The 44,755-nt window shown below is 72.4% G+C and carries 42 protein-coding genes, 1 pseudogene and 1 riboswitch; of the genes and pseudogenes, 13 read left to right on the top strand and 30 right to left on the bottom strand.

The features are described 5' to 3' along the window. Together ACWEQG_RS30450 and ACWEQG_RS30445 are read right to left on the bottom strand one after the other, a co-directional pair. A partial coding sequence (locus ACWEQG_RS30450) for a hypothetical protein (protein WP_452289969.1) occupies positions 1–464 on the bottom strand: 464 nt, incomplete at its 3' end. Positions 465–966: 502 nt separating this feature from the next. After that, positions 967–1,614 (bottom strand): TetR/AcrR family transcriptional regulator, encoded by a 648-nt coding sequence (locus ACWEQG_RS30445; RefSeq protein WP_452289967.1) that lies wholly within the window; start codon positions 1,612–1,614, stop codon positions 967–969. Between the two features lie 119 nt (positions 1,615–1,733). On the opposite strand from ACWEQG_RS30445, the gene ACWEQG_RS30440 reads away from it, so the two are divergent. Beyond that, positions 1,734–2,126, top strand: coding sequence for a nuclear transport factor 2 family protein (locus ACWEQG_RS30440; RefSeq protein ID WP_452289965.1), 393 nt, complete (start codon positions 1,734–1,736; stop codon positions 2,124–2,126). Positions 2,127–2,153: 27 nt separating this feature from the next. Here ACWEQG_RS30440 and ACWEQG_RS30435 read toward each other — a convergent pair whose 3' ends face one another. The 6 genes from ACWEQG_RS30435 to menB form a co-directional block, all read right to left on the bottom strand. Then, entirely contained in the window at positions 2,154–3,734 is a 1,581-nt protein-coding gene (locus ACWEQG_RS30435) for a PucR family transcriptional regulator (protein ID WP_452289963.1), read from the bottom strand. A 7-nt stretch (positions 3,735–3,741) separates the two neighbouring features. Next, on the bottom strand, positions 3,742–5,061 hold the full coding sequence (locus ACWEQG_RS30430; RefSeq protein ID WP_452289961.1) for a serine hydrolase domain-containing protein: 1,320 nt from the start codon (positions 5,059–5,061) through the stop codon (positions 3,742–3,744). Positions 5,062–5,133: 72 nt separating this feature from the next. Continuing rightward, positions 5,134–5,664, bottom strand: a complete 531-nt coding sequence (locus ACWEQG_RS30425) for a DUF1203 domain-containing protein (protein ID WP_452289959.1) — start codon at positions 5,662–5,664, stop codon at positions 5,134–5,136. A 55-nt stretch (positions 5,665–5,719) separates the two neighbouring features. Beyond that, positions 5,720–6,358 (bottom strand): DedA family protein, encoded by a 639-nt coding sequence (locus ACWEQG_RS30420; protein WP_452289957.1) that lies wholly within the window; start codon positions 6,356–6,358, stop codon positions 5,720–5,722. A 129-nt stretch (positions 6,359–6,487) separates the two neighbouring features. Beyond that, positions 6,488–8,137 carry a 2-succinyl-5-enolpyruvyl-6-hydroxy-3-cyclohexene-1-carboxylic-acid synthase gene (gene menD, locus ACWEQG_RS30415; RefSeq protein ID WP_452289955.1) on the bottom strand — a complete coding sequence of 550 codons (1,650 nt, stop codon included), beginning with the start codon at positions 8,135–8,137 and terminating at the stop codon, positions 6,488–6,490. A 145-nt stretch (positions 8,138–8,282) separates the two neighbouring features. Then, positions 8,283–9,113 carry a 1,4-dihydroxy-2-naphthoyl-CoA synthase gene (gene menB / locus ACWEQG_RS30410; protein ID WP_363469616.1) on the bottom strand — a complete coding sequence of 277 codons (831 nt, stop codon included), beginning with the start codon at positions 9,111–9,113 and terminating at the stop codon, positions 8,283–8,285. A 125-nt stretch (positions 9,114–9,238) separates the two neighbouring features. On the opposite strand from menB, the gene ACWEQG_RS30405 reads away from it, so the two are divergent. From ACWEQG_RS30405 to ACWEQG_RS30395, 3 genes are all read left to right on the top strand, one after another. Then, positions 9,239–10,366 (top strand): AMP-binding protein, encoded by a 1,128-nt coding sequence (locus ACWEQG_RS30405; RefSeq protein WP_452289953.1) that lies wholly within the window; start codon positions 9,239–9,241, stop codon positions 10,364–10,366. A gap of 59 nt (positions 10,367–10,425) precedes the next feature. Beyond that, on the top strand, positions 10,426–10,809 hold the full coding sequence (locus ACWEQG_RS30400) for a hypothetical protein (protein WP_452289951.1): 384 nt from the start codon (positions 10,426–10,428) through the stop codon (positions 10,807–10,809). Between the two features lie 169 nt (positions 10,810–10,978). Continuing rightward, complete coding sequence (locus tag ACWEQG_RS30395) at positions 10,979–12,349, top strand: RNA polymerase sigma factor (protein WP_452289949.1); 1,371 nt, start codon at positions 10,979–10,981, stop codon at positions 12,347–12,349. 93 nt (positions 12,350–12,442) lie between these two features. Here the strand turns inward: ACWEQG_RS30395 and ACWEQG_RS30390 are convergent, their stop codons facing one another. Together ACWEQG_RS30390 and ACWEQG_RS30385 are read right to left on the bottom strand one after the other, a co-directional pair. Continuing rightward, the gene (locus ACWEQG_RS30390) at positions 12,443–13,849 is read right to left on the bottom strand and encodes a cytochrome (RefSeq protein WP_452289947.1); all 1,407 of its coding nucleotides are present in this window, start codon (positions 13,847–13,849) and stop codon (positions 12,443–12,445) included. Positions 13,850–13,986: 137 nt separating this feature from the next. Beyond that, on the bottom strand, positions 13,987–14,439 hold the full coding sequence (locus ACWEQG_RS30385; RefSeq protein WP_363469607.1) for a hypothetical protein: 453 nt from the start codon (positions 14,437–14,439) through the stop codon (positions 13,987–13,989). 134 nt (positions 14,440–14,573) lie between these two features. Between ACWEQG_RS30385 and ACWEQG_RS30380 the strand changes: the two genes are divergently transcribed. Then, the gene (locus ACWEQG_RS30380) at positions 14,574–15,140 is read left to right on the top strand and encodes a TetR/AcrR family transcriptional regulator C-terminal domain-containing protein (protein ID WP_452289945.1); all 567 of its coding nucleotides are present in this window, start codon (positions 14,574–14,576) and stop codon (positions 15,138–15,140) included. A gap of 366 nt (positions 15,141–15,506) precedes the next feature. Next, positions 15,507–15,707, top strand: coding sequence for a DUF5999 family protein (locus ACWEQG_RS30375; protein ID WP_452289943.1), 201 nt, complete (start codon positions 15,507–15,509; stop codon positions 15,705–15,707). Here ACWEQG_RS30375 and ACWEQG_RS30370 read toward each other — a convergent pair. Beyond that, positions 15,694–16,290 (bottom strand): alpha/beta hydrolase family protein, encoded by a 597-nt coding sequence (locus ACWEQG_RS30370; protein ID WP_452289941.1) that lies wholly within the window; start codon positions 16,288–16,290, stop codon positions 15,694–15,696. The genes ACWEQG_RS30375 and ACWEQG_RS30370 overlap by 14 nt on opposite strands. A gap of 93 nt (positions 16,291–16,383) precedes the next feature. Between ACWEQG_RS30370 and ACWEQG_RS30365 the strand changes: the two genes are divergently transcribed. Next, on the top strand, positions 16,384–16,791 hold the full coding sequence (locus ACWEQG_RS30365) for a hypothetical protein (protein WP_452289939.1): 408 nt from the start codon (positions 16,384–16,386) through the stop codon (positions 16,789–16,791). A 15-nt stretch (positions 16,792–16,806) separates the two neighbouring features. Here ACWEQG_RS30365 and ACWEQG_RS30360 read toward each other — a convergent pair whose 3' ends face one another. The 10 genes from ACWEQG_RS30360 to ACWEQG_RS30315 form a co-directional block, all read right to left on the bottom strand. After that, on the bottom strand, positions 16,807–17,346 hold the full coding sequence (locus ACWEQG_RS30360) for a hypothetical protein (RefSeq protein WP_452289938.1): 540 nt from the start codon (positions 17,344–17,346) through the stop codon (positions 16,807–16,809). A 91-nt stretch (positions 17,347–17,437) separates the two neighbouring features. Continuing rightward, positions 17,438–20,263 carry an aminomethyl-transferring glycine dehydrogenase gene (gene gcvP, locus ACWEQG_RS30355; protein ID WP_452289936.1) on the bottom strand — a complete coding sequence of 942 codons (2,826 nt, stop codon included), beginning with the start codon at positions 20,261–20,263 and terminating at the stop codon, positions 17,438–17,440. A 183-nt stretch (positions 20,264–20,446) separates the two neighbouring features. Further along, positions 20,447–20,539, bottom strand: a riboswitch (glycine riboswitch). Between the two features lie 72 nt (positions 20,540–20,611). Further along, on the bottom strand, positions 20,612–21,229 hold the full coding sequence (locus ACWEQG_RS30350; RefSeq protein ID WP_363469592.1) for a MerR family transcriptional regulator: 618 nt from the start codon (positions 21,227–21,229) through the stop codon (positions 20,612–20,614). A 155-nt stretch (positions 21,230–21,384) separates the two neighbouring features. After that, on the bottom strand, positions 21,385–21,855 hold the full coding sequence (locus ACWEQG_RS30345) for a bifunctional nuclease family protein (RefSeq protein ID WP_189179865.1): 471 nt from the start codon (positions 21,853–21,855) through the stop codon (positions 21,385–21,387). A 76-nt stretch (positions 21,856–21,931) separates the two neighbouring features. Then, a complete protein-coding gene (ftsR, locus tag ACWEQG_RS30340; protein ID WP_363469590.1) occupies positions 21,932–22,591 on the bottom strand; it encodes a transcriptional regulator FtsR in 660 nt (219 codons plus the stop codon). Positions 22,592–22,610: 19 nt separating this feature from the next. Next, complete coding sequence (locus ACWEQG_RS30335) at positions 22,611–23,114, bottom strand: FHA domain-containing protein (protein WP_079313913.1); 504 nt, start codon at positions 23,112–23,114, stop codon at positions 22,611–22,613. A 140-nt stretch (positions 23,115–23,254) separates the two neighbouring features. Further along, positions 23,255–25,759 (bottom strand): mannose-1-phosphate guanyltransferase, encoded by a 2,505-nt coding sequence (locus tag ACWEQG_RS30330; protein WP_363469588.1) that lies wholly within the window; start codon positions 25,757–25,759, stop codon positions 23,255–23,257. 3 nt (positions 25,760–25,762) lie between these two features. Continuing rightward, on the bottom strand, positions 25,763–26,329 hold the full coding sequence (locus ACWEQG_RS30325) for a CDP-alcohol phosphatidyltransferase family protein (protein WP_363469586.1): 567 nt from the start codon (positions 26,327–26,329) through the stop codon (positions 25,763–25,765). A gap of 10 nt (positions 26,330–26,339) precedes the next feature. Then, a complete protein-coding gene (locus tag ACWEQG_RS30320) occupies positions 26,340–27,029 on the bottom strand; it encodes a response regulator (protein ID WP_452289934.1) in 690 nt (229 codons plus the stop codon). Next, positions 27,026–28,720, bottom strand: a complete 1,695-nt coding sequence (locus ACWEQG_RS30315) for a histidine kinase (protein ID WP_452289932.1) — start codon at positions 28,718–28,720, stop codon at positions 27,026–27,028. The genes ACWEQG_RS30320 and ACWEQG_RS30315 overlap by 4 nt, the downstream gene beginning before the upstream one ends. A gap of 283 nt (positions 28,721–29,003) precedes the next feature. On the opposite strand from ACWEQG_RS30315, the pseudogene ACWEQG_RS30310 reads away from it, so the two are divergent. Then, positions 29,004–29,462 (top strand): annotated as a pseudogene (locus ACWEQG_RS30310) (class I SAM-dependent methyltransferase); the annotation flags it as partial. Between the two features lie 38 nt (positions 29,463–29,500). Beyond that, positions 29,501–30,682 (top strand): acyl-CoA dehydrogenase family protein, encoded by a 1,182-nt coding sequence (locus ACWEQG_RS30305; RefSeq protein WP_346229669.1) that lies wholly within the window; start codon positions 29,501–29,503, stop codon positions 30,680–30,682. 17 nt (positions 30,683–30,699) lie between these two features. On the opposite strand, the gene ACWEQG_RS30300 is transcribed toward ACWEQG_RS30305, so the two are convergent. Genes ACWEQG_RS30300 through ACWEQG_RS30290 form a run of 3 tightly spaced genes read right to left on the bottom strand, consistent with a single transcriptional unit; the run spans position 30,700 to position 33,164 of the window. Continuing rightward, positions 30,700–31,485 (bottom strand): enoyl-CoA hydratase/isomerase family protein, encoded by a 786-nt coding sequence (locus tag ACWEQG_RS30300; RefSeq protein WP_452289930.1) that lies wholly within the window; start codon positions 31,483–31,485, stop codon positions 30,700–30,702. Beyond that, on the bottom strand, positions 31,482–32,429 hold the full coding sequence (locus ACWEQG_RS30295; RefSeq protein WP_452289928.1) for an alpha/beta hydrolase: 948 nt from the start codon (positions 32,427–32,429) through the stop codon (positions 31,482–31,484). Before ACWEQG_RS30295 ends, ACWEQG_RS30300 begins: the two co-directional genes overlap by 4 nt. 39 nt (positions 32,430–32,468) lie before the next feature. Beyond that, on the bottom strand, positions 32,469–33,164 hold the full coding sequence (locus ACWEQG_RS30290) for a gamma-glutamyl-gamma-aminobutyrate hydrolase family protein (protein WP_452289926.1): 696 nt from the start codon (positions 33,162–33,164) through the stop codon (positions 32,469–32,471). Between the two features lie 295 nt (positions 33,165–33,459). Between ACWEQG_RS30290 and ACWEQG_RS30285 the strand changes: the two genes are divergently transcribed. Together ACWEQG_RS30285 and ACWEQG_RS30280 are read left to right on the top strand one after the other, a co-directional pair. After that, positions 33,460–34,569: a globin domain-containing protein gene (locus ACWEQG_RS30285; protein WP_452289924.1), complete on the top strand. Its 1,110-nt coding sequence runs from the start codon at positions 33,460–33,462 to the stop codon at positions 34,567–34,569. A gap of 80 nt (positions 34,570–34,649) precedes the next feature. Continuing rightward, the gene (locus ACWEQG_RS30280) at positions 34,650–35,726 is read left to right on the top strand and encodes a WD40/YVTN/BNR-like repeat-containing protein (protein ID WP_452289922.1); all 1,077 of its coding nucleotides are present in this window, start codon (positions 34,650–34,652) and stop codon (positions 35,724–35,726) included. A 48-nt stretch (positions 35,727–35,774) separates the two neighbouring features. On the opposite strand, the gene thyX is transcribed toward ACWEQG_RS30280, so the two are convergent. The 5 genes from thyX to ACWEQG_RS30255 all read right to left on the bottom strand — a co-directional run bounded on the left by thyX (position 35,775) and on the right by ACWEQG_RS30255 (position 41,837). Further along, positions 35,775–36,557, bottom strand: a complete 783-nt coding sequence (gene thyX / locus ACWEQG_RS30275) for an FAD-dependent thymidylate synthase (RefSeq protein ID WP_363474114.1) — start codon at positions 36,555–36,557, stop codon at positions 35,775–35,777. Positions 36,558–36,648: 91 nt separating this feature from the next. After that, positions 36,649–37,437, bottom strand: coding sequence for an ABC transporter permease (locus tag ACWEQG_RS30270; protein WP_452289920.1), 789 nt, complete (start codon positions 37,435–37,437; stop codon positions 36,649–36,651). Beyond that, positions 37,434–38,270 carry an ABC transporter ATP-binding protein gene (locus tag ACWEQG_RS30265; protein WP_452289918.1) on the bottom strand — a complete coding sequence of 279 codons (837 nt, stop codon included), beginning with the start codon at positions 38,268–38,270 and terminating at the stop codon, positions 37,434–37,436. Before ACWEQG_RS30265 ends, ACWEQG_RS30270 begins: the two co-directional genes overlap by 4 nt. 134 nt (positions 38,271–38,404) lie before the next feature. Beyond that, a complete protein-coding gene (locus ACWEQG_RS30260) occupies positions 38,405–39,604 on the bottom strand; it encodes an amidohydrolase (protein WP_452289917.1) in 1,200 nt (399 codons plus the stop codon). Positions 39,605–39,662: 58 nt separating this feature from the next. After that, positions 39,663–41,837: an anthranilate synthase component I gene (locus tag ACWEQG_RS30255; protein ID WP_452289915.1), complete on the bottom strand. Its 2,175-nt coding sequence runs from the start codon at positions 41,835–41,837 to the stop codon at positions 39,663–39,665. 244 nt (positions 41,838–42,081) lie between these two features. On the opposite strand from ACWEQG_RS30255, the gene ACWEQG_RS30250 reads away from it, so the two are divergent. Together ACWEQG_RS30250 and ACWEQG_RS30245 are read left to right on the top strand one after the other, a co-directional pair. Then, positions 42,082–43,761 carry a CocE/NonD family hydrolase gene (locus tag ACWEQG_RS30250; protein ID WP_452289913.1) on the top strand — a complete coding sequence of 560 codons (1,680 nt, stop codon included), beginning with the start codon at positions 42,082–42,084 and terminating at the stop codon, positions 43,759–43,761. A 51-nt stretch (positions 43,762–43,812) separates the two neighbouring features. Then, positions 43,813–44,316, top strand: a complete 504-nt coding sequence (locus tag ACWEQG_RS30245; RefSeq protein ID WP_452289911.1) for an NUDIX domain-containing protein — start codon at positions 43,813–43,815, stop codon at positions 44,314–44,316. Positions 44,317–44,356: 40 nt separating this feature from the next. On the opposite strand, the gene ACWEQG_RS30240 is transcribed toward ACWEQG_RS30245, so the two are convergent. Next, a partial coding sequence (locus tag ACWEQG_RS30240) for a tetratricopeptide repeat protein (protein WP_452289909.1) occupies positions 44,357–44,755 on the bottom strand: 399 nt, incomplete at its 5' end.

Genomic DNA, 44,755 nt, shown 5'->3' with positions numbered 1-44,755 from the left:
TCGGGGTCCAGCACCGCCCGCAGATAACGACCCGCCTTGGCCACCTCCGCCGCACCCGCCCTGCCCGCCAGCTCCACCAGGATCGGCTCGGCCAAACCGGCCTGCTCATCCGACAGACCGGAGATCGCCGCGCAGATGGCCTCCACCACTCCCGCCGCCAACCCACCCGCGGCGAACATCTCCCGCACCCGCGGCAAACGCGCCAGCTCGACGCCCAGGGTCAGCAGCCGGCCCGCACCCGCCACGCTCATCCCGCCCGCGGTGCGCAGCCAGCTACGCGTGGAGGCATGCCCATGCCGCTTGGCCTGCCCCGCCCGATGCACCCGCCCCACCCGATCAGCGAGAGCACACGTGATCCGATCCCGGGCGAACAACAACTCCTCGGCCTCGGCCAGGCAGATGTCCACATCGTCCGGAACCGGGGCCAGCGCCAACGACTGCGCCGACTCACGAACCGAGGCCACCAGCACCCACGACGACCGGCCCTTGCCTCGACCCGTCCCGGCACCGGCCTCGGAATCACCGGCACCAGCACCGCTTTCAGCGTCGCCGGCCACACCGGCACCCGCAGAGCGAACGGACGAAACCCCAGAGTCTGCGGTTCCCGCGCGGCTGGCGCGATCACCCTTGCCCGTCCCCGGGACGGGTTGCCCGGAGAGTCGATCGCGGGCGAGGGAGTCTTCCGAGGACCACAGGGGCGAGTCGGCGATGAGCTCGTCCCACCAGTCGCCGGCTGGCGCATTCAAATGCCGAGGATGTGCAGGAGCGACTTCGATGGGCTCCATCACCTTTCCCCTCATTCGAATGCCTGTACGAATTCTTCCATCGGCCGATGCTCACGACAAGTTCGCTGACCGATTACTTGGAGTCACAGGATCGAGGCCGGATGAGCACGCAGACAAACCGGCCATGACGTGATGGGATGCCGTGCCGCCGCCTGTACCCGCACCTCGGGGAACCGTCACTTCACCGCTTCGGAGCCTGCGATGCACGGCCGGGCTGGGGTCGTAGCCCATCGAGGATGAGCTGGGCGATGTGCGCGGAGCGCGTTCGGCTGGTCTCGGCGCCGGCGTGGCGAATCGCGGCGAAGGCGCCGGCGACCAGTGCCATCACCTCGTCGGCGGTGAGATCGGGGCGCACGACGCCGGCCGCCTGCGCACGATCCAGCAGGTGCGCGACATGACAAGTGAGATCCGCCGCGACGTCCGGGGCGGCGGCGCGCAGGTCGAACTCGGCGGCCGCCAGTGCGCTTTTCACCGCTACGTTCTCGGCGCCGCTGGCCATCATCGCGGACAGCAGTGTGAACAGGGCCGCGAGATCGCCGGTCGCGGCAAGCGCTTCTGCTTCCGCGACCAGTTTCCTGAGCTCGTCGGTCGCTACGGCGAGATACAACGCTTCCTTCGTCGGGAAGTGCCGGTGGACGGTCCCGGGGCCGACGCCCGCGCGGCGGGCGATCTCGTCGAGCGAGACGCCAAGACCCTCCGCCGCGAACAGCTGCTGCGCGGTCCGCAGGACCCGCTCGTGGTTGCGGCGCGCGTCGGCCCGCAACTCCCGGTCACTCCCGTGAGACTCGGCCGACGGCGCCGGAACCTGCTGAGACGGATGGCTGGACATGTCGATATCAGCATAACCGGGGCGTCACCCCGCATAGTATGACCCTAACCGGGGCGAAGCACCGGTTAGACCCGCGCCGCTCATCCGGCCCGATCGTCAGCCACGAGGAGACCACGCCGATGACCACACGCGAGGACGCGAGCGCCCTGGTGAAGCGAATGCAGGACTGCTTCAACAGCCGGCAGTTCGACCAGGCCGCAGACCTGCACACCCCCGGCTTCTTCAGCCATCCGCTCGGGACCGCGGGCTTCGAGGCGGGAAAGGACGCCTGGCGCGCGCTCGTTGCCCGGTACCCCGCCATACGCGTCGTCGCCCAGGACATCCTGGTCGACGGTGACAGGGCCGCAGTCCGCTCGACCGTCGAGGGGATCTCGACCCCGGACGGCGATGCGCCGCCCATGCTTTTCGAGATCTTCCGCTTCGAGGAGGGCCGGTTCGCGGAGATGTGGGGGGCCAGCACGGGATTTCCGCCCTCGGACAGCCCTGAGGACGTGCACCGCCGGGTGAGCTGACCGCTTCCGCGCCCCCGTGGCGTCGTGCTACCGGCCGAAGATGCGCATCTGGAGCATGACGCTGAGCCGCGCGTCGGGGTCGGACAGGTCCAGCCCGCCGATCTCGGTCAACCGCTTGAGGCGGTAGCGGAACGTGTTGGCGTGCACGTGGACCCGCGCGGCGGCGGCGTTGACGTCGCCGAAGGCGTCCAGATAGGCCCGCAGCGTGGCGACCAGCTCGCTGCCGTGCTCGGCGTCGTACGCGAGCAGCCGTTCGTACGGCCCGGTGGGCGCCTGCTTCTCCGCCCGGACCAGGTCGGAGAACTGGAGCAGCAACGCCTCGAAGTGCACGCTCGTGTACCCGGCCGCCTGGCCGGAGGCGCCCCCGGCGCGCAGCACCCGTAGCGCCCGGTCGGCGTCGGCCCGCGACCGGGCCACCTCGGCGAGGTCGGCCGCCAAGCGGCCCACGCCGATGTTGGCCGCGTGCCGGGGGCCGACCCTGGTCAGGAAGCTCTCCGCCACGCGTACGGCCCGCGCCTCCTCCTGCCCGCCGGCCTGCAGGGGCAGCACGGCGTAGGCCACCGAGCCGACCAGCGCGGCGGCGGCCTTCGGATGGATGGCCCCGACGTGCAGGGCGAGAGCGTCGCAGAACCGCTGCCGGTCGCTCTCCAGCCGGGCGGCGTCGTCGTACGCCTCCTCGGTGAGCTGGGCCGCGAGCACGCACAGGCGTTCGCTCGCCACGCCCAGCCGGCCCGCCGCCTCCGCGGCGTCGCGGCCGCCGGCGAGCACGGTCGCCAGGAGGTCGGCGCGCAGCCGCCTGCTCGTGTCGGCCCCGGCGCGCTGCCGCAGGAGCTGCAGCGCGACGATCTTGGCGGCGTCGGCGAGGGCGCGCCGCCGCTGCTCGCTCAGCGGCTCGCGCACGGCGGCCCAGATTGAGCCGAGGATCTCGTCGCCCGAACGGACGGCCACCGCCGCCCGGTTGATCCCCTCGTCGTGCAGTTCGATGTAGATCGGCTCACGGCTCTGGTAGAGCCGGCGGAAGACGCCCCCTTCCTCCAGCATCCGCCGGTACCGCTCCGGCACCTGACGGCCGAGCACGGTCGCCACCCGCCCGGGGTCGGCCTCCTCCTGCCGCTCGGAGTACGCCAGCACCCGCGAGGAGCGGTCCTCGATGGTCACCGGCGCGTCCAGCAGCGCGCACACGGCGTTGGCCAGCGAGAACAGGCCGTCCGGCGACTCGTCCAGGAGCGGGTCCCGCAGCTCGGCCAGCAGGGAGCGCAACAGCGCCGCCACCTGGGCCCAGGACGCGGCGCGGGTGAGACCGAGCACCGCGACCCCGGTCTCCCGGACCTTCGCGCGGAGCGGCTCGTCGACCTCCACCGGCTGCTTCACGACGACGCCGGCCACCGGACCGGCCGCGTCGAGCAGGGCCCGTATCCGCTCGGCCGAGTCCACCCCGACGGCGAGCACGAGAGCCCCCTCCTGCAGCGGCGGCTCGTCCAGGGGGTCATGGATGTGCACCCCGGTGACCTCGGCGTCGAGGTCACCGGGTGAGGCGGCCACGTCGAGCACGGTACTGCCGATGTCCTCCAGGACCCGGCGCAGGCTGGCGCGCGGCCGCGTGTCCATCCCCGCCTCAGCCGACCCTGGGCGTGGCCCGCGCGCCGAGGTGGACGTACGGCGTGCCGTCGGGGAGCCGGAAGAACACGGCCGACCACCAGTCGGGCTGCCCCTGCGGGCGGCCGACGAACGTGACGTCGTCCACCGGCACGAGATCGAGGTCCATGGGCGGCTGCGCGCCGGCGAGGGCCCCGGTGGCCTCGATGTGCGTCGCCAGGGCTCCGTCGCGCGCGGTCATCGTGATCCGCGTGCCGGTTCGCTCGTAGACCCCGGCGTACCGCTCCACGTCGGTCTCGTACGGCTCGGCCGGCGGGCCGAGCACGGGCGGGACGGCCACGCCGAGCAGGTCGCCGAACAGCTCGGTGGCCACGGCGTGCTGGAAGGCGCCGGTCTGGCCGCCGTTGGCCAGCACGCACACGACGGCGCCCGCCTCGGGGACCGCCCATAGCATGGCGGCCTGGCCGATCGTGTTGCCGCCGTGCGAGATCACCCGGCGGCCGTCCCACTCGTCGAGGATCCAGCCGATCCCCCACTGCCTGCCCAGGGTGTGCGGGTTCGGGATGTCCACCTGCGGCTCCCACATCGCGCGGGGATCGGCGAGCAGGCCGCCTTCCAGATGGGCCCGGGCGAAGGCCACGACGTCGGCTGCGCGGGCGCAGATCAGCCCGGCCGGTCCCGCCGAGCGCATCAGGCCCCACATCGGCGCCGGCGCACCGTCGATGTGGCCCATGGCGGCGCGGAACCGCAGGACGTCCTCCGGCAGGGTCCAGGTGTGGGTCAGACCCAGCGGCTCGACGACCTGCTCGCGCAGCGCGGCGTCCCACACCTTGCCGGTCAGGCGCTCGACCACCCGCCCCACGACGGAGAAGCCGGAGTTGCAGTACGACTGGGTGGCCCCGAGCGGGTGGTTCTGCGCGAGGTCCGCGCACGCCTCGACGTACTTCTCCAGGCAGTCGTCGCCCCGGCCCGTGTCGAGGAACAGGTCCCCGTCGATGCCCGAGGTGTGCGACAGCAGGTGCCGGAGCGTGACCCTCTTGGTCACCTCCGGGTCCGCGACCCGGAACTCCGGCAGGATCTCCCGCACGGGGGTGTCGAGGGTGACCCGCCCCTGCTCTGCCAGCAGCATGATCTGCGTCGAGGTCCACAGCTTCGTGATCGAGCCGATCTGGAAGAGGGAGTCGGGAGTCGCATCGACGCCGGTGGCGACGTTGAGCACGCCGGCGGCGAACTCGCGGACCTCTCCCTCGTGCAGGAATGCCAGGGACGCGCCGGGGATCTCGTACTCGGCGATCAGCTCACCGAGCCGCGTCTCCCATCGTCCTGCCGCGTCAGCCATCGAAGGGTCCTTCCGTCGCCGGGGCCGTCGCCCGAACGCTAGGCGTCCTCACCGGCCGCTGCTTCGTCCGGCTCAACGAAGCGGCACGCCGTCCGTAGTGGGATTGTCCAACACGACGCGCCGTACCTCGAACAGGAAGCAGCCGAACTCCACGGCCCGCACGTGGATCACCGCCGTCTCCGGGTCCTCCAGCAGGGTGTCCAGGAGGATCGACGCCGCGAGAGGGTCGGCCGACTGGTGCGCGTCCACGAGATGCCCGTTCTGGATGGAGCCGTCGGCGCGGTAGGTGCGGAAGACCCGCCGCGGGCCGCCCATGGCCGCGGGGTAGCCCGGTGCCGGTCCCCCGCACGGCTCCTCGTGCACGAACACCGGCCCGACCTCCTCGTACGCGCCGGGGTCCGCGCCGGTCTCCAGGGCCCAGCGGCGCAGCGGCGCGTAGGCCGTGAGCAGGATCGCCTCCCCGGGCCGGGAGCGGCGCAGGCAGCAGCGCAGCGGGTTGCCGCCCTCGGTCTCGACGACGCGGCGCGGCCGGCGCCCGGCGTCGTCGGTCTTCCTCAGCTGGTCAAGCACGTCGGGCGCGATGGCCCTGATCTCGTACGTCATGCCCTCATGGTGGCCTCGCGGCCGTCCGCGGGGCTGGCGGAAAACGGACGGCGCGTCAGGAGGCGCTGACGGTCTCCGGCACGCTCTCCTCGGCGGCCGCCTTGGCGGCCTTGCGCTTCAGCCACACCGTGGTGCCGATCCCGAACAGGACGGCGATCACCAGCCCGACCCAGGAGAAGCCCTTGAGCCACTTGTCGGCCACCACGCCCAGGTAGTAGATCGCGGCCGTGGTCCCACCGGCCCACACCACGCCGCCGAGGATGTTGGCGACGAGGAAGCGCCAGTAGGGCATGTGCAGGGCGCCGGCCAGCGGCCCGGCGAGGATCCGCAGCAGGGCGATGAAGCGGCCGAAGAACACCGCCCACATGCCGTGGCGGTTGAACACCTGCTCCGCCTTGGCGATGTGCGCCGGGCCGAAGTGCTTGGGGAAGCGCCGCCCCAGACGGTCGAACAGTGGCCGTCCGCCCCGGCGGCCGATCAGGTAACCGATCGAGTCCCCGATGATCGCGCCGCCGCTCGCGCAGATCCCGACGATCAGCGGGTCCACGACTCCTCTGGACGACAGCAGCGCGGCGCTCACCAGCACGATCTCGCCCGGGAGCGGGATGCCCAGGCTCTCCAGCCCGATGACGGCGCCCACGAGCACGTAGACCCAGACGGACGGGATGGTCTGCAGCCACTCGTCGACGTGCATCTCACTCCTCATGGCGGGGAAACAGCACCCATTCTGCCGTCGCCCCGCGAGTGCGGCATCCGCCGGAAGGACCAACAGGGGTAAGCCTGCGGAAGGACGGGCGCGACCGGGCGTCCGACCTGGAAACGATCAACCGCGCATGGCGGCGCGTACGGCCTCGCGCATCGCGACGTGGACGGCCGCGTTGCGCGCCCGGTCGGTGCGCGCCTCCACCATCCGCAGGCCGTCCCCCTTGATCGCCCGGGACAGCTCCTCGGGATCCTCCACATGCGTGTACGGCAATCCGCTGGCGGCGGCCAGGTAGCCGAAGTCCACGCCGTGCGGGGTGCCGAAGACCCGCTCGAACGGGTCCTCGATCGCGGCCTGCGGCAGCAGCGAGAAGATCCCGCCGCCGTCGTTGTTCACCACCACCAGGCATAGGTCGGGCCGGGGCTCGCGCGGGCCGAGGATCAGCCCGTTCTGGTCGTGCAGGAGAGTCAGGTCGCCGATCAGCGCGTACGCCGGCCCGTTGTGGGCGAGCGCGGCCCCGACGGCGGTGGAGACCAGGCCGTCGATGCCCGAGGCGCCCCGGTTGGCCATGAGCCGCAGTCCCCGCCGGGGGCGCATGGCCTGGTCGAGGTCGCGGATCGGCATGGACGAGCCGCAGAACAGCAGCGACCCGTTGGGCAGCACCTCGACGAGGTCCCTGGCCAGCCGCGGCTCGGTCAGCCCGGAGGAGTCGAGCACCGTGTCGAGCGCCTCGCGGGCCAGCTGGTCGGCGTGCCGCCAGGCACGCAGCCAGGCGTCCCCTCCCGCGGCGATCGGGATCTCCACGGCCTGGGCCACCTGGGTCGCCGAACGCGTCGGGTCGGGCCACCGGGTCAGGTCGGGGGCCACGACGATGTGCTCCTCGGCCCGGCGCAGCCACGACAGCAGCGGGCGCGACAGCCCGGGGCGGCCGAGGGTGACCACGACGTCCGGCCGGTGGGCGTCGGCCCACTCCTGGTCGCCCAGCAGGAAGTGGTAGGTCGAGATCGCGTGGTCGCCGTACCGGCCGCCGCCGTTGGGCTCCGACAGCACGGGCCAGCCCGCCATGCCCGCGGCGGCGACGTACCGCCGCACGTTGGCGGCGCCGTCGCCGACCACCAGCACGCCGCGCCGGGTCGGCGGGATGTGCAGGGCGGCGGAGGGCGGCGCGACCCGCGCCCTCATCCACGAGCCCGCGGCGTCGCCGTCGAGGGGCTCGCACCAGCTCGCGTCGCCGTCCGGGATCAGCGGCTCGCGGAAGGCCACGTTGAGGTGGACGGGACCGGGGTCCGGCGGCCCCGCGGCGCGCTGGCAGGCCCGGCACACCAGAGAGCGCCAGTAGGCCACCTGGCCGGGCCGCTCCTCCGGCACGCCGACCTCGGCGAACCAGCGCACGGCCGAGCCGTACAGCTTGACCTGGTCGATCGTCTGGTTGGCGCCGGTGCCGCGCAGTTCGGGCGGCCGGTCGGCGGTCAGCAGGAGCAGCGGCACCCCCGACTCCGACGCCTCGATCACGGCGGGGTGGAAGTTGGCCGCGGCCGTGCCGGAGGTGCAGATCAGGGCCACCGGCCGCTCGGACCTCTTGGCCAGGCCGAGCGCTAGGTACGAGGCCGAGCGCTCGTCGACGCGCACGTGCAGCCGCAGCCGCGACTCGCCATGCGCGGCGAGCGCCAGCGGCGCGGACCGGGAGCCGGGGGCGAGCACCACGTCGGTGACCCCGCAGCGCACCAGTTCGTCGATCAGGACGGTCGAGAGAGCGGTCGCCGGGTTCACCGCCGCGCCTCCAGAACGCCCAGATCCAGAACGCCCAGACCGGCCCGGTTTGTGTCCACCCGCCCGTCTCCTCCCGTTCCCGCAGCCGCAAGCGTACGGCAAAACGGAGAGGCCGCCGTCATCCCGCGGCCTCTCCCGGAGCCCGTCAGGGCCGGCGGGGGTACTTCGAGAAGTCCGGCTTGCGCTTCTCCTTGAACGCGTCGCGGCCCTCCTGGGCCTCCTCGCTCATGTAGTAGAGCAGCGTCGCGTCGCCGGCGAACTGCTGCATGCCGGCCGCGCCGTCGGTCACCGCGTTGAGCGCGCCCTTCAGCATGCGCAGCGCGAGGGGCGACTTCTCCAGCAGCTCGCGGGCCCACTGGACGGTCTCCTCCTCCAGGCGCTCCAGCGGCACGACGGCGTTGACCAGGCCCCACTGGAGCGCGGTCTGGGCGTCGTACTGACGGCACAGGTACCAGATCTCGCGGGCCCGCTTGAGACCCACGGTCTCGGCGAGCAGCCAGGAGCCGTACCCGCCGTCGAACGAGCCCACCTTGGGACCGGTCTGGCCGAACTTCGCGTTGTCGGCGGCGATCGTCAGGTCGCAGCAGACGTGCAGCACGTGGCCGCCGCCGATCGCGTAGCCCGCCACCATCGCGATGACCGGCTTGGGGCAGCGACGGATCTGCACCTGCAGGTCCAGGACGTTGAGCCGGCCGATGCCGTGGGTCTTGTCGTCCACGTAGCCGTCGTCGCCGCGGATCTTCTGGTCGCCGCCGGAGCAGAACGCCTTGTCCCCGGCGCCGGTGAAGATGATCACACCGACCTCGGTGTCCTCCTGGGCCCGGTCGAAGGCCGCGCGGAGCTCGAACAACGTCGTGGGGCGGAAGGCGTTGTGCCGCTCGGGGCGGTTGATCGTGATCTTCGCCATCCCCTCGGCGGTCTCGTAGATGATGTCCTCGTACTCGCCCGACCGCTTCCAGTCGACCCCGCTCGTCACACCCACTCCTTCGTCAACACCAACCAGGCGTCGTCACCTGCCAGGCGGCGGCGTGCGGCCACCGCGCCGGGACTAACCTTACGACCGTGCTCAGCCCTCCCGGACACCGCCCAGGACAGCGACCCGTGCACGCCCTCGTCCTGCCTCCGGGGCCCGCCCTGTCGGAGGCCGTACGGCAGGCCCTGACCGGCGACGGGCCCGCCGTGCTGCCGCTGTCCCCGGATCTGCCCCGGCCCGCGCTGGAGGCGACGCTCGCCGCGCTGCGGCCCACCCACGTCGTCACCGCCGACGGCGTGCGGCGCGAGCCGGACGGGGAGCCGTCCGACGCGGCGCTGATCATCGCGACCTCCGGCTCCACCGGCGCCCCCAAGGGCGTGGAACTGACGGCAGAGGCGCTGCTCGCCTCGGCCCGGGCCTCGCTGTCCAGGCTCGGCGCCCGCGAGGGCGACCGCTGGCTGTGCTGCCTGCCGCCGTCGCACATCTCCGGCGCGCAGGTGCTCATCCGGTCGCTGCTGTCCGGCACCGAGCCGACCATCCATCCCCGCTTCTCCCCCGCCGAGGTCATCGCGAGCCGGGCCGACTACGTCTCGCTGGTCCCCACCCAGGTGCGGCGCGTGCTCGACGCGGGCGCGGACCTCACGGCCTTCCCCGTGATCCTGCTCGGCGGGGCCGCCGCTCCCGCCGGCCTGCTCGCCGAGGCCCGCGCCGCCGGGCTCCGGGTCGTCACCTCGTACGGCATGAGCGAGACGAGCGGCGGCTGCGTGTACGACGGCGTGCCGCTGGACGGCGTCGAGGTCAAGATCGGCGGCGACGGACGGGTGCGGATCTCGGGTTCGGTGCTGTTCTCGGGCTACCGGCTGCGCGAGGACCACCCCTTCGAGGGCGGCTGGTTCGTCACCTCCGACCTCGGCCGGATGGAGAACGGGCGGCTCACCGTGCTCGGCCGGGCGGACGACGTGATCAACACCGGCGGCCGGAAGGTCGTGTCCGGCGCGGTCGCCGAGGTCCTGGCCGGGCACCCGGCCGTACGCGACGTCGTGGTGGTGGGCAGGCCCGACCCCGAGTGGGGTGAGATCGTGGTCGCCGTCGTGGTCGCGGGGGACGCCCGCGAGGTCACGCTCGACGAGCTGAGGGGCTTCGCCAAGGAGCGGCTGCCCGCCTACGCCGCGCCGCGCGCCCTCGAGCTGGTGTCCCAGATTCCCCTCCTTCCGAACGGCAAACCGGATATGGTCGCACTGAAGAACCGGAAGTGAAGATCCGGAACCGCGGGTGACCGTCGTGCGTCTATGAGAGCGGGGGAAGGGGACGCCGCATGCAACCGATCCGCCTCACGCCGGCGCACAAGATGATGGCCTCCGCCGTGCTCGTCGGCGTCGTCATCGTGGGCGGCGCGTCGGTCACCGCGGCCGCGTTCGCCGGGCGCCTGGACGACGTCGCGAAGGCGGGCGACGCCCCCGCCGCCAAGCTCGGCCCGGCGGGTCGCGGCCACGGGGGATCGAGCGAGATCCTCCCGGCCGACTCCGGCCGCGGCGGCTTCACCGGGTCCAGGTCCACTCCCGGTGCCGACCCGGACGTGGTGTCCGAGGCGCTCACGGACGACCCGGACGGGGTTTCCGGCTACTGGACCCCCGAGCGCATGGAGGACGCCGATCCCATGCCGATGCCCGAGGTCAGCGTCACCATCATCCCCGACTGACGGCACCTGCCGGCCGGGCCGCCCGGCCGGATCCACCGCCCTCCCCCGCGGGGTGAGGGAACAAACCAGGCGCGAGAGCGTTATTGATACTGGTGCGCTGAGCCGCCGGACGCCGCGCCCCGATCGCAAGCATTCGAAACCATGAACTCCGCAAGGAGGAGGTGTCCTCATGCCCCGGACCGCCGTGGCGGCCTCGCCCGAGCGCGAGGTGACCCCGACGACGCTCGACCTGCTGCTGGAGCGAGGCCGTGCGCAGGGTCGCCTTTCCCTGTCGGAGCTGCGCGAGGCCTTCGCCAAGGCCGGCGTCAGCCCCGTCGAGGGCCGCTCGATCCTGCGCGAGCTGACCGAGGCGGGCGTGAACCTGGCCGCCGACACCCTCACGGACAACGGCGCGCCGGGCGGCACCGCCCCCGAGGGCACCCAGAAGGGCAAGGCTCCCGCCAGGAAGTCACGCCGGGCCGCCCAGGCCGAGGCCGCCAAGAAGGGCGCGCCCGCCGCCAGGAACGCCGCGAAGAAGACGGCCAAGGCCGCCGACGAGGAGCCGTACGACGAGGAGCTGCAGGCCGACGAGACCGAGGCCGAGGAGAGCGAGACGCTCGACCTCGACGACACCTCGTCGGTCATGGGCGACTCGGTGCACACCTACCTGAAGTCCATCGGCCGCCGCACCCTGCTCACCGCCGCCCAGGAGGTGGAGCTGGCCAAGCGCATCGAGGCCGGGCTGTACGCCGAGTACAAGCTCGAGACCGCCGTGGAAAACGGCGAGCGCCTCGCGCCGGGCGTCCGCGAGGACCTGGAGTGGGTCATCGAGGACGGCAGGCGGGCCAAGGACCACATGCTGGAGGCCAACCTCCGCCTGGTCGTGTCGGTGGCCAAGAAGTACACCGACCGCGGCATGGCCCTGCTCGACGTCGTGCAGGAGGGCAACCTCGGCCTGATCCGCGCGGTCGAGAAGTTCGACTACACCAAGGGCTACAAGTTCTCGACGTACGCCATGTGGTGGATCCGGCAGGCCATCCAGCGTGGCTTCGCCGACTCTGCCCGTACGATCCGGCTGCCCGTCCACGTGCTGGAGATGCTGTCGAAGCTGTCGCGCGTCGAGCGTGACATGCACCAGCGGCTCGGCCGGGAGCCCACGCCGGAGGAGCTGGCCGTCGAGCTGGACAAGACCCCGGACCAGATCGAGGAGCTGCTGCGGACCAGCCGGCAGCCGATCAGCCTCGACTCGACCATCGGCGAGGACGGCGAGACCCGGATCGGCGACCTCATCGAGGACGTCGACTCCCCCGAGGCGTCCGAGGTCGTGGACCGGCAGCTGCTGGCCGAGCAGCTCAAGGGCGTGCTGAGCAACCTGTCGCCGCGCGAGGCCAAGATCATGAGCCTGCGCTTCGGACTGGCCGACGGCAAGCCGCACACGCTGGACGAGATCGGCAAGCACCTGGGCCTGACCCGGGAGCGGATCCGCCAGCTCGAGAAGGAGTCGCTGTCCAAGCTGCGCCACCCGAGCAACACCCGCCCGCTGCTCGACTGGGCCAGCTGAGATCTGGGCCAGCTGAGATCTGGGCCGGCTGAGACTGGGCTCGGACACGAGTACGGCCCGCGTCCCCGTGAGGGGGCGCGGGCCGTACGGCTTTCACGCCACCGGCTGGTCGTCCCGCCGTCCGCCCCGGAGCCTGCGCAGGAAGGTCCACAGCGAGGACCGTGCGCCCCGGCCCTCGCCGTCGGCGGGGGCGCCGGACCGCTGCTCGCCGGCCTCCCCGCCCGCGCTACCCGTGCTCTGCGCCTCGCTCCTGCCGCGTGGCCCGAACGCCGGCCGCACCTCGTACTGCACGGGCAGGGAGCGCAGCGCCCGCATGAAGGGAGAAGGGCGCCAGGGCAGCTGGTCGGGCGGCAGCGCGAGGCCCAGCGCCGCGAACCGCTCGAGCAGCCGCCGCACGGCGATCGTGGTGATCTGGGTCGCCAGCCGCCGGCTCGGGCATCGGTGCGGGCCCGCGCCCCACGACAGGTGCGCGCGGGTGCTGCGCACGGTGTCGTCGCTCAGCGCCGCGGCGATCCGCGGGTCGTGGTTCGCCGCCGCGACCGACAGCAGCACGGGGTCGCCCGCGGCGATCGTGAAGTTCCCCAGCTTCGCGTCCGCCCTGGCGTAGCGGAGGGTGACGTTGGCGATCGCCGGTTTCAGCATCGCGACCCGGTTCACCACCTCCTCGATCGCCCCCGTCGACAACGTCGCCCGCAGCCGCGGGTTGGTGACCACTTCGACCACCGCGTTGCAGATCAGGCTGCCGGTGAAGTCGAGGAAGGCGGGCAGCAGGAACAGCTCGCGGGCCAGCTCGTCGTCGGTGAAATCCGGCTTGGCGGCGAGCAGGTAGGAGGGGACGTCCTCGCCGGGCCGTCTCCGCTTGACCGTCGCGAGTTCCAGGAAGGTGGCGTAGAGCCGCTGGAACGCCCCGCCGGAGTCCGGGCCGTCCAGCAGGCGCCACAGGTCCATCACCAGGTCGTCGCCGCGGCCGATGCTGATGCCGAACAGGTGGCCTGCGACCATCAGCGGCAGCGGCCGCCCGTACTGCGCGGACAGGTCCGCGAGCCCTGTGGACGTGCCCTCCGCGATGACGTCGATGAGCTCGTCGCAGTAGCGCAGGATGGCACGGTCCATCGCCTGTGCCTGCGGATGAGCGGGATCCTGGTACGGCCGGAGGGCGGCGTCCCAGGCCGCGCGGCCCGCACGGTGCCTGTCCCCGTCCTGGAACCCGGTGTTGTCCGCCGCGAGCAGGGTCAGCGGCGGCCAGTCGGCGGGCACCCGGCCCTCGGTGTACGCCCGCCAGTTGGCCACGCACTTGCTCCAGCGCTCGCCCGCGTTCTGCAGGACGTGCAGCACCTCGTCGTAGCCGAGGACGAACCACACGGGCACACCGAGGAGATCGACCGGCGCCACCGGGCCGTAGGCGCTCCGGAGATGTTCGTGGACGAGCGCGGGTTCGGTGTCGTACTCCCTGGTGAGCAGGGGTTCCAGCGGTGACGACGCCAGCGAGTCGGGGATCACGGGGACGACCTGCCTTCCTGGTCCCGAGCCCCTGACGCTCGGCTCGGGTGTGAGGCGGAATCGTAGACCCTCGCGGCTCCCGTGTCAGGAGCCGCGATCACCGTCGTCGCGCCGGCGTGCGGTGCCGCCGGGCAGACTCAGCGACCTGCCGAGGCCAGGCCCTTGCGCACGTCGCGCGGGGTCAGGCGGGCGGGGTCGCCCGTCTTGCCGGCACGGGGCACCCGCGGGATGCCGCTGAGGCGGTGCGCCTCGCGCAGCGTGCGCAGCCGGTTCACCTCGTCGGTCCACAACGCGCCGTCGGGGGTGGCCCTCGCCTTACGCCGGGCGATCCTGCTGTCGTAGGACTTCACGCCGTAGGTGGCACGCTGTCCCGCCTCGGCCGCGCGCAGCGCCTCGGTCAGCGCCGTGTCGAGGCCCAGAGCCGCCTCACGGAGCTCGGGGAGCGGCACGCCCGCCGCCTTCGCCTCCTGGAACCGCCGCTGCGCCGCCCGGAGCTTGTCCAGCACGTGGTCGAAGTTCTTCCGGGTCTCCAGATCCGCGTGGTAGCGGACCTCCGCCTCCCGGCTCACCCGCGGACGGAAAAACGCCATCGTCAGCCCCTTCGTATCGGCTCGCGCATCGAACTCACGTCGCAAGCGGTAGCGTACGCGCTCCGCACGGAGGCCCGTACCGCAGGGTGCGCCGCCCTTTACGAAGTAAGGCGAGATGTGGCAGCATGATCGCCATGCCTGCCAAGCGACCGCCCGTCCCCCTGTCCCGGGAGCGGATCATCGACGCCGCCCTGCACATCGCCGACGGCCAGGGTCTGCGCCGGCTGACCATGCGCAGGCTCGGCGACGCCCTCCAGGTGGAGGCCATGGCCATCTACCACCACCTGCCGCGAGGCAAGGAGGCGCTGATGGACGCCCTCGCCGAGCATGTGACGACCGTGGAGGTCGATCCGGCCGGCGCGGCCACCTGGCAGGACAGGGCGCGGGCCTGGGCCCGCGCGAGCCGCGCCGCGCTGCTGGAACACCCGGGGGTGCTGTCGCTGGCCCTGACCAAGCCCCCGAAGGGGTCGGCCCTCATCGCGATCAGGGAGCAGACCGAGCAGCTGCGCGAGTCGGGGATCGGCGACCCGGCCGGAGCGGTCCGCGCGCTGCGGGCCTACGTGTTCGGCAGCGTGGCCGTGGAGGTCCAGCAGTCGGGGTGGGCCGACCCGGACGCCGAGGTGCGCGACGCGCGCACCGCCGAGGGCGAGCGCGACTTCGAGCACGGCCTCGACGCGCTGATCACCGGCCTGGGCGGCTGAGGCATCGGATTTCCGGGCCGTCCGCATCAGTTCCGCCCGGCGGCCGAAATCTGTGATCTCCCGGTTACCGGGCCGTCGGCGTGTCGAGGCCGGACCGTTGCCTGCAATGGGGCATTCTTGTGTACTAGGTCACATCAGTGCGCGCGAGCCTGCTCGGGGTGCGGCCGGGTCCCCAGCCCGACCGGCGGAAATGCTCCGAACGGACTATGTCGTACGGATGCGGCCGAGCCGCAAACTGGTGTAGTCCAGTGTGGTGTTCGTCATACCGAGCGCCTCGCACCCTGAACGAGGACACTCGTGACGGCACCCGCGGGACGCCCGCAAGACAAAACGAGCGAACGAACGAAAAGACACGGAGCCCCGGCGATGTGCCCTCATGAACCGGCCTGTCCCACCGCGGACGCGAAGGACCGAGAAGCCGCCCGCACGATAGCGTGTCACCCCGAGCAGGGCTGGAGTCTGCTCTGCAACGGTGTCGTGCTGTTCGAGGACACCGGCGAACTGCTGCCGGACGGCGGCATCATCGCCCCGCACCGCCCCACCGACATGGCCATCAGCGCCGCCTAGGCGGCAGCAGCCACTGCGCCACCACCTCGCCCACCCGGGCGGGGTCCTTCTTGAACTCGTGTCCCTCCCCCGGGAGGACCACGAGACGTGCGGCGTCCTTCTCGTCCGGCACGCCGAACGGATCCCGATCCCCGTTGACCACGAGCACGGGGGTCCCCGCCTGCCGTAGTTCTTCCGCCCGTGAGCGTTCCGGCTTCCCCGGCGGGTGCAGCGGGAACGCGAGCGCCACCACCGCCTCGGCCCCGGCGGCGCGCGCGGTGCGGCAGGCCACGCGCGCGCCGTTGCTCCGCCCGCCCTGGACGAACGGCAGGCCCGGATGGCGCTCCCGGATCGCGGCGACGATCGACAGCCACGCCTCGTCCTGCTTGACCGCCGACCCGGGCGCCCGCGCGCCGCGCAGCCGGAACGGCTGGACCACCCGGGCGACCGTCGCCCCCGCGGCGAGCACCGCGTCACGTACGGCGAGCAGGTCGGGCGCGTCCACACCTCCCCCGGATCCGTGGGTCAGGACCAGCAGCAGCCGGGGATCGGGCGCCTCGTCCACCTCGGCCAGGGCGCGGCCGTGCGGGGTCTCGATCTCCATGGCGGTGACGGTAGCGGGTCCGACCGGAGCAGGAGGAGGCGACCCTCCGATCGGAGGATGGCAGGCCCCCGAGGAAGGGGACAGAATGTCATGGTGCCGGACATCGCATCGCAGCCGCCGCCCGCGACCGGGCGCCCCGTCCCCCCGCCGTCCGCGGCGCCGTCGACCCGTGAGGACCTGCGCGCCGTCATGGCGGCCCGCCGCGACCTCGGTCCGGAGTACGAGGACGCACTGGTCGACTCGTTCCTCGACAAGCTCGACGTGGAGATCGCCGCGCGGGTGCGTAACGAGGTGGCGGCCCAGCTACGTCAGCAGCCGCCGGGGAGCCAGCCCAAGCAGAAGGACGGCGCCGTCGGCGTGGCCATCGGGTCGCTGGCCCTCGGCATCCCCCTGACCGGGATCGCGGGGGCCGCCGGTCATCTTCCCGGCATGGTCCTCGCCTGGGGCGGGATCATCGCGGTCAACGTCGCCTACGCCCTCGGCCGCCGCAACCAGCGCTGAGCCCTGCCCGGCGGATCAGCCCTCCACGACGCCTTCCATGGCGGGGCGCACGTCCCGCCCGAGGCGCAGCCGCACCTGCTCGGCGAGCGCCGCATCGGGGTGGTCGAGGCCGTAGCGCCACACGGTCTCCGCGTCGCCGTCGCGGCCGCGCAGCGGCAGCGTGCGGGCCAGCAGTTCGATCGCGAGCGCGCCGGTGCCGGCGTCGGCCCCCTCCTGGCGGCTGTCCTCCACGGCCCCGGCGAACTGCGCGCACGCCATCTCCAGATGGGCCAGGCCGAGCAGCACCCGCAAGCGCGCCGGGTCGGCCACCGCGCTGACCGACAGCGCCTCCAGCAGGACGTCGGCGGCCCGCTCGGGCTCGCCGTCCTCCAGCAGCCGCTCGGCCATGCGCTCGACCACGACGGACAGGCCCTCGCCGGCCTCGGGGTCCGGCGCGGCCTCGTCCGCGGCGAGTTCCGCGAAGATCGCGGCCGCGCCGTCGAGGTCGCCGCCCTCGGCGAGCCGGCGCGCGTGGTCGAGCCGGTCGGACCGCCGCCCGGATTCGATGGCCGTCATACAGGGGCCTCGCATGGTCGCAGGTGATGAGGAACGATCACCGCGATCTTAACGAGACCGGCCGCCGGGCGGGGCCGACATACTCAACTGATCAGTCCTCGTACGCCTCGAGGGGCGGGCAGGAGCAGACGAGGTTGCGGTCGCCGTACGCCTGGTCGATCCGGCGCACCGGCGACCAGTACTTGTCGTCCCGCAGGCCGGGCACGGGGTAGGCCGCGACCGCCCGCGAGTACGGGTGGGTCCACTCGTCGGCGGTGAGGCACTCGGCCGTGTGCGGGGCGTTGCGCAGCGGGTTGTCGGTCTTGTCGAACTCGCCCGAAGCCACCTTGGCGATCTCGCCCCGGATGGCGATCATCGCGTCGGCGAACCGGTCGAGCTCGGCCAGGTCCTCGCTCTCCGTCGGCTCGATCATCAGCGTTCCGGCGACGGGGAACGACATGGTCGGCGCGTGGAAGCCGTAGTCGATCAGGCGCTTGGCCACGTCGTCCACCGTGACGCCGGTCTCCTTGGTGATCTGGCGCAGGTCGACGATGCACTCGTGGGCGACCAGGCCGTCCCTGCCGGTGTACAGCACCGGGTAGTGCGGCGCCAGCCGCCGGGCGAGGTAGTTGGCCGACAGGATCGCCTGCTCGGTGGCCTGCCGCAGCCCGTCGCCGCCCATCATCCGGACGTACGCCCAGGAGATCGGCAGGATGCCCGCCGAGCCGTACGGCGCGGCCGACACGTGCGCCGGGAGGTGCTCGGCGAGGTGGGCCTTGACGGCCACCGGGCCGACGCCGGGCCCGCCGCCGCCGTGCGGGATGCAGAAGGTCTTGTGCAGGTTCAGGTGGGAGACGTCCGCGCCGAACTCGCCCAGCTTGGCCAGGCCCACCAGCGCGTTGAGGTTGGCCCCGTCCACGTAGACCTGCCCGCCGGCCTCGTGCACCCGCTCGCAGATCTCGACGATCGTCTCCTCGTACACGCCGTGCGTGGACGGGTAGGTCACCATGATCGCGGCGAGCGCGTCGCGGTGCTTGTCGATCTTGGCGGCGAGGTCGGCGAGGTCGACGTTGCCGTTCTCGTCACATGCCACCACGACCACCCGCATGCCCGCCATGACCGCGCTCGCGGCGTTGGTGCCGTGCGCGGAGGACGGGATGAGGCACACGTCACGGCCGTCCTCGCCCCTGGAGCGGTGGTAGGACCTGATCGCCAGCAGCCCGGCGAACTCGCCCTGGGAGCCCGCGTTCGGCTGGATCGACACCCGGTCGTAGCCGGTGACCTCGGCCAGCCAGCCCTCCAGGGTCGCGATCAGCTCGGCGTACCCCTCGGCCTGCTCGGCGGGCGCGAACGGGTGGATGGAGGCGAACTCCGGCCAGGTGACGGGCTCCATCTCGGTGGTCGCGTTGAGCTTCATCGTGCACGAGCCCAGCGGGATCATCGAGCGGTCGAGCGCGATGTCCTTGTCCTGCAGGCGCCGCAGGTAGCGCAGCATGGCCGTCTCGGACCGGTAGGCGTGGAACACCGGGTGGGTGAGGAAGTCAGAGGTCCGCTGCAGACCGGCGGGGACGGCGTCGGGCGTCACCCGGTCGAGGTCCTCCACCACGACCTGCCCGACGCCGAACGCCTCCCACACGGCCCTCAGGTGACCGGTGGTGGTCTTCTCGTCGCAGGCGACGCCGACGTGATCGTCGTCCGCGAGGCGCAGGTTCACGCCCTGCTCGGCGGCGGCGGTCACGACCTGGGCGGCCCGCCCGGGCACGCGGGCGAGCACGGTGTCGAAGAACTCGTCGTGGACGACCTCCACGCCGCCCTCGCGCAGCCCGGCGGCGAGCACGGCGGCGTGCCGGTGCGCCCGCTGGGCGATCCTCTTCAGGCCGTCCGGGCCGTGGTAGACGGCGTACATGGACGCCATGACCGCGAGCAGGACCTGCGCGGTGCAGATGTTGCTGGTGGCCTTCTCACGCCGGATGTGCTGCTCGCGGGTCTGCAGGGCGAGCCGGTAGGCCGTGCGGCCGTCGGCGTCCACCGAGACGCCGACCAGACGGCCCGGCATCTGCCGCTGCAGGCCCTCGCGGACCGCCATGTAGGCCGCGTGGGGGCCGCCGTAGCCCAGCGGGACCCCGAAGCGCTGGGAGGAGCCGACGGCGATGTCGGCGCCCTGCTCCCCGGGGGACTCCAGCAGGGTCAGCGCCAGCAGGTCGGCCGCGGCCACGAGCTGCGCCCCCTGGGCGTGGGCCCGCTCGGCGACCGCGCGGAAGGACGCCACCCGGCCGCTCGCGCCCGGATACTGCACGAGGACCCCGAAGCACTCGGGCAGCTCACCGGTGAGGTCGGACTCCACCAGCGTGATGCCGAGCGGCTCGGCGCGGGTCGCCAGCACGGCCTTGGTCTGCGGCAGCGCGTCGGCGTCCACCACGAACACGTCGGTCTTGACCTTGCTCGCCCGCCGGGCCAGGGTCATCGCCTCGGCCGCGGCGGTCGCCTCGTCCAGCAGGGAGGCACCGGCGACGTCGAGGCCGGTGAGGTCGGACACGACCGTCTGGAAGTTCAGCAGCGCCTCCAGCCGCCCCTGCGAGATCTCCGGCTGGTACGGCGTGTACGCCGTGTACCAGCCCGGGTTCTCCAGCACGTTGCGCAGGACGACGCCCGGCGTGATCGTGTCGTGGTAGCCGAGGCCGATCATCGGGGTCAGCACCCGGTTGCGGCCCGCGAGGGCGCGCAGTTCGGCCAGGGCCTCGGCCTCCCCCACCGCCTCGGGCAGGTTCAGCGGACCGCGCGTGCGGATCGCCTCGGGCACGGCCACCGCGACCAGGTCGGCCACCGACTCGTAGCCGACGGCCTCGAGCATCCGGGCCCTGCCGGCCTCCGAGGGGCCGATGTGACGGGTCGCGAACGGCGGAGCGGAAAGATCGCGGAGCGTGGACCGATCGGTCATGACAGGGGCCTCCTGGACGGGGTCGAGACCTGCGGCGACCGCCCGCCGCCCTGGGTGGCGCGGCCGGTCGTGAAGCGGTCTCCCCCTCTGTCATCGGACCTGAGAGCTTCACCGGGCCGTCGAGCCCGATTTTCCCCTTCGGTGAGGCGCCGCCTGGCCGGCGGGCCTGCTTTTCAGAGTCGCCTCGTCCGTGCGGTACGGATGCCTGAGAGATTCCGGGGAGGTTTGCTCCTTCGGCGCCCCTGAACGTCCAGAGGTCTCTCCCGCACGAGGTCGTCGGCCTTGTCACTCTACCCGCTACGGGAGAGCCGACTCCCCTCGCTCCTTGCTCAGTGGATCACAGGGACCTCAGCCGGTCCTGCGGGCCTTTCTCCGGCGGGCCAGCTCGTCCGCGGGATGGTCCCCCTCCGCATCCGAAGCGGGCTCCGCGCGCTCACCCGGAAGCTCGGCCAGCGATCCCTCGACCTCGCGCCAGACCCGGCCGAGCGCGATGCCGAACACGCCCTGACCGCCCTGCAGCAGGTCGATCACCTCGTCCGCGCTCGTGCACTCGTAGACGCTCACGCCGTCGCTCATCAAGGTGATCTGGGCCAGGTCGTTGACGCCGCGGTCGCGCAGATGCCGTACGGCGGTGCGTATCTGCTGGAGGGAGACCCCCGTGTCGAGAAGACGTTTGACGACCTTCAGGACGAGGATGTCGCGGAAGCTGTACAGTCGCTGGGACCCGGATCCCTGGGCGGCCCTTATCGTCGGGAGCACCAGTTCGGTCCGGGCCCAGTAGTCGAGCTGACGGTACGTGATCCCGGCCGCCGCGCACGCCGTCGGCCCGCGGTATCCGATGCCCTGGGGCAGCGCCGTCGGCTGCTCGTCGAACAGCAGACCCTGTTCGCCGGCGCGCTCGCGCGCCGCCTGCCGAACCGGGTCGTGCTGGCCGGCCGACTTACCCTCGCCGCTGCTGACCGCCACTGCGGACCTCCGGCTTTCTCTCATCCCACGGTCTGATCTGGGGGTTCGTGAATTACAACCGTGGTTTCCCTTGCACCGTAGGACCGGGGCCATCGTCAGTCAACGACCCCGTCCGGCGCGTCGTGAAGCGTAATCTCCCGAAATCGTCCGGCACGTCAGCCCGCCCTGCCGAAGTCTTCCGGCGTGATTTTGTCCAGGAACTCGCGGAACTTCTCCACTTCGTCTTCCTGGTCGTCGGGCATGCTCACGCCCGCCTCCTGGATCACGTCCTCACTCGCGTAGATCGTCGCACCCGTACGCAACGCCAGCGCGATCGAGTCCGAAGGACGGGCGCTGACCTCCACGCCGTTGGAGAAGACCAGGTCGGCGAAGAAGATTCCATCGCGGAGCGCGACGATATTGACGGTGCGCAACCGCACCCCCAAGGCCTCAATGACGTCACGGAACAAGTCGTGGGTCAGCGGCCGGGGCGGCGGCTCCTCCGCCTGGGCCAGCGCGATAGCGGTCGCCTCGGTCATGCCTATCCAGATCGGAAGGTACCGATCGCCGCTCGTCTCCTTCAGGAGCACGATCGGCTGGTTGGTGGGCATCTCAACGCGAACCCCCACGACCTCCATCTGCAACACGGGCGGCTCCGTCTCAAGCGTCGCGGCATATCACCAGGCATTCAACGTAACACCCACGGAGGAGCGGATGTGCCGGTCACCGCCCCAGAACGCCGCGAACACTCCCACGCAGTAACGCATTGTGCACTTCCTGGAGAAGTCCGGAGATCTCCCGTGCGGTCTCGTCCGCCTCCGCGATCGCCCCCGGCGCCTTGCGCCGCAGCAGCGGGGCCACCGCCTGCTCGATCAGGCCGGCCTCCCGCTCCACCGCCGCGCGGACCGCTCTCAGGTGCCGCGCCCGCAGGCCGAACCGCGACAGCGCCCCCACGCTGCGCGCGATCTCCAGCGCCTCCCCGTCGTACCGGCGCGCCACGGCGGCGACCAGGCCGAAGCTCTCCATCTCGGCCAGGGTCTCCTCGTCGATGCCCGCGGCCTCGATGAGCTCCTCCCGGCTGAGACGCACGGGCGGGACGCCGTCGGAGACGACGGCGTGCGGACGGGCCGCCTGCTCGTCCAGCTGGTCCTTGATGACCCGCAGCGGCAGGTACTGGTCGCGCTGCGCCCGCAGGATGTACCGCAGGCGCTCGACGTCGTTGTAGGTGAACTTGCGGTACCCCGACGGGCTCCGCTGGGGCTCGATCAGCCCCTCACCCTCCAGAAACCGGATCTTGGAGACGGTCACGTCCGGGAACTCGCCCTGCAGCAGGGCGAGCACCTCCCCGATGCTCATGAACGCCCGTACGGCCTGCGCGCTCATGACTCCTCCTCCTCAGCGATCACAGCCCTCCGGGACCACGCGTGAGGAACACCAGCCGGAACTTGCCGATCTGCACCTCGTCCCCGCCCTGCAGCGGCGACTCCTCGATGCGCTCCCGGTTGACGTAGGTGCCGTTGAGGCTGCCCACGTCACGAACGGTGAACTGGCCCCCACGCCGGTAGAACTCCACGTGCCTCCTGGACACGGTCACATCGTCCAGGAAAATGTCGCTTTCCGGGTGGCGACCCGCCGTAGTGAGGTCGCTGTCGAGCAGAAACCGGCTGCCGGCGTTCGGGCCCCGCATGACCACCAGGAGAGCCGTGCCGGGAGGCAGCTGCTCGACCGCCGCCCTGTCCGGCAGAAGCGTCTGGCCCGTCTCCGCCTCGAGCGCCTCGAGCGAGATCGTCGAGGTCGTGTCGGCCGCGACGGGCGCGGGAGCGCTCAGCGGCGAACCACATCGTGAACAGAAACGGGCATCCTCGGGGTTGGCATGACCGCACTGCGTGCAGTAGACGCTGGGCATCGAACGGCTCGGCCTCTCTCACGACTTGCTCTAGGACTAGCTCAAACTGCGAATGCCGCAACTTACGCTGATCAGGCACAAAGGTCAAGACCGCGACTGGGCGCGGACTGACCAACGCTACAGCCAGCGGCGGTTCAATGTCATCTAGCTCCGGCCGCTTGTTCGACGACGTGGGCCCAGCGTTCCAGGAGGGCCTGGGCGGTGTCCATGTCGTGGCCCTCGGCCCACAGGTGGGTGACGGCCTCGGCGGGGTCGGGCAGGACGAGCGCCCAGCTGCCGTCGTCCTCCACGACGCGGACGCCGTCGGTGGTGTCGAGGCGGTGGCCCTCGGCCGCCTCGACGACCGAGCGCATCACCGCGCCCTTGTGGGCCCAGGGCGTCGGGACGGTCCGCTTGAGCAGCTTGGCCTCCGGGATCCGGGCGTCGATCTGGCTGAGCGACAGCCGGGTGCGCGCGACCAGGCCGAGCAGGCGCAGGAACACCGCCAGGCCGTCCACGGTGGGCGCGAACTCCGGGACGATGAAGCCGCCCTTGCCGTCGCCGGCGAAGATCGTGTCGGGGTGCCGGGCCGCCTGCGTCAGCGTGTCGAGGCTCGTGGCCGTCCAGTCGACCTGCACGCCGTGGAAGCGGCACACCATCTCCGCCACCCGGGTCGTGGTGACCGGCAGGGCCACCCGCCCGCCCCGCCGCTCGGCCGCGACCAGGTCGAGCACGACGAGCAGCGCGCGCTCCTCGCTGATGAGCTGGCCCATCTCGTCCACCAGGGAGACCCGCTCCCCCACGGGGTCGAACCGCACGCCGAAGGCGGCCCGCGCCGAGGCCACCAGCTCCGCCAGGCGCTGCAGGTCGCGGCGGCGCTCGGCCAGCGTCTCGGTGGGCGAGGCGTCGTCGAGGCGGTTGTTCACGGTCAGCACGTCGACCCCGGCCCGGCCGAGCAGGCTCGGCAGCACGAGTGAGGAGGTGCCGCCCGCGCAGTCGACCACGACCTTCATCTCCGTGTCCTTCACGCCGGACATGTCGATGCAGGCCAGCAGCTCCCGGGCGTAGGTGTCGACGGCGCGGGCCGGGAAGGTCAGCTCGGCGATCTCGCCGGGGAAGGCCCGGCGGTACTCCTGCCGGGAGAAGACCCGCTCCAGCTTGCGCTGGGCCGCCTGGGACAGGTCGGCCCCCGTCTCGTCCATGAAGACGATGTCGACGCTCTGCGGATCGCCCGCCGTGGTGCGCACGGCGATGCCGCCCCGGACGTTCTCGCGGGAGGTGTTGAACCGGGCGACCGGCAGGGCGGCGGCCTCCAGGTCGACCACGTTGATCGCGCTGGAGTTCAGCGCGCTGATCACCGCCCGCTTGAGCGCCCGCGCCGCGCGTGAGGCGTCGCGGGAGGTGACGACCGTGTCGCCCTTGCGCAGTGTCGTGGCGTAGGCGCTGGCCAGCCGTACGCACAGCTCCGGGGTGATCTCGACGTTGACCAGCCCGGAGACCCCGCGGGGGCCGAACAGGCTGCGCTGGCCGCGCGACTCCCAGATGACGCTGGTGTTGACGACCGTGCCCGCCTCGATCGTCTTGAACGGGTAGATCTTCACGCCGGAGGAGACGTACGCCTCGGCCTCGATGACGCACTCGTCGCCGACGACCGCGTTCTCCTCGATCCTGGCGCCGGTCATCACGTCGGTGTTCTTGCCGATCACGCAGCCGCGCAGGTGGGCGGCCGGGCCGACGTACACGTTGTCGCTGACCACCGCGCGGTGCAGGAACGCGCCCTCCTTCACGACGGCGTTGCTGCCGAGCACGGTGTACTCCCGCAGTTCGGCGCCGGCCTCGACCTTGGCGTAGTCGCCGACGTAGAGGGGGCCCTTGAGCACCGCGTCGGGGTCCACGGACGCGCCCTCGGCGGCCCACACGCCCGGGGCCAGTTCGAAGGCGTCGAAGTCGACCTTGACCTTGCCCTCCAGCACGTCGGCCTGGGCCTTGAGGTAGCTCTCGTGCGTGCCGACGTCCTCCCAGTAGCCCTCGGCCACGTAGCCGAACAGCCGGCAGCCGCGTTCGAGCAGCCTGGGGAAGATGTCGGACGACCAGTCGACCGACTGGCCGGGGGCGATCTCGTCGAGGACCGACGGCTCCATGACGTAGATGCCGGTGTTGACCGTGTCGGAGAACACCTGGCCCCAGGTGGGCTTCTCCAGGAAGCGCTGGATGCGGCCGTTCTCGTCCACGATGATGATCCCGAACTCCAGCGGGTTGGGCACGCGCTTGAGCCCGATGGTGACCAGCGCCCGGTTCTCGCGGTGGAAGCGGAGCATGTCGGTCAGGTCGATGTCGGTGAGCGCGTCGCCCGAGATGACCAGGAACCGGTCGTCGCGGAGCTTGTCGGCGGCGTTCTTCACGCTGCCCGCCGTGCCGAGCGGGACCTCCTCGGTGGCGTAGTGGAGGGTCATGCCCAGTTCGTCGCCGTCGCCGAAGTAGTTGCGGATCAGGGCGGCCAGGAACTGCACGGTGACCACCGTCTCGGTGAACCCGTGCCGCTTCAGCAGCCGGAGCACGTGTTCCATGATCGGCCGGTTGATGATGGGGAGCAGGGGCTTGGGCTGGTTGGCGGTCATCGGCCGCAGCCGTGTCCCCTCCCCGCCCGCCATGACGACGGCCTTCACGGGTCACCCCTTCGTTAGCTGGCGCACCTGTACGACATACAACACCCCCGCCCACCAATACAGACCAGTTCCCCAGATGGCGAAGGCCCATCCGAAGATCGCGGCAATCTCGGCGTACCAGCCCTCGTGCGAGGCGAGGAACAGCAGCGGGAACGCGTACATCAGGGCGGCCGTGCCCGCCTTGCCGAGGAAGTGGACGGGCAGGGCAGGGCCGTACCCGTGCCGCCGCAGCAGGGGCGGGATCCACAGCATCAGCACGTCGCGCAGCGGCACCGCGAGCGCCAGCCACCAGGGGACCACGTCCCGCAGGACCAGGCCGACCAGGGTGGCGAGGATGTAGAGGCGGTCGGCGAGCGGGTCGATGAGCCGGCCGAGCCTGCTGATCTGGTTCCAGGCGCGGGCGAGCTTGCCGTCGAGCCAGTCGCTGAAGCCCGCGAGCGCCAGCAGCGCGATGGCCCATCCGTCGGCATGGGGACCCAGCACGAGCCAGAGGAAGACGGGGACGCCGAGCAGCCGCAGGGCGCTCAGCAGGTTGGGCACCGTCCAGATCCGGTCCTCGGCAGCGTTCACGCCCCGAACCCTACATGCCGCCCTTGCTGCCGCTTCCCGGAGGATCCACGGGGTTGAACGCCGTGTCGACCAAGCCGAACCGGTGCGCCAGCACCGCCGCCTGGGTGCGGTTGCGCAGCCCCAGCTTCTCGATGAGCGCGGCGACGTGGCTCTTGACCGTCGTGACGCCCACGTGCAGCCGGTCGGCGATCTCGGCGTTGGACAGGCCCACCCCGACCAGGGTGAGCACCTGTGCCTCGCGCTCGGTGACGCCGGGCGGCAGCGGCGCCGCCTGACGCTCGGCGGCCAGGGCCCGTTCGACGACGCGCCGCAGCACGGACGGCGCGAGCGGGGGCTCCCCCGCCGCGGCCCGCCGTACGGACTCGACCATGCGGGCGGGCGGGTCGTCCTTGACCAGGAACCCGAGCGCGCCCGCGCCCAGGGCGGCGTAGAGGTTCGCGTCCTCGGAGAAGGTGGTGAGCACGACGATCCGGGCGGACGGCTGGGCCGCGAGGATCCTGCGGGTGGCCTCAAGGCCGTCGACGCGCGGCATCCGCAGGTCCATCAGCACCACGTCGGGGCGGTGCCGCTCGGTCAGCCGTACGGCCTCGGCCCCGTCGGCGGCCTCCCCGCACACCTCCATGTCCCCGGCCGCCTCCAGCATCATCCGGACGCCCGCGCGCACCAGGGCCTGGTCGTCGGCGACCACGACGCGGATCACGCGAACCTCCCCATCTTGCGACACGCCGATCGGCTCTCGCCCGGGACGGGCAGCGAGGCGGTCAGCCGCCAGCCGCCGTCCCCGGCCGGTCCCGCGGTGACGTGCCCGCCGAAGGCGCGGGCCCGCTCCCGCATGCCGGCGATGCCCTGGCCGTGGGACGGCAGCGCCTCCGGGGGACGGGAGGTGCCGGGGCCGTTGCGCACCTCCACCGTCAGCGCGTCCGGGCGCATCGCCACGCTGACCTCCGCGCGGGCTCCCGGCCCCGCGTGTTTGAGCACGTTCGTCAGTCCCTCCTGGACGATCCTCGCCGCCGACGCCCGCACCACCAGCGGGGCCCGCTCCGCCTCGGCCGACAGGCGCAGGTCCACCAGCAGACCGGCCGCCGACATCCGGGCCACGGCGTCGCGCAGCACGTCGTCCGGGTCGGCGAGCATGTCGGCGAGCGCGAGATCGGCGCCCGGATCCGGGCCGGGGCCGGGGCTCAGGGCCTCGCCCGGGTCGCGCAGCACCGCCAGCAGGCCACGCAGGTCCTCGAGCACACGGTGGCCGGTGTCCCTGATGTCGGCCAGCGCCTCGGCGGCCGGCCCGCTCGCCCCGGCGTACTGCGCGGCGCTCGCCCGCAGCACCATGGCCCCCACGTGGTGGGCCACGATGTCGTGGACGTCCCTGGCGATCCGTTCCCGCTCGGCGAGCCGGCCCGCCCTGGCCCGCTCCGCGGCCAGCTCGGCGGCGTGTCTGGCCTGGGCCTGCCGCACGCCGACGTAGCGGCCGATCGCCACGGGGGCGGTCACCATCGTCATCAGGGCGACCACCCGGAAGGGCGTGATGTCGGCGGGGTCGTCCACGACCACGACCGCGGCGACCGAGCAGGTCAGCGCGTACGCCGCGGCCAGCCACGGCCAGGCGGCGCGGGTCGCGAAGACGCCGAGGGCCACCAGGGTGAGCAGTTGCAGGCTGCTGCCGGTCCTCGGCGCGTATTGGTCGGCCAGGAGCAGCGCGGCGCTCTCCAGCAGCAGGACCGCGCCGGGCAGGTGCCGTACGACGCCCAGCGCGAGCCCCGCGAGCATCACCCCGAGCGCGACCGCCCACACGGGCACCGCGCCGCCGTGCCAGTAGGGCCAGGTGGTGAGCACCGACAGCGCGACCCCGCCGCCCGCGAGCAGCAGGTCGAGCAGCGGCGCCGGGTCCTCCTTGCGGCGTCCCTCCTGCCCGCGCAGATAGCGGCCGATCAGCACGGGAGCCGCGATCAGTCCGGTGGAGTAGAACCAGGTGTTGCCCGTGAGGGCGACGCCGGGGTCGGCGAGGTTCACCGCCGTCGCGGCGGAGGCGAGCACGGCCGCCGGCGCCGTCCAGCGCCAGCCGCGCGACCGGGCCAGCACGCCCACCGAGATCGGCAGCAGGACCTGCAGGGTGTTGACGGTGAACGCGCCGAGCTGGTCGCAGATCACCAGCAGCGCGGACAGGTAGACGGCCACCGGCCCGGGCCACCGGCGCAGCAGGCCCATCGGCAGCCCGGCCAGCAGCGCGAACCCCATGCCCACCCACACGGGCACGGAGCCGCTCCAGGAGCCGGCGCTGACGAGCACGTCGAGCCCGGTCCCGCACACCGCCAGCCCGATGTCGAGGGCCGCCCCGCGCGGGAACGCCAAGGGCCTGCCGGTGAGGATCGGGCGCGTCGGGGGCCACCGCATGAGGGAACGCTACCGTCCGCCCGCGTGGTGGCCGGTCCTCCGCCCGGAGGACTGCCCTCCTCCTTCTGGCCGGTGCCGCCCCGCCGACCGGCCGCCACGTCGGTCCGGACGGCGGGCGGCCGGGCCGTGGACGCGGGCCTAGCGTCGCGGCATGACCAGCGAATCAGCGATTCTCTTCGGACAGTTCCTGCGCTCCCCCGCCGCGACCGGGGCGGTCGCGGCCAGCTCACGACGGTTGTCGGAGGCGGTGTGCGTGCCGGTGCCGGAGCGCGGCGACCCCGTCGTGGTCGAGCTCGGGCCGGGCACCGGCCCCTTCACGGCCGAGATCCAGCGCCGGCTCGGCGGGCGGGGACGGCACCTGGCGGTCGAGATCAATTCGCGGCTGGCCGGCCGTCTCGCCGCCCGCTGTCCGGGGGTCGAGCTGGTGGTCGACGACGCCGTGCGGCTGCCGGAGCTGCTCGCCGACCGGGGCGTGGCCGCCGCCGACGTGATCGTGAGCGGGCTGCCCTGGGCGGCGTTTTCCCCCGCCCACCAGGCGGGCCTGCTGCGCGCGGTGGTCGCCTCGCTCGCGCCGGGGGGCGCGTTCACGACGTTCTCCTACGTCCACGCCCGCGCCCTGCCCGCGGCCCTGCGGTTCCGCCGCGGACTGGGCCGGGCGTTCGAGGAGGTGGTGGCCGGGCGGACGGTGTGGCGGAACCTGCCCCCCGCCTTCGTCTACCACGCGCGCCGCCCCCGCCGATGATCTCGCAGCCCGCCGAATGTCGTTCTAGAGTGGCGGGCATGGACTTCACGCTGCCGGAGAGCGCGCAGGCGGTGCGCCGGGGCATCGCGGACATCTGCTCGCGCTACGACATGGACTACTGGCAGCGCTGCGAGGCGGACAAGCGCTGGCCGGAGGAGGTCTGGGCCGATCTCGCCAAGGGCGGCTGGCTCGGTCTCGCCGTGCCCGAGGAGTACGGCGGAGGCGGACAGGGCCTGCTGGAGCTGGCCGTGGCCACCGAGACCCTGTCGGCCTCCGGCTCCGCCGGCGGCTCGGCGTTCATGTACGTGCTGACGCCGGGGTTCGGGGCGCTCACGCTGGCCAGGCACGGCACGGCCGAGCAGAAGGCCGCGCTGCTGCCGAAGCTGGCCACGGGCGAGATCGAGACCTGCTTCGCGCTGACCGAGCCCGACGCCGGGTCCAATTCCCTGGCGATCTCGACCTTCGCCCGCAGGGACGGCGACGACTTCGTCGTCAACGGCCAGAAGATCTGGATCACCGGGGTGCAGCGGGCTGCCTGGATGCTGCTCGTCACCCGGACGATCCCCGCGGCGGAGGCGAAGCCGCGCACGGACGGGCTGACCGTTTTCCTCGTGAACGTGCCGGAGGCCGTGGCGGCGGGGCGGTTGTCCTACCGGCCGATTCCGAAGATGGGCGCGAACACCACGCCGTCCAACATGGTCTTCGTCGACGACCTGCGGCTGCCCGCCTCCAGCGTGCTCGGCGAGGTGGACCGGGGCGTGGCCGTGCTGTGGGACGTGCTGAACCCGGAGCGGATCCTGCTGGCGGCCAGTGCGCTCGGCGGCGCCGAGGTCGCGCTGCGGGTGGGCGTGGACTACGCGAGGCAGCGGGAGGTCTTCGGCCGCCCCATCGGGGCCAACCAGGCCATCGCGTTCCCGCTGGCGCAGGTCAAGGCCAAGATCGAGCTGGCCAGGCTGATGCTGTACAAGGCCGCTTGGTCGTTCGACAACGGGCTGCCCTGCGGCACCGAGGCCAACATCGCCAAGCTGACGGCCTCGCAGGCCGCGTGGGAGGCCGCCGACGCCGCGTTCCAGACCCACGGCGGCATGGCGTACTCGCTGGAGTATCCCGTCGCCCGGCTGCTCGCCGACGCGAGGATCGGCAGGGTCGCGCCGGTGACCGAGGAACTGCTGCTCAACTATCTGGCCACTCAGGTGCTCGGCCTGCCGAGGAGCTTCTGACCGCTCACGCGCGGGGATCAGGACCGGAACCGAGGCGGGCGCTTCTCGCGCAGGGCCCGCACGCCCTCGGCCGCGTCCGGGCCGGTGAACCCGAGGAACTCCATCGCCAGCGACGCGTCGAACGACGGCCCGGCCATGCGCAGCCAGTTGTTCAGCGCGTGCTTGGTGAGCCGGATCGCCTCGGCCGAGCCGGCGGCCAGCCGGGTCGCGATCTCCAGCGCCCTGTCGTGGACCTGGTCGTCGTCGACGCACAGGCTCACCAGGCCCATCGCCTCGGCCTGCTCGCCGGTGACCGGCTCGCACAGAAGGAGGTGGTACTTCGCCTTGGCCATGCCGCACAGCAGCGGCCAGATGATCGCCGCGTGGTCGCCCGCCGCGACGCCGAGCCGGGTGTGGCCGTCGATGATGCGGGCCGTCCGCCCCGCGACCGAGATGTCGGCCAATAGCGCGACGGCGAGCCCCGCCCCCACCGCCGGGCCCTGGATCGCGGAGACGACCGGTTTGGAGCAGTTGAGCACGTTGTAGACGATGTCGCGGGCCTCGGCGAAGACCTCCAGGCGCGTGGCGTGGTCGCGGATCATCTCCTCGATCATCGACAGGTCGCCGCCCGCCGAGAACGCCTCGCCCTCTCCGCGCACGATCACCGCCCGGACGCCGTCGTCGCGGTCCACGTCGCGCCAGACCTCGGCCAGCTCGCGGTGACCGGTGCGGTCCACGGCGTTGCGCCGGGACGGCTCGCTGATCACGATCCGCAGGACGCCGTCGGCCGCCCACTCGGTGCGCAGCTTCTCGTACTCCCTCACGACGCGGATCCCGGTCCTGAGGGCAGGCGCAGCGCGTCCCTGAGCCGGGCCGCGAGGAGATCGCGGCCCTCCAGCGCCTGGTCGAAGAACCCGGGCAGGCCGAGGAAGCCGTGCAGGGCACCCTCGAAGCAGTGGTACTCCACGGGTACGCCCGCCCCGGCGAGCGCCCGCGCGTAGGCCTCGCCCTCGTCGCACAGCGGGTCGCACTCCGCCGTGATCACCGTCGCGGGCGCCAGGCCCGACTTGTCCGGCAGGTGGAGCGGCGCGAGACGGGGGTCACGGGGGTCGGCCCCGCCCGCGTACTGCTCGATGAACCACCGCATCTCGGCGGCGTCGAGCCCGAACCCCTTCGCGTACGTCACGTAGCCGGGCATGTCGCCCGAGACGTCGACGACCGGGTAGATCAGCGCCTGGTGGACGAGGCGCAGCCCGGCGTCCCTGGCCAGCCAGGCCGCCACCGCCGCGAGGTTGCCTCCGGCGCTGTCGCCGACGACCGCCACCCTGCGGGGGTCCGCGCCGTAGGAGGCGGGACGGGCGTGCACGTCGCGGACCACGGCGAAGGCGTCCTCGGCGGCCGCGGGGAACGGGTGCTCGGGGGCGAGACGGTAGTCCACCGAGACGACGACCGCTCCGGTCCGGTGGGCGAGGTCGCGGGCGAGGGCGTCGTTGCGCTCGACGCTGCCGAAGACCCAGCCGCCGCCGTGGAAGTACACGAGCACCGGCAGCGGACGCCCGTCCGGCTCCGGGCGGTAGATCCGGACCGGCACCCCCGCCGCCGTCTCGTCCCTGACCTCCGGCAGGCCGATCCGCGGCCCGCGCTGCCCGGCCACGCCGTCCAGGGACCGCATCCGGACGATCTGCTCGCGGGTGAGGGAGGCGACGTCGACGCCGAGATCCGAGGGGAACAGCTTGAGGTAGGCCTCAGCCTGGGGATGCAACGCCATGCCCCGCACAGTAACAGCGCCCGCCTGCGGCCCCGGAGATCACGGGCGGGCCGCGTCCACCAGCGCCTCGACGAGGCGGTTGTCGGCGCCGCGCTCGGGGTGCCACTGGACGCCGACCGCGAACCGGTGCCCCTGCAGTTCGACGGCCTCGACGATCTGGTCGTCCGCCCAGGCCACCGCGATCAGGCCGGTGCCGAGCCGCCGGACGGCACGGCGGTGCGCGCCGGTCACCTCCGCGCGGTCGCCGACGGCCTTGCCGAGCCTGCTCGACACGCTGACCGTGACCACGTGCCCGGCGCTCTCGTGGCGGTCGTGGCCGACGGCCTCCCGCAGCGACGTGATAAGCGTGCCGCCCTGGGCGACGTTGAGCACGTGCATGCCCCGTGAGATCGCCAGCAGCGGCACGTCCGCCTCCACCGCCGCCTGCGCCAGCGCCGTCTCGAACCGGTCGCGCTGGGGCTGCGGCCCGCCGAGCCCGTCGTCCGGTTCGTCGGCCGGGACCTCGCCGTACAGCGCGGGGTCCACCTCGACGCCCCCGGCGAGGACGACCGCGTCCAGGCGGCGCACGTAGTCGCCGGCGGACACCGGGCTCAGCGGCGGCAGCAGGACCGGCGCGCCGCCCGCCTTCTCCACCGCGCGCGCGTACGCCCGGGGCGAGACCGCCGCCTCACGGACCCATGTGCCCCAGCGCGCGGCCTCGAGGTAGGTGGTGATGCCGACGATGGGACGCGCCATGGGCCATCTCCTGGGGTGTGCGAGCAGGCAGGCCCATCATGGCGCAGATCTTTCCTCTGTTGGCCGATTTTCACACTAGTCACACCAGTCACAGCATGAGCGTCACGATAAATAACGAAGTGTTCACAGTCGGTTGCCTTGCGGGGAATCGGTTGTGGCGCCCGGGAGCGAGTGGAACACTCCCGGTTGAGCGATCGGTCGAGCCGGGGCCGCCGGCGCTCGTCACCCGGAACCGTCAGGGAGGTGGATCGACAGACCGGAGCACGATTCCGGTCCCTAGGGTGGGACACAACTGATGCCGCTGAATCCGCGCCTCGTCAAGGAGAGCTTCTCGGTCGTCGAACCCGTCGCCGGGAAGGCCGCGGGGTACTTCTACGGACGACTGTTCACCCACTGCCCGCACATGCGGGGGATGTTCCCGCCGGGCATGGAGGTGCAGCGCGACCGGCTCTTCAACGCGCTCACCAGGGTCGTCTGGATGCTCGACAGCCCCGAGGGGCTGGCGTCCTATCTCGCCCAGCTCGGGCGGGACCATCGCAAGTACGGCGTGTCCCCCGAGCACTACACCGCCGTGGGCAGCGCCCTTCTCGCCACCATCAGGCACTTCGCCGCCGACATCTGGACCGAGGAGATCGAGGCCGCCTGGACCGAGGCGTACGCCATGGCGGCGAAAATCATGATCGACGCCGCCACCGCGGAACCGACCCCGCCCTGGTGGCTGGCCGAGGTGACCGACCACGAGCAGCGCACCCGGGACATCTCGGTGCTCACGCTGCGGCCCTCGCAGCCGATGGACTTCGTCCCAGGCCAGTACGTCACGGTCCAGACGGCCAGATGGCCGCGGGTGTGGCGGCGCTTCTCCATCGCGAACGCGCCCCGCCCCGACGGCACGCTGCGCCTGCACGTGCGCGCGGTGCCGGGCGGCTGGGTGAGCACCGCGCTGGTCCGCCACACCCGCGTCGGCGACCAGCTCCTGCTGGGCCCGCCCGTGGGCACGATGACGCCGCCCGAGTCCGACCGGGACATCCTCTGCGTCGCCGGGGGCACCGGCCTCGCGCCGATCAAAGCCGTCGTCGAGCACGTCATCGCCTCCGGCGACCGCCCGAACATCCACCTGCTGTTCGGCGCCCGCCACGCGCGCGACCTGTACGACATGCCGGACCTGGCGAGGATGGAGGCCGCCTTCCCCTGGCTGCGGGTGATTCCGGTGGTCTCCGACGACCCCGCCTTCGACGGGATGCGCGGCCGGCTCCCCGACGTGGTCGAGAGGTTCCACTCCTGGGCCGACCACGAGACGTACGTCTGCGGCCCGCCCGCGATGGTGAACGAGACCGTACGGCGCCTCCAGTGTTCGGGGGTGCCGCTGTCACGGATCCACCGCGACCCGGTCCAGAGCACCGCTTGACCGGAACCGCGAGCGGGCAGGAGGGCTTCCTGGCAGGATCGAGTCGAAAACACGATCGAAATCGGCACATGGGAGGACCAATGCCCGCACTGCTCGCCATCGGCACCCGAAAGGGACTGTTCCTCGCACGCTCCTCGGGAGACGGGAAATTCGAGGTCGAGCCCGTGCGGTTCTCCACGATCGGGATCCACTCGGTCGCGATCGACACCCGCGGGAGCACACCCCGCCTTCTCGCCGGGATCGAATACGGCCACTTCGGCCCGTCGGTGATGTGGTCCGACGACCTCGGCGAGACGTGGCAGGAGGCGCCGGCCCCGCCGGTCGCCTTCCCCGAGCGCACGGGGGCCGCGCTGGCCCGGGTGTGGCAGCTCCAGCCGTCGCCGGCCGAGCCGGACGTCGTCTGGGCGGGCGCCGAGCCCGCCGCGCTGTTCCGGTCGGAGGACCGCGGCGCGACCTACACCCTGGTCGACGGCCTGTGGGACCACCCCACCCGGCCGCGGTGGCAGCCCGGCGGCGGCGGCCTGTGCCTCCACACGGTGATCCCCCATCCCAGCGACCCGCGGCGCATCGGCGTCGCCGCCTCCGCCGTCGGGTTCTTCCGCAGCGACGACGCGGGGGCCACCTGGCGGCCGTCGAACAAGAACATCCGCGCCCCCTTCCTTCCGGAGGGCGCGCAGTATCCCGAGTTCGGGCAGTGCGTGCACAAGGTGGCGCAGCATCCCGCCGCGCCCGAGCGGCTCTACCTGCAGCACCACTTCGGGGTCTACCGGTCCGACGACTTCGGCGACTCCTGGACGGAGATCGGGTCCGGCCTGCCCTCCGACTTCGGGTTCCCGATCGCGGTGGACCCGGACGACCCCGACCGGCTGTACGTCTTCCCGCTGCACGGCGACGTCGACCGGACGCCGCTCGGCCACCGCTACCAGGTGTTCCGCAGCGACGACGCCGGGGCCACCTGGCAGAGCTTCTCCGCCGGGCTGCCCGAGGGCCCGCTGCACGCCTCGGTGCTCAGGGACGCGATGTGCGCCGGGCCCGCCGGCGTGTTCTTCGGCACCCGGGACGGCGAGGTGTACGGCTCGGCCGACGCGGGCGAGAGCTGGTCGCTGCTCGCCCGCCACCTGCCCGACGTGCTGTGCGTGCGGGCCGCCGTCCTCTGACCCGCCGCGCGGCCGCGCGGTCGCCCTTCTCGGGGCGACCGCGGCGGCTCAGACCTTGCGGTATCCGGGCACCCAGGCGCCGTCCTCGACCACGTAGTCGCCGAACAGCGCCGGGGCCTCCTCCCGCATGATCTCCCCGATCCGGCCGAAGACGACGCGGATCTCCTCCTCGGCGCCGGCGGCCGTACGGGCCTCGATCGTGTGCCGCAGGGTGCGCACGTTGGCCGTCCAGACCAGACCGGTCGCGACGCCCTCGGGCGCGAAGCGGCGCATGAACGAGGTGCGGTGCTTCTTCTCCGCGAACGGCACGCCGTCCTCGTCCAGCCCGAAGTGGGCCGCCATCCAGGTCTGGAACTCCTCCATCCGGTCGAGCATCTCGGTCGCCCGCTTCATCAGCTCGGCGTCCTCGCGCGCCCACTCGGGGAACCAGAACGGGATGTCGCTCAGCCGGACGAACCGCAGCGACTCCTGCGAGATCGCCACCCCGGGCCGGTGCCGCACCAGCTCGTGGGTGAACACCCGTGAGACGTTGTGCAGCACGAAGCTGAAGCTGATGTGCTCCAGCACACTGCCGTGCGCGGACGCGAGGATGTTGCGCAGGTACGCCTCCTGGTCGGTGCGCACCCTCGTGACGTTCGGGTTCAGCCCCGGCTCGAACGACCGGTAGCACAGCCGCCCCGCGAACTCGGCGAGGTTCTGGGCGTCGAACTCGCCGCGCTCCAGCCGCTCCAGCCAGCTTTCCCCGCCGATCTCCTGGAGGTAGCGGGCCAGCTCGTCGTAGTCGACGGACGGTTTGGCGACGAGGAAGACCTCGGGCTCGACGCTGCGCATGCACAATCCCCGTGAAGTGGTGCCGGTTGGTGACCGTCCAAGCAAACCAGTTCGAGCCCACGATCGCGACCCGGCCCCCGATCGGCGACGGTCAGGTTATGTCCCGCCGGACCGTGGTGGCGGTGGCCACCGCGGCGAACAGCAGGCCGTAGGCGACCAGGACGAGGGCGCCCGCCCAGGCGGGCAGCCATTCGGGCCGGCCCAGGCCGGTGTCCACGTCGATGCTCATCAGCGCCTGGGCCGCGCCGGCCGGCAGCCACTTGCCCACGCCGTGCAGCGCCGGGATCGCCGTGAAGATGCTCTCGACCACGTACGACCAGACGATGGCGGCCACGATGCCCGCGATCTGGTTGCGGACGAGCGCCCCCAGGCCGATGCCGAACAGCGCGTACAACGCCAGGGTCGCGAGGATGCCGATGCTGATCTGCGGGACCCGCGAGGCCGACAGCGAGAACTCGCCTCCGGCGATCGTCACGGCCGGGATCACCGTGACCGCCTGGAAGACCAGCACGGCCAGGCCGAACAGCGCCCCCACGATCAGCCCGGCCACCAGCTTGGCGACGATCACCAGGCCGCGCCGGGGGGTGACGAGGAAGGTCCCGGTGATCGTCTGGTAGCGGTACTCGGAGGTCATCAGGACGACGCCGAGGATCATCACGAAGATGCCGGCGCTGGACCCGCCCGACCAGGCGATCTCCGTCCACTGCGCGGAGTCCAGCGCGGGCAGCGCGCCGCCGTTCTGGCTCACCCCCGCGAACGCCATGAGGAAGCCCAGGCTCACCCCGACGAGCAGCAACGTGACGATCAGCATGATCCACCACAGCCGGGTGGTGAACAGCTTGCGCAGCTCGGCCCTGACGAGGCCGGGGATGTCACTCATCGCCCCTCCGTGAGCTCGAGGAAGACCTTCTGCAGGTCGGACCGCTCCTGCGCCACCTCGGTGAGCACGATCCGCCGGTCCAGGGCGACCTGGCCGATGGTCTCCGCGTCCAGCCCGCGCACCCGCAGCAGGCCGTCGTCCACGCGTTCGATCGTGGCGCCCGCCGACTCCAGCGCGGGGGCGAGGTCGGCGGCCTGGGCGGTGCGCACCCGGATCACCTCTCCTCCGTTGCTGGTGAGCTCGGCGAGGCTGCCCTGGCGGACCAGGCGGCCCCTGGCGATGATCACGACGTTGTCGACGGTCTGCTCGACCTCGGCCAGCACGTGGCTGGAGACGAGCACGGCCGCCCCCTCGTCGTGGGCGAGGTGGCGCAGGAACCCGCGCAGCCACTCGATGCCCGCGGGGTCGAGGCCGTTGGCGGGCTCGTCCAGGATGTACACCCGGGGCCGGCCGAGCAGGGCCGAGGCGAGCGCGAGCCGCTGGCGCATGCCCAGCGAGAAACCGAGCACGCGCTTGTTCGCGGCGTCCGCGAGGCCGACCTGCTCGAGCGCCTCGTCGGCGCGGGCGTCGGGCAGCCCGGCCGCCGTGCACAGGACGCGCAGGTGGTTGCGGGCGGTGCGGCCGGGGTGGAAGTTCGTGGCCTCCAGCACGGCGCCGACCTCGGTCACCGGGCGGGGGAGCGTGACGTAGCGCTCGCCGTTCACCAGCGCCTCACCCGAGTCGGGGGTGACCAGGCCGAGCAGGGAGCGGAGCGTGGTCGTCTTACCGGCTCCGTTGGGACCGAGATATCCGGTGACGGATCCGGCCTCGACGCTGAACGAAACGCCGTCCACAGCCCTCACCGGCCCGAACGACTTAATCAGATTTTTTATCTCTATAGCAGCCATCGGGCGCGATTATTCCGTGCCGTAGATCGTAAATCATCCTCATAAAGGAGGATGATTTCGGCTCGGACGGATCCGGGATTTCAGAGGCGGTAGACGCGGCGGGCGTTGCCCGCGCCGATCATGTGGGCGATCCGGGCCGCGTCGGCCGTGCTCCACTCGCCCTCGGCGATCCGGTCGCCGAGCACGCGGGCCAGGCCCCGGCGGTGGTGAAGCGCGCCCAGGAAGCACAGCTCGGCGGCGCCGTGACAGCCGGAGCCGTACATCTGCTTGTGGAACGGGACGAGTTCGAGCAGCTCACGCAGGACGTGGGCGGAGCCCGCGGCGGTGTGCGCGACGGCGGGCCCCGCGTCGACGTACACGTGCGGGAAGACGCCCGCCAGGTACGCCGCCTGCCGGTGGTAGGGGTAGCAGTGCAGCAGGACGACCGGCACCCCGAGCGGGGCGAGGGCGCGCACGAACCCCGTCAGCAGCGCGGGATCGGCCAGGTGAGCGGCGGCCCCGGCGTCGTACGGGCCCGTGCCGGCCGGACCCCAGCCGGACAAGCCACAGTGGAACTGCAGCGGCAGGCTGCGCTCCCTGGCGACGTCGACCGCCGCCCAGAGCAGGTGCCGTACGAGGACGGGGTCGTCCAGGCGGGCCTTGGGGTCGGCGAGCCTGCGGCCGGCCGCCGCGATCACGCTGCCGCGGGAGGGCCGGGAGGGGTCGAAGCCGAGGCCGCAGCGGTGTGCCGCGACGGACTTGAGCGCGGCGGCCCGGCCCGCGCGCGCCGCGAGCTCGTCCCGCAGCAGTCCGGCGTAGTCGGCGGCGGGCAACCCGGCCTCGGCGACGTCCTGCTCGACCTGCTCCAGCCGGACGATCTCGTCGGCGGCGGCCGCACCGAGCCGGCCCATCTCGGCGGGCGAGAGCACCCCGGGGACGTCGAGCCCCGAGTCGACCAGGAAGGCCGACACCCCGGCGCCGCGCAGCAGCCGCCGGTTGACCTCGGCCGCGCCGAGCTCGGCGCGGCGCGACAGGTAGACGGTGGCCGAGGCGTGCGGCTCCAGCCCGAGGACCGGCGCGCACCAGCGGCGGATCGCCGCGCCGGCAGGCGTGTCGAAGTGCGTGGTCCCCGGCGGCGCCGGCGTGCCGCCCTCGCCGATGAGCTGCTCGAACCCCGACCTGGTGGTGTCGTCGCGGCGCACGCCGTGACAGTGCTGGTCCACCATGGGCGCGAGCAGGGCCGCCCGCACCGCGTCGGGCAGGGCAACGGGCAGCTGTTCGTCGGGTCTCGGCTCCGGCACGGCAGTGGACTCTACGGCTCCCCCGCCGCGCCGGCGCCTCCCCCGACCGCCTCTTTACTCAGTCATGGCGCGCGCAAAGCCGCAGGACGTTCGCGATGATCCTCGCACCGGCGCCGCCCTGCGTGGTCAGGATCGACTCGGGGTGGAACTGCACGCCGAAACGCAGGTTCTCGGTGTCCTCGATCGCCATCGCGGCGCCGTCCTGGGTGAACGCGGTGACCCGGAAACCCCTGACCCCCGGCTCCTTGGCGTGCAGGGAGTGGTAGCGGGCCGCGACGAACTCGCCGGGCAGCCCGTCGAGCAGCGCGCTGTCGCCCTCGCGGCGGACCCGGCCGCGCTTGCCGTGCTCGGGGTACGGCAGCAGTTCGAGCGTGCCGCCCGCCTGCTCGACCATGGCCTGCAGGCCCAGGCACACCCCGAACACCGGCAGCCTCCTGGCGTACAGCGCCTCGATCAGCGCCGAGCAGCCGAAGTCGGACGGCCAGCCGGGGCCGGGCGACAGCACGACCAGCGTGGGCGCGATCTCGTCGAGCTTGTCCAGCGGGAAGCCGTGCCGCAGCGTGACCACCGAGGCGCCCTGCTGGCGGAAGTAGTCGGCGAGGGTGTTGACGAAGGAGTCCTCGTGGTCCACGAGCAGCACCCGGTGGCCCTCGCCCGGCAGGTCGGCCCTGGGCTCCGCCCGCGCCTCGTCCCGGGGGCGGGCGGCCGCGGCGAGCGCGCCGAGGAGGGCGCTGGCCTTGAGCTCGGTCTCCCGCTCCTCGGCCTCGGGGTCGGAGTCGTACAGCAGCGTCGCCCCGGCCCGCACGGTCGCGACGCCGTCGCGGATCTGCGCGGTGCGCAGGGTCAGGCCGGTGTTCATCGAGCCGTCGAAGCCGATGAAGCCGACCGCGCCGCCGTACCAGCGCCGCGTGGTCTCCTCGTGGTCCTCGATGAACTGCATGGCCCACGTCTTGGGGGCGCCGGTGACGGTGACGGCCCACATGTGGGTGAGGAACGCGTCGAGGGCGTCGAACTCGGGGCGCAGCCGGCCCTCGATGTGGTCGACGGTGTGGATCAACCGGGAGTACATCTCAATCTGGCGGCGGCCGATCACCCGGACGCTGCCGGGGACGCAGATGCGCGACTTGTCGTTGCGGTCCACGTCCGTGCACATGGTCAGCTCCGACTCCTCCTTCACGCTGGACAGGAGCGTGCGGATGGCCTCGGCGTCCTCGACCGGGTTGGCCCCTCTGGCGATCGTGCCGGAGATCGGGCAGGTCTCCACCCGGTCGCCGCTCACCCGGACGTACATCTCGGGCGAGGCGCCCACCAGGTGCTCGCCGTCGCCGAGGTTGAGCAGGAACTCGTACGGCGCGGGGTTCTCCGTGCGCAGCGACCGGTAGAAAGCGGCGGGGTCGGTGCAGGCGCCGTGGAAGACCTGGCCGGGGACGACCTCGAACAGGTCGCCGCGCTGGAACTTCTCCTTGGCCTTGGCGACGACGTCGGCGTAGGTCCCCCGCACCGGGTCCGGCGGGATCTCGCGGGGCGCGACCAGGGGGACCGCCTCGCCGGTGCGCTTCAGGCCGCTGGTGGAGACGCCGTCCACGGTGAAGTCGTAGCAGTGCTCCACGCTGGTCTCGCGGACCCGGTCGATCACGACGAGCCGGTCGGGCAGGTGCAGCACCAGGTCGCGCTGGTCGCCGGGCCGGGTCAGGCGGTAACGGATCGGCTCGAACTGGAACGCCAGGTCGTAGCCGAAGGCGCCGTACAGGCCGAGGTGCGGGTCGTCGGACCGGAAGGCGGCGATGATCTCGCGGATGGCGGTGAAGACGGTGGGACGGCGGCTGCGCATCTCCTCGGGCAGCAGGTCCTCGGACTCGGCGACGTGCACCTCGACGTAGCCGGGGGTCGGCTCGCTCTCCGGCTTGCCCGCGGCGAGCAGGCAGGAGGCGACGGCGGGCAGCACGACCTCGCCGCGCTCGTTGAGCGCCCGGGCGGATATCCGCCGGCCGCGCGCCACGATCTCCAGACAGGGGTCGACGTAGCCGAAGGCCCATCTGCTGTAACGGCCCGGGTAGTCCATGCCGGAGGAGAAGGCGCCGCCGCGCCGCTCCCCCAGCGACGTGACGATCTCCTCCAGTGCCTCCTCGGACACCTCGCGCACCCGGCGCTCGACCGCGATGCCGCCGGCCGTGGTATATCCGCTGATCTCCACTGTCCACGCCCCTTTTTTCGTATGCCCCGGGGCGGACATACAGAAGGCCGCCTCTCACGGGGCGGCCGGTCTCCAATACGAATGCGAAAACGCCGCCTGCTAGCGGCGCCACCACTGGGAGGGTGCAGGAGTTCGCATGCGGTAAGGGTAGCCGTGGGAGCCGCGATCATGCAACGCGACGCGACTGGAAGCGCGAGAACCGGATAGATATTCTGTTACTGGTCGGAAACTCCACTCTCGGCCGGGCGCGAGATTGCATCCCGGGCCGGAAAGGAGGGGCGTGATGGTCCGCGTGCCGGCCGGACTGCCACCGCACCGCCGCGTCCCGCAGGCCTCGGGCGGACTGGGGGGACCGCGAAGCCCGAGCGGCCCGCCGGGCCACCGGGTCCGGGTGCGCAGGAACGTGCCCGTGCCGATGCCGGACGGCGTGACCCTCCTGGCCGACCACTACACCCCCGTCGGCGCCGACCGGCCGCCGACGATCCTGATCCGCACGCCGTACGGGCGGGGCGGCGTGGTCGGGTGGATGTACGGCTGGACCTTCGCCCGGCACGGATTCCAGGTCCTGCTGCAGAGCTGCCGGGGCGGTTTCGGCTCGGGCGGCCGGCTCGACCCCCTGGCCCACGAGCAGGAGGACGGCCTGGCGACCGTCGAGTGGATGCGGGCGCAGTCGTGGTACGGCGGCGGCTTCGCCATGCACGGGCCCTCCTACCTGGGCTACACCCAGTGGGCGATCGCGGCGCAGACCCCCGACCTGCGGGCGATGGCCGTCCAGGTGACCGCCTCGTGCTTCCGCGACGCCGCGTACGTCGGCGGGTCGTTCGCGCTGGAGTCGACGCTGATCTGGACGACGCTCACCGCGCACCTGGAGGGCAGGCTGAGCGGCATGGCCGCGTTCATCGCGCCCAGGCGCACGCGACGGGCCGTGCTGTCGGGCCTGTCGGGCCACCCGCTGCCCGAGCTCGACGTGCTGTCGGCGGGCAGGCCGCTGCCGTTCTTCCGGGAGCTCGTGGCCCACCACGGCGAGGCCCTCTGCACGTATTGGGACAAGAGGGACTTCTCCGCGTCGGTGGGCGAGGTCGGCGCCGAGATCACGATGACCGGCGGCTGGTATGACGTGTTCCTGCCCTGGCAGCTCAAGGACTACGCGGCGCTGCGGGCGGCGGGGCGGCGGCCCCACCTCACGATCGGGCCGTGGTACCACGCCGACATCCGTCACGGGCGGGCGGCCAACGCCGACGCCCTGGCCTGGTTCCGCGCCCACCTGCTCGGCGACCCCTCGGGGCTGCGCCCCTCCCCCGTCCGCCTGTACGTCACCGGCGCGAGCGTGTGGCGGGACGAGCCGGACTGGCCGCCGCCAGGCATGCGGCGCGAGCGCTGGCATCTGCAGCCGGGCTTCGCCCTGTCTCCGGACAACCCGGCGGGCGGCGAACCGGACCGTTACCGCTACGACCCCGCGCACCCGACGCCGGTGATCGGCGGCCCGGTGCTGATCGGCAACTCCGAGCCGAGGGACAACCGGCGGCTGGAGGCCCGGCGTGACGTGCTCGTGTACACCTCGGAAGCGCTCGCCCGGGACACCGAGATGATCGGCCCGGTGAGCGCCGAGCTGTTCGTGCGCACCGGCAGGGAGCACACGGACTTCGTCGTGCGGGTGTGCGACGTGCACCCCGACGGCGCGTCGATGAACGTCTGCGAGGGCGTGCGCCGGCTGACGCCGCAGCTGCGGGCCGACGAGGACGGCGTGCGCCGGGTGGAGATCGACCTGTGGCCGATGGGCCACCGGTTCCGCCGCGGGCACCGCATCCGGGTGCAGGTGGCCAGCGGGGCCTACCCGCGCATCGCCCGCAACCCGGGCACCGGCGCGCCGCTGACGGCCGGCACCCCCATGGTCGCCTCGGACCAGGAGATCCTGCACGACCCCCGCCACCCCTCGGCCGTGATCCTCCCCGCGCTGCCCTGAGCCGATCGGCACGCCCGGCGTCCGCGCCCGGGCGCTGCTACCCTCGCGATCATGGCGATCAGGAACTCCTGCTGTTCCTTCTGCGGAGCGGCCTACGCGCCCGGCTTGCCCTGGCCGAGGACCTGTCAGGAGTGCGGCAACACCAGCTACCTCAACCCCCTGCCGGTCGCCGTCATGGTGCTTCCGGTGGACGACGGCCTTCTCGTGGTCCGCCGGGACGTCGAGCCGCACCGCGGCCTGCTCGCCCTCCCCGGCGGCTTCATCGACATGGGCGAGTCCTGGCAGCAGGCCGCCGTACGGGAGCTCCGCGAGGAGACGGGCGTCGCCGTCGACGCGGCCGGCGTCCGGCTGTTCGACACGGTCAGCGCGCCCGACGGCACCGTGCTGGTCTTCGGTCTCGGGCCGCGGACGACCGCGGACGCCCTCCCGCCGGTCGCGCGCACCGCGGAGACCAGCGAGTGGCTGGTCATCGACGGCCCCCGAGAGCTGGCGTTCCCGCTGCACACACAGGTCGTGGCCCGCTATTTCGGCTCCGGCCGATCGTCGTGGGCGTGACGGCCGCGAATCCGACGGCGCATCAAGGAGGTCGCTCTCGTCAGCCTGCTGTGGCGGAGGGTGGCTCCTTCATCCAGGCCGGGACGTCCTGGCCGGTGACGAGGCGGAACTCGTCGGCCACCGCGGTGGCGTCTTTCGCGTAGGCGAGACGCAGCAGGTGGGTGACCCAGCCGACGATGTCCTGGGCGACGTGCTCGGGCAGTTCCCGCGACGCCGGCAACGCCTCGACCAGCGGGGTTACGGCGGCAGCGAATCGGGAGTTCTCGATCCACACATACCCGCGGGCCGCGAGGCATTTGACGTAGTCGGGCAGATAGGCCTCCCGGTTCAGCTCGACCAACTCCCGGCACAGGCGGAGGGCCTCCTCACTGACCGGAATCGCCTCGGCCCACTGCCCGACATCCGCCAGCAGGCTCGCGTGATTGTTCAACGACATGGC

The sequence above is a fragment of the Microbispora sp. NPDC004025 genome (assembly GCF_053604425.1).
The sequence above is the reverse complement of the archived record's forward strand: the minus strand, read 5'-3'. Positions and strand labels throughout refer to the sequence as shown.

Excerpts from the sequence above, each read along its gene's own strand:
- ACWEQG_RS30445 (WP_452289967.1), bottom strand. The coding sequence starts at position 1,614 with ATGTCCAGCCATCCGTCTCAGCAGGTTCCGGCGCCGTCGGCCGAGTCT.
- ACWEQG_RS30440 (WP_452289965.1), top strand. The coding sequence starts at position 1,734 with ATGACCACACGCGAGGACGCGAGCGCCCTGGTGAAGCGAATGCAGGAC.
- ACWEQG_RS30435 (WP_452289963.1), bottom strand. The coding sequence starts at position 3,734 with ATGGACACGCGGCCGCGCGCCAGCCTGCGCCGGGTCCTGGAGGACATC.
- ACWEQG_RS30430 (WP_452289961.1), bottom strand. The coding sequence starts at position 5,061 with ATGGCTGACGCGGCAGGACGATGGGAGACGCGGCTCGGTGAGCTGATC.
- ACWEQG_RS30425 (WP_452289959.1), bottom strand. The coding sequence starts at position 5,664 with ATGACGTACGAGATCAGGGCCATCGCGCCCGACGTGCTTGACCAGCTG.
- ACWEQG_RS30420 (WP_452289957.1), bottom strand. The coding sequence starts at position 6,358 with ATGCACGTCGACGAGTGGCTGCAGACCATCCCGTCCGTCTGGGTCTAC.
- ACWEQG_RS30400 (WP_452289951.1), top strand. The coding sequence starts at position 10,426 with ATGCAACCGATCCGCCTCACGCCGGCGCACAAGATGATGGCCTCCGCC.
- ACWEQG_RS30395 (WP_452289949.1), top strand. The coding sequence starts at position 10,979 with ATGCCCCGGACCGCCGTGGCGGCCTCGCCCGAGCGCGAGGTGACCCCG.
- ACWEQG_RS30385 (WP_363469607.1), bottom strand. The coding sequence starts at position 14,439 with ATGGCGTTTTTCCGTCCGCGGGTGAGCCGGGAGGCGGAGGTCCGCTAC.
- ACWEQG_RS30380 (WP_452289945.1), top strand. The coding sequence starts at position 14,574 with ATGCCTGCCAAGCGACCGCCCGTCCCCCTGTCCCGGGAGCGGATCATC.
- ACWEQG_RS30375 (WP_452289943.1), top strand. The coding sequence starts at position 15,507 with ATGTGCCCTCATGAACCGGCCTGTCCCACCGCGGACGCGAAGGACCGA.
- ACWEQG_RS30370 (WP_452289941.1), bottom strand. The coding sequence starts at position 16,290 with ATGGAGATCGAGACCCCGCACGGCCGCGCCCTGGCCGAGGTGGACGAG.
- ACWEQG_RS30360 (WP_452289938.1), bottom strand. The coding sequence starts at position 17,346 with ATGACGGCCATCGAATCCGGGCGGCGGTCCGACCGGCTCGACCACGCG.
- gcvP (WP_452289936.1), bottom strand. The coding sequence starts at position 20,263 with ATGACCGATCGGTCCACGCTCCGCGATCTTTCCGCTCCGCCGTTCGCG.
- ftsR (WP_363469590.1), bottom strand. The coding sequence starts at position 22,591 with ATGAGCGCGCAGGCCGTACGGGCGTTCATGAGCATCGGGGAGGTGCTC.
- ACWEQG_RS30335 (WP_079313913.1), bottom strand. The coding sequence starts at position 23,114 with ATGCCCAGCGTCTACTGCACGCAGTGCGGTCATGCCAACCCCGAGGAT.
- ACWEQG_RS30315 (WP_452289932.1), bottom strand. The coding sequence starts at position 28,720 with ATGCGGTGGCCCCCGACGCGCCCGATCCTCACCGGCAGGCCCTTGGCG.
- ACWEQG_RS30305 (WP_346229669.1), top strand. The coding sequence starts at position 29,501 with ATGGACTTCACGCTGCCGGAGAGCGCGCAGGCGGTGCGCCGGGGCATC.
- ACWEQG_RS30295 (WP_452289928.1), bottom strand. The coding sequence starts at position 32,429 with ATGGCGTTGCATCCCCAGGCTGAGGCCTACCTCAAGCTGTTCCCCTCG.
- ACWEQG_RS30290 (WP_452289926.1), bottom strand. The coding sequence starts at position 33,164 with ATGGCGCGTCCCATCGTCGGCATCACCACCTACCTCGAGGCCGCGCGC.
- ACWEQG_RS30285 (WP_452289924.1), top strand. The coding sequence starts at position 33,460 with ATGCCGCTGAATCCGCGCCTCGTCAAGGAGAGCTTCTCGGTCGTCGAA.
- ACWEQG_RS30280 (WP_452289922.1), top strand. The coding sequence starts at position 34,650 with ATGCCCGCACTGCTCGCCATCGGCACCCGAAAGGGACTGTTCCTCGCA.
- thyX (WP_363474114.1), bottom strand. The coding sequence starts at position 36,557 with ATGCGCAGCGTCGAGCCCGAGGTCTTCCTCGTCGCCAAACCGTCCGTC.
- ACWEQG_RS30270 (WP_452289920.1), bottom strand. The coding sequence starts at position 37,437 with ATGAGTGACATCCCCGGCCTCGTCAGGGCCGAGCTGCGCAAGCTGTTC.
- ACWEQG_RS30255 (WP_452289915.1), bottom strand. The coding sequence starts at position 41,837 with ATGTCCGCCCCGGGGCATACGAAAAAAGGGGCGTGGACAGTGGAGATC.
- ACWEQG_RS30250 (WP_452289913.1), top strand. The coding sequence starts at position 42,082 with ATGGTCCGCGTGCCGGCCGGACTGCCACCGCACCGCCGCGTCCCGCAG.
- ACWEQG_RS30245 (WP_452289911.1), top strand. The coding sequence starts at position 43,813 with ATGGCGATCAGGAACTCCTGCTGTTCCTTCTGCGGAGCGGCCTACGCG.